The 57,671-nt window shown below is 61.6% G+C and carries 51 protein-coding genes and 3 pseudogenes (2 of these 54 only partly in view); 24 read left to right on the forward strand and 30 right to left on the reverse strand.

Translation table 11 applies throughout. The features are described from left to right. From ABEA18_RS23615 to ABEA18_RS23640, 6 genes are all read left to right on the forward strand, one after another. Window positions 1–1,401: the 3' portion of an aldehyde dehydrogenase family protein gene (locus ABEA18_RS23615; RefSeq protein WP_345453559.1), read on the forward strand. The gene continues 51 nt to the left of window position 1, outside the view; 1,401 of the gene's 1,452 nt are visible here — the last part of the coding sequence; its start codon lies off the left edge, out of view; it ends in the stop codon at window positions 1,399–1,401. A 2-nt stretch (window positions 1,402–1,403) separates the two neighbouring features. Beyond that, a complete protein-coding gene (locus ABEA18_RS23620; protein WP_345453562.1) occupies window positions 1,404–3,122 on the forward strand; it encodes a hypothetical protein in 1,719 nt (572 codons plus the stop codon). Further along, on the forward strand, window positions 3,119–4,111 hold the full coding sequence (locus tag ABEA18_RS23625; protein ID WP_345453565.1) for a membrane dipeptidase: 993 nt from the start codon (window positions 3,119–3,121) through the stop codon (window positions 4,109–4,111). Before ABEA18_RS23620 ends, ABEA18_RS23625 begins: the two co-directional genes overlap by 4 nt. Then, entirely contained in the window at window positions 4,104–4,838 is a 735-nt protein-coding gene (locus tag ABEA18_RS23630; RefSeq protein ID WP_345453568.1) for a hypothetical protein, read from the forward strand. Before ABEA18_RS23625 ends, ABEA18_RS23630 begins: the two co-directional genes overlap by 8 nt. Next, entirely contained in the window at window positions 4,835–5,215 is a 381-nt protein-coding gene (locus tag ABEA18_RS23635) for a RidA family protein (RefSeq protein ID WP_345453571.1), read from the forward strand. The genes ABEA18_RS23630 and ABEA18_RS23635 overlap by 4 nt, the downstream gene beginning before the upstream one ends. Before the next feature lie 67 nt (window positions 5,216–5,282). Further along, window positions 5,283–6,644: an MFS transporter gene (locus tag ABEA18_RS23640; protein ID WP_345453574.1), complete on the forward strand. Its 1,362-nt coding sequence runs from the start codon at window positions 5,283–5,285 to the stop codon at window positions 6,642–6,644. Window positions 6,645–7,359: 715 nt separating this feature from the next. Here ABEA18_RS23640 and qatD read toward each other — a convergent pair. From qatD to ABEA18_RS23665, 5 genes are all read right to left on the reverse strand, one after another. Further along, window positions 7,360–8,094, reverse strand: a complete 735-nt coding sequence (gene qatD, locus ABEA18_RS23645) for a Qat anti-phage system TatD family nuclease QatD (protein ID WP_345453577.1) — start codon at window positions 8,092–8,094, stop codon at window positions 7,360–7,362. Beyond that, on the reverse strand, window positions 8,091–9,314 hold the full coding sequence (gene qatC, locus ABEA18_RS23650) for a Qat anti-phage system QueC-like protein QatC (RefSeq protein ID WP_345453580.1): 1,224 nt from the start codon (window positions 9,312–9,314) through the stop codon (window positions 8,091–8,093). The genes qatD and qatC overlap by 4 nt, the downstream gene beginning before the upstream one ends. Before the next feature lie 50 nt (window positions 9,315–9,364). Next, a complete protein-coding gene (gene qatB / locus ABEA18_RS23655; RefSeq protein ID WP_345453583.1) occupies window positions 9,365–10,117 on the reverse strand; it encodes a Qat anti-phage system associated protein QatB in 753 nt (250 codons plus the stop codon). A 58-nt stretch (window positions 10,118–10,175) separates the two neighbouring features. Continuing rightward, window positions 10,176–12,047 (reverse strand): KAP family P-loop NTPase fold protein, encoded by a 1,872-nt coding sequence (locus ABEA18_RS23660; protein ID WP_345453586.1) that lies wholly within the window; start codon window positions 12,045–12,047, stop codon window positions 10,176–10,178. Between the two features lie 684 nt (window positions 12,048–12,731). Beyond that, window positions 12,732–13,352 (reverse strand): hypothetical protein, encoded by a 621-nt coding sequence (locus ABEA18_RS23665; protein WP_345453589.1) that lies wholly within the window; start codon window positions 13,350–13,352, stop codon window positions 12,732–12,734. 112 nt (window positions 13,353–13,464) lie between these two features. Between ABEA18_RS23665 and ABEA18_RS23670 the strand changes: the two genes are divergently transcribed. Continuing rightward, the gene (locus ABEA18_RS23670) at window positions 13,465–14,367 is read left to right on the forward strand and encodes a hypothetical protein (RefSeq protein WP_345453592.1); all 903 of its coding nucleotides are present in this window, start codon (window positions 13,465–13,467) and stop codon (window positions 14,365–14,367) included. 51 nt (window positions 14,368–14,418) lie between these two features. Here ABEA18_RS23670 and ABEA18_RS23675 read toward each other — a convergent pair whose 3' ends face one another. Beyond that, complete coding sequence (locus tag ABEA18_RS23675; protein ID WP_345453594.1) at window positions 14,419–14,964, reverse strand: hypothetical protein; 546 nt, start codon at window positions 14,962–14,964, stop codon at window positions 14,419–14,421. Window positions 14,965–14,990: 26 nt separating this feature from the next. Continuing rightward, window positions 14,991–16,076: a PDDEXK nuclease domain-containing protein gene (locus ABEA18_RS23680; RefSeq protein ID WP_345453596.1), complete on the reverse strand. Its 1,086-nt coding sequence runs from the start codon at window positions 16,074–16,076 to the stop codon at window positions 14,991–14,993. A 312-nt stretch (window positions 16,077–16,388) separates the two neighbouring features. Between ABEA18_RS23680 and ABEA18_RS23685 the strand changes: the two genes are divergently transcribed. The 5 genes and pseudogenes from ABEA18_RS23685 to ABEA18_RS23705 all read left to right on the forward strand — a co-directional run bounded on the left by ABEA18_RS23685 (window position 16,389) and on the right by ABEA18_RS23705 (window position 23,080). After that, a complete protein-coding gene (locus ABEA18_RS23685) occupies window positions 16,389–17,711 on the forward strand; it encodes a hypothetical protein (RefSeq protein ID WP_345453598.1) in 1,323 nt (440 codons plus the stop codon). Between the two features lie 116 nt (window positions 17,712–17,827). Next, window positions 17,828–19,473, forward strand: a pseudogene (locus ABEA18_RS23690) (IS1634 family transposase). A 661-nt stretch (window positions 19,474–20,134) separates the two neighbouring features. Next, the gene (locus tag ABEA18_RS23695; RefSeq protein WP_345453600.1) at window positions 20,135–21,241 is read left to right on the forward strand and encodes a tyrosine-type recombinase/integrase; all 1,107 of its coding nucleotides are present in this window, start codon (window positions 20,135–20,137) and stop codon (window positions 21,239–21,241) included. Next, on the forward strand, window positions 21,238–21,573 hold the full coding sequence (locus tag ABEA18_RS23700; protein ID WP_345453602.1) for a helix-turn-helix domain-containing protein: 336 nt from the start codon (window positions 21,238–21,240) through the stop codon (window positions 21,571–21,573). The genes ABEA18_RS23695 and ABEA18_RS23700 overlap by 4 nt, the downstream gene beginning before the upstream one ends. After that, on the forward strand, window positions 21,563–23,080 hold the full coding sequence (locus ABEA18_RS23705) for a recombinase XerD (RefSeq protein ID WP_345453604.1): 1,518 nt from the start codon (window positions 21,563–21,565) through the stop codon (window positions 23,078–23,080). Before ABEA18_RS23700 ends, ABEA18_RS23705 begins: the two co-directional genes overlap by 11 nt. A gap of 926 nt (window positions 23,081–24,006) precedes the next feature. On the opposite strand, the pseudogene ABEA18_RS23710 reads toward ABEA18_RS23705, so the two are convergent. After that, window positions 24,007–24,325: pseudogene (locus ABEA18_RS23710) on the reverse strand (transposase); the annotation flags it as partial. Between ABEA18_RS23710 and ABEA18_RS23715 the strand changes: the two are divergent. After that, on the forward strand, window positions 24,266–24,418 hold the full coding sequence (locus ABEA18_RS23715) for a hypothetical protein (RefSeq protein WP_345453803.1): 153 nt from the start codon (window positions 24,266–24,268) through the stop codon (window positions 24,416–24,418). The pseudogene ABEA18_RS23710 and the gene ABEA18_RS23715 overlap by 60 nt on opposite strands. A 259-nt stretch (window positions 24,419–24,677) precedes the next feature. Here ABEA18_RS23715 and ABEA18_RS23720 read toward each other — a convergent pair whose 3' ends face one another. The 4 genes from ABEA18_RS23720 to ABEA18_RS23735 all read right to left on the reverse strand — a co-directional run bounded on the left by ABEA18_RS23720 (window position 24,678) and on the right by ABEA18_RS23735 (window position 27,948). Beyond that, on the reverse strand, window positions 24,678–24,884 hold the full coding sequence (locus ABEA18_RS23720) for a hypothetical protein (protein WP_345453607.1): 207 nt from the start codon (window positions 24,882–24,884) through the stop codon (window positions 24,678–24,680). Between the two features lie 103 nt (window positions 24,885–24,987). Continuing rightward, complete coding sequence (locus ABEA18_RS23725; RefSeq protein ID WP_345453610.1) at window positions 24,988–26,382, reverse strand: amidase; 1,395 nt, start codon at window positions 26,380–26,382, stop codon at window positions 24,988–24,990. Next, the gene (locus ABEA18_RS23730; protein ID WP_345453613.1) at window positions 26,375–26,563 is read right to left on the reverse strand and encodes a hypothetical protein; all 189 of its coding nucleotides are present in this window, start codon (window positions 26,561–26,563) and stop codon (window positions 26,375–26,377) included. Before ABEA18_RS23730 ends, ABEA18_RS23725 begins: the two co-directional genes overlap by 8 nt. Further along, entirely contained in the window at window positions 26,560–27,948 is a 1,389-nt protein-coding gene (locus ABEA18_RS23735) for an amidohydrolase family protein (protein ID WP_345453616.1), read from the reverse strand. Before ABEA18_RS23735 ends, ABEA18_RS23730 begins: the two co-directional genes overlap by 4 nt. 74 nt (window positions 27,949–28,022) lie before the next feature. On the opposite strand from ABEA18_RS23735, the gene ABEA18_RS23740 reads away from it, so the two are divergent. Continuing rightward, window positions 28,023–28,955 carry a polysaccharide deacetylase family protein gene (locus ABEA18_RS23740; RefSeq protein WP_345453620.1) on the forward strand — a complete coding sequence of 311 codons (933 nt, stop codon included), beginning with the start codon at window positions 28,023–28,025 and terminating at the stop codon, window positions 28,953–28,955. A gap of 17 nt (window positions 28,956–28,972) precedes the next feature. Here ABEA18_RS23740 and ABEA18_RS23745 read toward each other — a convergent pair whose 3' ends face one another. The 15 genes from ABEA18_RS23745 to ABEA18_RS23815 all read right to left on the reverse strand — a co-directional run bounded on the left by ABEA18_RS23745 (window position 28,973) and on the right by ABEA18_RS23815 (window position 42,025). Then, window positions 28,973–29,653 carry a maleate cis-trans isomerase family protein gene (locus ABEA18_RS23745; protein WP_345453623.1) on the reverse strand — a complete coding sequence of 227 codons (681 nt, stop codon included), beginning with the start codon at window positions 29,651–29,653 and terminating at the stop codon, window positions 28,973–28,975. A 41-nt stretch (window positions 29,654–29,694) separates the two neighbouring features. Then, the gene (locus ABEA18_RS23750; protein ID WP_345453626.1) at window positions 29,695–30,312 is read right to left on the reverse strand and encodes a helix-turn-helix domain-containing protein; all 618 of its coding nucleotides are present in this window, start codon (window positions 30,310–30,312) and stop codon (window positions 29,695–29,697) included. A 152-nt stretch (window positions 30,313–30,464) separates the two neighbouring features. Next, window positions 30,465–31,208, reverse strand: coding sequence for an aldolase/citrate lyase family protein (locus tag ABEA18_RS23755; protein ID WP_345453629.1), 744 nt, complete (start codon window positions 31,206–31,208; stop codon window positions 30,465–30,467). Beyond that, complete coding sequence (locus ABEA18_RS23760; protein ID WP_345453632.1) at window positions 31,208–31,609, reverse strand: cupin domain-containing protein; 402 nt, start codon at window positions 31,607–31,609, stop codon at window positions 31,208–31,210. Before ABEA18_RS23760 ends, ABEA18_RS23755 begins: the two co-directional genes overlap by 1 nt. 29 nt (window positions 31,610–31,638) lie before the next feature. Further along, window positions 31,639–32,562: a polysaccharide deacetylase family protein gene (locus ABEA18_RS23765; protein WP_345453635.1), complete on the reverse strand. Its 924-nt coding sequence runs from the start codon at window positions 32,560–32,562 to the stop codon at window positions 31,639–31,641. An 83-nt stretch (window positions 32,563–32,645) separates the two neighbouring features. Then, window positions 32,646–33,467, reverse strand: a complete 822-nt coding sequence (locus tag ABEA18_RS23770; RefSeq protein ID WP_345453638.1) for an MBL fold metallo-hydrolase — start codon at window positions 33,465–33,467, stop codon at window positions 32,646–32,648. Further along, the gene (locus ABEA18_RS23775) at window positions 33,464–34,204 is read right to left on the reverse strand and encodes an MBL fold metallo-hydrolase (RefSeq protein ID WP_345453641.1); all 741 of its coding nucleotides are present in this window, start codon (window positions 34,202–34,204) and stop codon (window positions 33,464–33,466) included. Before ABEA18_RS23775 ends, ABEA18_RS23770 begins: the two co-directional genes overlap by 4 nt. A gap of 29 nt (window positions 34,205–34,233) precedes the next feature. Next, a complete protein-coding gene (locus ABEA18_RS23780; RefSeq protein ID WP_345453644.1) occupies window positions 34,234–34,908 on the reverse strand; it encodes a cysteine hydrolase family protein in 675 nt (224 codons plus the stop codon). A 77-nt stretch (window positions 34,909–34,985) separates the two neighbouring features. Then, on the reverse strand, window positions 34,986–36,596 hold the full coding sequence (locus ABEA18_RS23785) for an ABC transporter substrate-binding protein (protein ID WP_345453647.1): 1,611 nt from the start codon (window positions 36,594–36,596) through the stop codon (window positions 34,986–34,988). A 73-nt stretch (window positions 36,597–36,669) separates the two neighbouring features. After that, window positions 36,670–37,485: an MBL fold metallo-hydrolase gene (locus ABEA18_RS23790; protein WP_345453650.1), complete on the reverse strand. Its 816-nt coding sequence runs from the start codon at window positions 37,483–37,485 to the stop codon at window positions 36,670–36,672. Between the two features lie 10 nt (window positions 37,486–37,495). Continuing rightward, the gene (locus ABEA18_RS23795) at window positions 37,496–38,320 is read right to left on the reverse strand and encodes an MBL fold metallo-hydrolase (RefSeq protein WP_345453653.1); all 825 of its coding nucleotides are present in this window, start codon (window positions 38,318–38,320) and stop codon (window positions 37,496–37,498) included. 42 nt (window positions 38,321–38,362) lie between these two features. Beyond that, complete coding sequence (locus ABEA18_RS23800) at window positions 38,363–39,424, reverse strand: ABC transporter permease (protein WP_345453656.1); 1,062 nt, start codon at window positions 39,422–39,424, stop codon at window positions 38,363–38,365. Beyond that, a complete protein-coding gene (locus tag ABEA18_RS23805) occupies window positions 39,421–40,233 on the reverse strand; it encodes an ATP-binding cassette domain-containing protein (protein ID WP_345453659.1) in 813 nt (270 codons plus the stop codon). Before ABEA18_RS23805 ends, ABEA18_RS23800 begins: the two co-directional genes overlap by 4 nt. A gap of 2 nt (window positions 40,234–40,235) precedes the next feature. Then, on the reverse strand, window positions 40,236–41,126 hold the full coding sequence (locus tag ABEA18_RS23810; RefSeq protein ID WP_345453662.1) for an ABC transporter ATP-binding protein: 891 nt from the start codon (window positions 41,124–41,126) through the stop codon (window positions 40,236–40,238). After that, on the reverse strand, window positions 41,123–42,025 hold the full coding sequence (locus ABEA18_RS23815) for an ABC transporter permease (protein ID WP_345453665.1): 903 nt from the start codon (window positions 42,023–42,025) through the stop codon (window positions 41,123–41,125). The genes ABEA18_RS23810 and ABEA18_RS23815 overlap by 4 nt, the downstream gene beginning before the upstream one ends. Before the next feature lie 297 nt (window positions 42,026–42,322). Between ABEA18_RS23815 and ABEA18_RS23820 the strand changes: the two genes are divergently transcribed. Genes ABEA18_RS23820 through ABEA18_RS23830 form a run of 3 tightly spaced genes read left to right on the forward strand, consistent with a single transcriptional unit; the run spans window position 42,323 to window position 45,695 of the window. Then, window positions 42,323–43,300: a branched-chain amino acid transaminase gene (locus tag ABEA18_RS23820; RefSeq protein WP_345453668.1), complete on the forward strand. Its 978-nt coding sequence runs from the start codon at window positions 42,323–42,325 to the stop codon at window positions 43,298–43,300. 48 nt (window positions 43,301–43,348) lie between these two features. After that, on the forward strand, window positions 43,349–44,254 hold the full coding sequence (locus ABEA18_RS23825) for an acetamidase/formamidase family protein (RefSeq protein ID WP_345453671.1): 906 nt from the start codon (window positions 43,349–43,351) through the stop codon (window positions 44,252–44,254). 16 nt (window positions 44,255–44,270) lie between these two features. Further along, on the forward strand, window positions 44,271–45,695 hold the full coding sequence (locus tag ABEA18_RS23830; RefSeq protein ID WP_345453674.1) for a dihydroorotase: 1,425 nt from the start codon (window positions 44,271–44,273) through the stop codon (window positions 45,693–45,695). A gap of 95 nt (window positions 45,696–45,790) precedes the next feature. Here ABEA18_RS23830 and ABEA18_RS23835 read toward each other — a convergent pair whose 3' ends face one another. Further along, window positions 45,791–46,723 carry an MBL fold metallo-hydrolase gene (locus tag ABEA18_RS23835; protein ID WP_345453677.1) on the reverse strand — a complete coding sequence of 311 codons (933 nt, stop codon included), beginning with the start codon at window positions 46,721–46,723 and terminating at the stop codon, window positions 45,791–45,793. Window positions 46,724–47,072: 349 nt separating this feature from the next. Between ABEA18_RS23835 and ABEA18_RS24770 the strand changes: the two are divergent. The 4 genes and pseudogenes from ABEA18_RS24770 to ABEA18_RS23850 form a co-directional block, all read left to right on the forward strand. Continuing rightward, window positions 47,073–47,326, forward strand: a pseudogene (locus tag ABEA18_RS24770) (glycogen debranching N-terminal domain-containing protein); the annotation flags it as partial. A 966-nt stretch (window positions 47,327–48,292) separates the two neighbouring features. Continuing rightward, window positions 48,293–48,469 carry a hypothetical protein gene (locus ABEA18_RS23840; RefSeq protein WP_345453680.1) on the forward strand — a complete coding sequence of 59 codons (177 nt, stop codon included), beginning with the start codon at window positions 48,293–48,295 and terminating at the stop codon, window positions 48,467–48,469. A gap of 119 nt (window positions 48,470–48,588) precedes the next feature. Continuing rightward, on the forward strand, window positions 48,589–50,487 hold the full coding sequence (locus ABEA18_RS23845) for a hybrid sensor histidine kinase/response regulator (protein ID WP_345453683.1): 1,899 nt from the start codon (window positions 48,589–48,591) through the stop codon (window positions 50,485–50,487). Next, window positions 50,484–51,122 carry a response regulator gene (locus tag ABEA18_RS23850; RefSeq protein WP_345453686.1) on the forward strand — a complete coding sequence of 213 codons (639 nt, stop codon included), beginning with the start codon at window positions 50,484–50,486 and terminating at the stop codon, window positions 51,120–51,122. The genes ABEA18_RS23845 and ABEA18_RS23850 overlap by 4 nt, the downstream gene beginning before the upstream one ends. A gap of 250 nt (window positions 51,123–51,372) precedes the next feature. Here ABEA18_RS23850 and ABEA18_RS23855 read toward each other — a convergent pair whose 3' ends face one another. Continuing rightward, on the reverse strand, window positions 51,373–51,570 hold the full coding sequence (locus tag ABEA18_RS23855) for a hypothetical protein (RefSeq protein ID WP_345453689.1): 198 nt from the start codon (window positions 51,568–51,570) through the stop codon (window positions 51,373–51,375). A 338-nt stretch (window positions 51,571–51,908) separates the two neighbouring features. Here ABEA18_RS23855 and ABEA18_RS23860 point away from each other — a divergent pair, with 338 nt between their 5' ends. Continuing rightward, entirely contained in the window at window positions 51,909–52,898 is a 990-nt protein-coding gene (locus tag ABEA18_RS23860) for a hypothetical protein (protein ID WP_345453692.1), read from the forward strand. Window positions 52,899–53,262: 364 nt separating this feature from the next. On the opposite strand, the gene ABEA18_RS23865 is transcribed toward ABEA18_RS23860, so the two are convergent. Then, window positions 53,263–54,861: a helix-turn-helix domain-containing protein gene (locus ABEA18_RS23865; RefSeq protein WP_345453695.1), complete on the reverse strand. Its 1,599-nt coding sequence runs from the start codon at window positions 54,859–54,861 to the stop codon at window positions 53,263–53,265. Window positions 54,862–55,017: 156 nt separating this feature from the next. Between ABEA18_RS23865 and ABEA18_RS23870 the strand changes: the two genes are divergently transcribed. Together ABEA18_RS23870 and ABEA18_RS23875 are read left to right on the forward strand one after the other, a co-directional pair. Continuing rightward, on the forward strand, window positions 55,018–57,072 hold the full coding sequence (locus ABEA18_RS23870; RefSeq protein WP_345453698.1) for a hydantoinase/oxoprolinase family protein: 2,055 nt from the start codon (window positions 55,018–55,020) through the stop codon (window positions 57,070–57,072). Window positions 57,073–57,074: 2 nt separating this feature from the next. Next, window positions 57,075–57,671 carry the 5' end (the start) of a hydantoinase B/oxoprolinase family protein gene (locus tag ABEA18_RS23875; protein ID WP_345453701.1) on the forward strand. The gene runs 1,410 nt beyond the window's last position, so the window shows 597 of its 2,007 coding nt (coding positions 1–597); it begins with the start codon at window positions 57,075–57,077; the stop codon falls past the right edge of the window.

The following is a 57,671-nucleotide window of genomic DNA, read 5'->3' on the forward strand; positions in this document are numbered from 1 at the left end:
GGGAACAAGACGTCCCGGTTCAACCCGTCCGCGCCGGACGAAGCGGTCACCACCTATCACCAGGCCGGTTCCGAAGAGCTGGCGCAGGCGATCAAGGCCGCTGCCGCCGCAGCCCCGCCGTGGGACAGGCTGGGGATTCTGGCCCGGGGCCGGATCCTGTCCGCTGCGGCCGCACTGATCCGGGAACGCGCCGAAGAGATAGCCCGGGTCATGACCGCAGAGCACGGCAAGACACTGACGGAGTCCAGGCTGGAGGTCGACGCTTCCGCGGACACGTTCGATTACCACGCGGGCTCGGCCCGGAACCCGGTCGGCACCGAATACCCCTCCAGCCACCCCGATGAGCGGATCGTCACGGTCCACAGGCCCCTGGGTATCGTCGGCGTGATCACGCCCTGGAATTTCCCGCTGCAGATCCCGGCGTGGAAGATCGCACCGGCTCTGCTGCACGGCAACACGGTGGTCTGGAAGTCTGCAAGCCATACCCCCGGAGTGTCGGTCCTGCTGATGGACATCCTGGGCGCGGCCGGTGTTCCGGCCGGGGTCGCGAACCTGCTCCTAGGCCCGGGTCCGCTGGGCTCTGAACTCGTGTCCCATCCGTCCGTGGCGGGGGTGACGTTTACCGGATCCGTCCCGGTGGGCCACCACATCCGCGGGATTGTCTGTGGACGCGGCGCGAAACTGCAGATGGAACTGGGCGGACACAACGCCACTCTCGTCCTGCCCGATGCCGACGTCGAACTGGCCGCGTCCAGCGCCGTCAACGCCGCCATGGGTTCCACCGGCCAGAAATGCACGGCCACCCGGCGGATCATCCTCGTGGGCGACGGGCACGAGGCGTTCCTGGAGAGGGTGAAGGAGAAAGTCTCCGGACTCGTCCTGGGCCCCGGGACGGACCCGTCGGTGCAGATCGGCCCCGTCGTGTCTGCCTCCGCCCGCGATGAAATCAACGCCGCGATCGCCCAGGCCATCACCGAAGGCGGGGAAATTCTTGCCCAAGCCCCCGCGCCCGCATCGGAGGGGCACTACGTCCGGCCCACCGTGCTGACCGGGCCGGCGACCATGACGATCTGCCGCGACGAGGTCTTCGGTCCTGTTGTCGTGATTCTCCGCGCAGCAACCCTTGACGAAGCCATAGCGTTGGCGAACAACACCGACTTCGGCCTCACCGCCGCGGTGTTCACCAGCGACGAGCGCGCCGCCCGGCGGTGCGTCACCTACCTGGACGCCGGCCTCGTGAAGGTCAATGCGCCCTCGACCGGTTCCGAACTTCACGCTCCCTTCGGCGGGATGAAGGATTCAACCTTTGCCGGTCCCCGGGAACAGAACAGTGCCGTCGCCGCGGCGTTCTTCACCCACGAAAAAACCGCCTACCTCCGCCTGGCACCAGAGAAGGCATGATCATGACAGTCCAGGACGAACGAACCGCACACCAGCTCCGCCCTCCGGAGGAAGTGCTCTCCGGCGCCGATATGAACGGCGCCTGGGCCACCCGCCACAGCTTCGCCCGCACCATGCTCCGCCGCGCCGCAGCCCGGAAATGGAGCGTGGCCCGGAGCCGCCTGGATCTCGACGCCGACGCCCGGGGCACCGCCGTCTACACCGTGGACGCCGAAGGCCGGCAGCTGAGCTTCATCGCTTTCTGCCGCACCCTGACGGAAAGCGAACGCACCGACCGTGTCATCGCCGATGCCTGGGACGTGACCGCGGCCCTCATCGAAGGGGACCTCACACCGGAGCGCGAAGCTGAATTGCGGCTCAACGTCCCCGTCCAGGAACGCGGCCGTGTCGACCCGGACACCATCATCCTGACCCGGGCGAACCGCAGCGCACGCTTCTTTGACTATGTCAGCGACTGTCTGGCCGCAGGGTCCCAGCCCGACGTCGACACCGTCGGCCCCAGCCCGTATCTGATCCGCAGCACCGCGTTCTACGGCAACGGGAAATTCGGGCTCAAGGAATTCGCGGACATCCCCGCCGACCACCCGCTGGCCGTGCCGTACCGGTCCCAGATGCTGACCGCTTGGCTGCTGCGTGAACTGAGCATGGACATGGTTGAACACGTCGCCCGCGCCAAAGCCTCGGACGCCGGCACGACCGCGGTCCCGCTGGACCCGGAGTGGAGCCGCTACCTTGGCCTGGGAAATGCCACCGGGCTGGGGATGGTCCCGTTCGTGATCAACCACCCGGATATTCTGGACGCCTGGTGTCGGCTGCGGGAAATTCCGCTCGCTGCCGGGCTCGGCCGGGACTATGCACCCGGGCATCCGGACCTTTCCCGTGTCGCGGAACTTCTTCTCAAGGCGGACCGCCACCTTGAGGAGAAGCATGCACTCCCCACGGCCCCGTTCCTGCCGACAGACGAGATCCGGCCCCAGCTGTGGCAACTCCTGGAGGAGCTGCAGACCCATATGGCCTCCGCGTCAGGGCCCGCGCCGGTCCTGGCACGCCTGCACGACAGGGCCGCAAGCCTCAGCCCGGAGGCCCGGGGGATCCTTGCCTCGATCGTCATTGAACTGCGCTCCGACTTCGACGAGGACGCCGAGTCCCTGCTTAGAGTTGACGGCACCGCACCGTTTGACGCGGCCATGCCCTGCTGGGAACTGAGGCAGTTACTGGAGACCAACTACGCCTGGGCCCGCGGCTACGACTTCACCGATCCGGAGAGGACGCGCTACTACTGGTTCTCCTCCGCAGCCAACGAAGAACCCCGCCGTGCGCTGCGCGCAGACCGGCCCGCCGGCACGGCCGAGCACTGCACAGACATTGCCCGCCGCATCAATGCCCTCGCCGCGGACCTCGAAGGGTTCCCGGCCCACCGCAGCATCGCGGAGTTCCTCCTGGCACACCCCGGTCACCGCTTCGCCGCGGCCCGGGTCCAGCAGACACGGCCCTATCTTTACGGGGAGCTGCAGGACAACCTCATCGACGGCGGATTCCTGCCCCTGAGCACACAGCGCTTCCAGCTGGCCTGTTACGGGATGAACAACTTCAGTCCACAGTCCACGGACTGGGTCCGCGTGACGTTGTTCAGCGGAGCCCCCCGCGCGGCGGATATCAACCACGGAAAGGACAAGGACGACTGGCTCTTCCCGACCGCACCCCGGGGGACGGAACAATGAGCCTCCACGAGCAGCTGACCGTCGTGGACGGGCTGCAGATCAGCAACTGGAGCCGCCCCGTCCTGGAAGAACTGCGCACCGGCGGCGTCAGCGCTGTCAACGCGACCTGCGCCGTCTGGGAAAACGCCGCGGACACCCTCCGGTCCGTTGGTGAGTGGCTGGACCTCGTCAACCGCAACCCGGACCTGGCGTTCCTCGCCGCAACCGGGGCAGACATCGAAGCCGCGAAGCAGCAGAACAGGATCGCAGTGTTCCTGGGATTCCAGAACGCCAGCCCCTTCGAAGACGACTACCGCTACGTTGAGCTCTTCCATCGGCTCGGGGTCCGGATCGCCCAGCTGACCTACAACAACCAGAACCTTCTCGGCAGCGGTTGCTTCGAAGCCGATGATGCCGGGCTGACCCGCTACGGACGGGTGATCGTGGAAGAGATGAACAGGGTGGGCATGCTGATCGACCTCTCCCATGTCGGATACCGGACCAGCCGCGACGCCATCGAAGCGTCCTCGGTGCCGGTCTCGGTCACCCACTCCAACCCGCTCTGGTTCTTTGACACCCCGAGGAACAAACCCCACGATGTCATCCAGCCACTCGTGGACCGCGGCGGGGTCATCGGCTGCTGCCTGTACCCCACCGTCAGTGGCGGCGAACACGTCACCATCGAGAGCTTCTGCACGATGGTTGCGCGAATGGCGGACCAGTATGGTCCCTCGAGCGTCGGTATCGGCAGCGACTGCACACGCGGCTGGGATCAGGAATTCGTCGGCTGGCTCCGCAACGGCCGCTGGCAGCCGACCGATCCCCGGAACACGCCGAGCTGGCCCCTGTGGCCGGACTGGTTCAAAGGCCCCCTGGACTTCCCCCGGCTCACCGACGGCCTCTCCGCAGCCGGGCTCACGGACCAGAGCATCGCTGCCGTGATGGGCGGCAACTGGGCCCGGCTGTTCACACAAGTCATGGACACAACAAAGGAACACGCGCATGTCTGACACCATCACCGGACCAGCCCCCGACCGGCAGCAGAAGGACCGCACCATCGCCGTCCAGCCCCGCGAAATCAAGGAAGCCGCCTTCCGGACCCTCTGCGCGGCCGGCGCCGACCCCCTCGAAGCCCAGGAAGGAGCCCTCGCCGTCCTCCGCGCCGAAGCCGACGCACACGCCGGTCTCCGCCTCCTCCAACAGCTGCTGGACGCAGACTGGGCTGCACCCGTCCGGCCGGCAGCGGTAACGGACGTCCCACGGGCCGCCGGCACCCTGCGCGAGCTTGACCCGGCCGGACAGCCGCCCCTGCGGACCGCACTCCAACTCCTCGACCTCGCCGCCGACACCCCGGAAGGCGGGACAGCCGCGACCCGCACAACGGACGCCGGAATCCCGGGACTTCTCTGGAATGACCTGGTACTCAGGCACACCGCATCCCTGCAACGCCGGATCGCCATCGCCACGACCAATCCCGGGGCGACACCGGATGACGGAGCCACCTGCTACCTCACCGTCCGGGACGGGGAGCTTTCGGCCACGCCGACGCCGGCGCCGGCGGCTGTCATCTTCATGCCACAGCCCGCCGGGGCCAGCACGACCGTCATGGTTTTGCCCGAACCGGTCCACACGACTCCGGAAACAACCAACATCGCGCCCAAACCACTGAAAGTGCGTGAGCAAGAATGGCAGACCATGTACCAGATGTCCCGGAAATACCTGGTGCCGGACGCATGAACGCCATCACCCGGACCCAGTTCACCGACGGCAAACCGCGGCCGTACTCCGCCGCCGCGGCAACCGGCGGCATCATCTACCTGTGCGGGCAGATACCGGCACGCGAAGACGGCACCGTCCCGGCCGACATCGCAGGCCAGGTAACACAGACCTTCGACAACCTCGAAGCGGTCCTCGGACAGGCAGGGTCCAGCCTGTCCCACCTGCTCAAGCTCACGGTCTTCCTGGCCGACCTTGACGAATTTGATGACTATAACGCCGCCTACCTCACCAGGCTCAGCGGCCACCCCCTGCCTCCCCGCACCACCGTGCAAGTTGCCCGGTTCAGAGGCGAAAAACGCATCGAGATCGATGCGGTCGCAGCCGTAACAGCCTGACCGCACCACGGCCATGGATCTGTCGGGTTACCAACGTTGCTTTCCCTCCTCCCAGATCGGAACCACCATGCTCTCCCACGCACAAGCACCGGCGTCTGAAATGACCATCGATTCAGCGCCGCTGAACTCCTTCCACAAACGCCTCACCCTCTTCAGCTCAGGGGGCCCCTTTTTGGACGGGTACATCCTGGCCATCATCGGCATCGCCTTGGTCCAGGTCATCCCGGCCTGGCAGATGAATGACTGGTGGAACGGTCTCATCGGCGCCTCCGCGCTGATCGGCGTGTTCCTCGGCGGGCTCATTTTCGGCAACCTGACCGACAAAATCGGGCGCAAGCTCATGTACACGATCGACCTCATGGCCATCATCGTGTTCTCGATCGCCCAGTTCTTCGTCCAGGACCCGTGGCAGCTGTTCGTTCTGCGACTTCTCATAGGCATCGCCGTGGGCGCCGACTATCCGATCGCAACTGCTCTGGTCGCCGAATTCGTGCCCAAGAACTGGCGTGCCCGCCTCCTCGGCGGCCTGAACGCCATGTGGTTCGTCGGCGCCACCGTCGCCGCCTTCGTCGGCTACTGGCTCCTCTCCCTCCAAGACGGCTGGCGCTGGATGCTGCTCTCCTCCGCCGTGCCCGCCATCCTGATCCTGATCGCCCGGGCCACCATCCCTGAATCCCCCCACTGGCTCGTCGGCAAAGGCCGCCACCAGGAGGCCCTGGACATCCTGAAGAAGACCATCGGCGAGGGCGCCACCCTCGAGGGCATTACCGCCCACGACCCCAACGCGGCCAAACTCAGCACCGCGAAGGCCTTCAAACTCGTCCTGACCGGCGGCTACCTCCACCGGGTCATCTTTATCTCGATCTTCTGGACCTGCACCATCGTCACCCTGTTCTCGATCTACGCCTTCGGCCCCCAGATCCTGGCCCTGTTCAACCTCCAGTCCGGCGACGAAGCCAACATCGGCTACGGCCTGATCAACTTGTTCTTCCTCGTCGGCAACGTCGTCGCCCTCCTTGTCGTGGACAAGCTCGGCCGCCGGCCCGTACTGATCTGGGGCTTCATCCTCTCCGGCATCGGACTGCTGTTCCTCGCGCTCTTCCCCACTGCACCCCTGGGCCTGATCGCCCTGGCCTTCGCCTTCTACGCCATCTTCAACGGCGGCCCGTCGATCCTGGAATGGATCTACCCCAACGAACTGTTCCCCACCAAAGTCCGGGCAACCGCCGTCGGACTATGCACCGGCACCAGCCGCATCGGCGCCGCCATCGGCACCTTCGCCACCCCGCTGGCCCTGACCCACCTCGGGCTCTCCGGCACCATGTGGATCGCCGCCGGCATCGCGCTCCTTGGCGCAGCCGTCAGCTTCTTCATGGCCCCCGAAACCAAAGGCCAGAACCTCGAAGAAGCAGCCGCCCTCCACGCCTGACCCCCACCACCACCCACCAACCGCAGCGGGAGCGGCCGGCCATCGAGGTCATGCTGCTCCCGCCAAGGCGCCACGTAAGTCCAGCATCCGCATCCGCCAACTGGCACTACTCATCAAAGGAGACCCGACTACGACCGGGTCCGAGAACTCCACACCTGCGCCAGCGGGCGTACAGCAGTACGGCGACATGCCACCTGTGTGCCCGCGCCGGAATGGCAACCGAAGACTATGAAGAGGCTGCTGGCTTCGAATCCGTTTTGCGGCTCATGGATAACTTGGGGTGAGATCCACACGATTGTCATGCGACAGAAAAGCGTTTTGTTGGGTTCCCCCTCCAGCATTGCCGCATCCCTCCACCGGATCGCTGACGGGGTGGCCCGGTCGTCCAGTGGTGCTCCGGGCCCTATCCGACCCTGTCGAGCTTGTTGAACAGCCTGAGCGCTGACCGCGGACCAAAATCAGGCAAGTCTGTCACTACGGGAGTCTGTGACTTCATTCCCGACTGCCTATAGTGGACGTTATGTAAAGTTGATAGGTTGTCATAATGACAGGATATGACTCATAGTTAGATTATCATTCCCCTTCCTCACGCGCTACTCTGGCTCACTTCGTATGCCAAGACGTTGAGAATACGAGTTATACCGTTGGCTCAGGCTTAGATGGGCTGTTTCCAGGATCTAATGAGCTGACTGGCCGGTCGGTCAACGAGGCATTGTTATCGGCGCGCCCCGAGCAGCGTGCCTTCGTTTTCCCGGATCTGGCGTTCGGCGGTCATATACTCGTTTGCCCAGAGGTCTGCGAGCATGCGGCAACCAACTGTCACGTCCCACGGATGGAGGGCGGACTTCTGGAACTGCGTGAACGGTCCGTCCGTTTCAAGGAGTACCCGGTTCCGGGGCATTTTGGCGACCAGGTTCTTGCCCTTGGCCCCGGCAAGCATTGCGGGCCCGACGCTGAACCAGCAGCCTAAGGCGACGGCGCGTCTTAGTTGGGCGTGCGTTCCGGAAAACCAGTGCAGGACCGGGGCTCGAAGTCCTTCGAACTTTTCGAGGGAATCCAGAACCGGATCGGCGGCCCGTCTGCTGTGGATCGATACGACCTTGTCTCCGGCCTCGTGGCAAACGCGAAGAATGTGCTCAAATACCTTGGTCTGGTCTGACCAGGAAGGGCGGTGCTCCGGCGAACCATCCAGTCCGACTTCTCCAACGAACTGGGTTTGCGGGAGATACCGGTCAAACAGCCTGAGTTCTTGTTTACGTTCCTTTGCGAGTTGAGGGTGGAGTCCGATGGCCGTCCGGATCACCGGTCGGCCAGCAGCGAGCCGTGATGTGCCGATCCACGCGGACGGTGTCGTTGTCACGGAAAGAACGCCGATTCCGCGGCGTTGAACGCCCTCAGCGATTTCTTGGGGATCCGGATAGAGGTCCAAGTGGCAGTGAAAATCGATCACGTTAGACCAAATTCGGTGTGAAGGGAGCCTAGTTCGTCGAGGCCCCGCTGGAGCATGTCCCGAAGTGCCGCCCGGTTCGTAATGAGCAGTGAACTCAGTGCAGGGCCCAGCCAACGATCCAAACCGTCCTCCTCAACGGTGAGCCGAGCGAACGCGACCGAACGGACATCGTCGAACGCGGCATGAGCCTCGTTTGGTTTGCCGAGGTCCGTGAAAACGTATTCGGTAGAGTCCTCTTGTTGCCAGGCCGTGAATGCAGCCCTACGGATCTGACATGGGACGCATCGACCGCAATGCCTGTAGTTGAACCGCTGGAACCTCCCGCAGCTCGTTGAGATTGGTGCTTCCCTCATCAAGAGCGTCTGATCAAGGCAGTTTTGCAGCATCTCTCCCTTGGTCTTCTCGGCGTAGGGGTTCTCGATCCGAACACGAAGCCCTGTTTCGTCCAGAAGTTTCTGCATCCTGCCCAGAAACTCGGGGTGCGCCGTTCGAGTGCTGAGACTCCCGATCCGGGCGTTGGTCAACGGAGGGTTGATTGCTATGAAACCGTTCTCGCATACATATAGCGGCACCGTTTCACCATCGACGTAGCGTTGAGTCGCCGTTGCCGCAAGGACCGCAAACGCGAGGAAGATCAGCGACCTGGATCGCTGAGAGGTCTCCTTCTCCCCGCGTCGGGTACTTGCGTTGTGGTTCACCTGCAGGTGTTCAAGAACCCCGCCGATGACTTTAGCGAAGCGCTCCTGCTTGTCTGCGTCGCCTCGAACGGTCTGGCTGACAGCGAACAGCTTTCGCCCATCCGCCGATAGATCGATGGCTCCGACCAGCGAATCCAGTCCGCCGGAGAGGAGCGCCACGGCGTCTGTGGCCGGGAAGAAAGGTTTCTTGGGCGCCTGAGGAAGGACGCCTCCTCCGCGGAATGACATCGTCCATAGATCGGTCGTGAGAAACCGCAGCGCTGCTGAAAAGGAGGGCGCAAGCGATTCCCAGCGGCTGGGATCGCGGAGGGCAATCTCTAACTCGAACTCCCGCGTCCAACCGTCGGGGCTGCCAGCACGGTTGTTCTCCCCATCAGCGACGACGACCGACAGGGCGATCGCCAGCAGGTCCCAGGCAGCAGGGTCCGGCTGAAGGCTGCGGCGTCGGACGGTGTTAGCGGCAGACCATCCCGCGGTCGGGATCTGACTCGAGGTTTCCTGCTCGAACAAGAGAATTGGCATCGTCGAGTCTTTGAGTTGTCCAAATGTCGAGCGGGGTCCGCTTGTATACCTCATGTCGTGTAGTCCTCGAAGACACCTAACGTTTCTCGCAGGGCCTCGCGAGTCAGGCGCGCAACACTTTTGGTCGTAGCGGACGCACCACGTTCGCGGACCGCCCGGAACGCGGCCGAGACATGCTGAACAATGAATTCTCGAATACTACTAAGCCGCCGAAGCCCTGTTGCCGGGTCAGCGGCCTTCTCCAGGACGGTCTTATGCAGATCCAGACAAAAACGCCCATAGACGTCCAGTGCAGCGTAACGCTCAATGACGAACACTCGCTGCGCGTCAGTAAGGGCGAGAAGGTCAGCGTCAGGAAACCGAACGAGAAGTTCTGAAAGAGCATCGCGGACTGCACGCCGAGACGACTCTTTGTCCTGTGACCCGTCGGCAGGGCTTGCGGCGTCGACGATGGCGTCGAGCACGACATTGACGTCATTACCGCTCGCGAGTACGGCATCGCGGAGGTCAGCGCCATCGGGCGTGCGTCCGGATTGGAGCACTCCGCCGAGGCGCCCTGCGGTTGCAGCAGTCCCGCCTAACCGGCGGGTCATCGTTGCACTTCCGCCATAGCCGGTCCGTACATAGTGACCCACGGCACGGCGCAGCTCTTGGCTGTTGCCAGTGCGGCAGAAAGCGCCGAGGGCCCGTCGGGTGCCACGGAATCTCGCGGGAGGCGCCAGAGGGGTCGGTTTAGCGTCGGACTGTTCGCCTTCGGCAGTTTCCTCATCCGTCGCCGTTTCCCCCTCATCGCCCATATCCATCGATCCGGTTTCATCCGCCCACGGGGGGACAAGGGCGACACCCGCTCCGGGGCCGGTGCTACTTTGCGATGTTCCCACTCTTGACCTGACTCTCGATGGCTCGCTTTACGGGATTTTCGACGTCCGATGACCCTTTCCAGTGTTTGAATACATCGCTAGCCCAGGTGTGGGATGCGATTTTCGGCACGATGGCAGCTTGAATTTGCTGGCCAGGGCGTTCGATGAGGAATCCGGCAAGGCCGTTGCCAAGGCTTGTGTCGATAGCGGCAACGCCGATGCAGGCATCCAGGATCGGCGGGGCGCCCCAGTGTTGTTCCTGCCGGGCCTGAGCCAACAAGCGATCCATGATTATGCTGAGTTCCGCACGAGGGAGTTCGACAAGGCGATCGGCAAGAGCATGTGCCTCCTGGGGGCTTTCCAGTAGTGCGCTAAGCAGCCCTGCTGCCTCGGAGGAAAGCCGGTCAGCGGCAGTGATCAGAGGGGCTTGTTCGCGGCCGACGTAAAGGGCCCCTCGCAAGTCGTGATTTGCCAAGGCCGGCGGAAGCGCAATCCACTCCCGAATGAATTCGCCATCCCATGGTTTTTCGAGCTGGAAGTCTGCGTCCTTGGCAGCTGACTCTTCCCATGCGGCCAGCACTCGCGGCTTACCCTCAGGGTCGGTGTTCACGGCGGTCGTCAACGCCGCGTAAGCAGCAGGCGAAGCGAGCCGTTCGAAAAGGAGAAGTTTCACCAACACCGCCTCGTCCACACCGACACCCTGTGCCTTCGAAATTGTCATCCTGATGGATAGCGCATTGAGGAACCGCTTGACGAGGCGCGGGTTGCCGGCAATTCGGTCGGAGCTTGCCATCAACGGGGCGAGACGTTCTGCGGTATCGAGCCGCGCGAGCAGCGCCGGCGGGAGCTCGATGCCACAACCGCTGATGAATGCGCGGTCGACTCGCTTTCCCTTCCACGATTCCCGAAGCCGGCCGGCGATGGCAGCGCGTAGATGGTCCTTGTCGGCCGCATCCAGCTCGCTATTGTCGATGAAGAGCATCATCAGGTAGGCACGAACCTCTTGAGTCCCCAAGGCTGGCACACGTATCGGGATCTGGACGAGCTTATCGAAGTAGTTGGTGACAAGTTCATCATCATCCAGGCCTTGGAAATGCTGTTTGACAGCGTGCTTGATCATGTTGTCATCAGCAGCAATGACGAAGGCTGTGTTCTTCAGAAACAAGAAAAGACGGATTGCCTCGAGGGTCGAGATCGTCGTCCCAGGCATGCACCGATCAAGATCGTCGATGAGCACGACGAGGGTTACGCCAATCTCATTCAATGCTTCTTCAAATGAGTCTCTTAGCGCCTGTATCTCTTTCGGCGGCGAGTACTCCGCCTTCGGGTTCAGGAGCGCTCGACCAGCGGCGGCGGCAGAGGATGCGAGTGTTCCAGCCTTCTCTAGGTCTTCGCCGTCTACCTTGCCCGCCATTCCGTCTTTTATGAGATTGGTAATTTCTCCAGGCAGTCCGATGGGTGGAATGCCAAGCGCCATCGATGCAGCGGGTAACGCGATCAGCTTGGCGAGCCTGAACCACTTCACACGTCCCAAGAACTCGCGGGCTTTGTCGAGGCCCGTCTCCCGTTTGGTTGCCTCGGCCTCCAACTTGTTCGCAATTACCTCGAGGAGTGCCGCACGAGCGTCGTCGTACCCTTGGTAGAGCCACGCGTTGAAGTCAACAAAGAGATACTTCTTCGGGCCATCGACCGGCTGATGCTTGGTCAGGGCTGTCCTGGTGAGCTTGATCATTGAAGACTTGCCGACGCCCCAAGCACCAGACACGCCAATCGAGACCGGCCGGCCGCCTGCGCTGACAATTACCTCCGCGATGGTGTCCGCAACACCTTCGAAGTTGAGGAAGTCCCGGTCCGTTTCGTTGTCGAGCCACATGATGAGATCGCCCTTCCGTTCCCCCTGCTCCGATCGGCGACCTGAGCCAGACTTCATCGAACTCAGATTGCCATGTGGACCCTTGCGAAGACGGAAGGCGCGCCCCCAGGCCTCGTTGTCGGCACGACACATGGACTTCCATGTCGCTGCGGTCAACGTTCTTGTGAAATCTGCCCCACGGTTGCTCAGCTCCCCGGGGTGTTGATCCTTCCGGCTAGACGACTCCTTACGGATACAGTGTGGCCAGGACGCGGATCGTGACGCGAAAAACTTAAGAACTTTTCCGCTGCTTGAGCAGCATGGACTCGGGCCTGAGACCAGCAGCGTTGGCCATCAGTTCTTTCGTGAGTGGGGAAGGGACCGTCATGCCTTCGTTGGACACCGAGTAAGTGGACCTGCGCGTACAGCTCAACGCGCAACGGACGCGACGACAACGAATGCGGAGCCAGGTGTTGCTGCAATCGAAACCGTCCAAGAACTCGTCCAAGTCCAAGGTCTCGAGAAGTGCTCCTGAACCTCGGCGTCTTCGACCGCGACGGGCTCAAGCCCACCACAGTCACGCCGCAGGGCCTCGCCTTCGCCCGCGCCGCCCTTAAGATCTGAACCACCTAGACCAGCGATGGACACGAGCAACGTGCGGCCCGCCTTGCGGACACCGACCGGGCCGTCTTCCCCTAAGAGTTGCTATTGCGCCCCAAAGCCGCTGCGCAGTTCTTCGAGCTTGTTCGAAAGTGTCACTAGGCTAAGGTCTAAGACCATCACGTTGCCGCTGACGGGCTCGAAGCCGATGTCACCCCAGACGCCCTTAAGCTTGGACTCGACTCGGCGCCGTTCGGTTCCTTCTGATTCATCCATTGGCGAGGCGTAGGTGGCAACGAAAGTACCGCCGTCGCTCAAGACTTCGATGACTTCGGCAGCGAACCAACGGCCGAGGCCCCTTCCGCGCCAGCCAGGCAGCATCTCGACGCGGTCAATGATCAAAAAGTTCTCACCGAAGCCTTGGAGCATGTCCTCCACGGGACCAGTGGGCTCCCCGGAAACCGGGTCCAAAACAACTGACGCTACCGCAGATAAGTCACCGTCCAGGGCGTCCAAAAGGTCGAAGACCCTTGGGTCACTAATTCGACACCGGACGATGTGCGCATTACCTATGATCTGCTCGTCATCATCTTCGCCGGATAAATAGAGCGCAGCGTTCCACTGCTCAACGAGGCGGTCTTCCGGCAAGCTCAACGCTCGCCGGAAATTCAGCCTAACGCTCAAGAAAGAGCCGATTTGGGAATCATCCACACCAGAAAGGTTCACACAAGAAAGCTACACCAGACACGATGGGGCAGGGCGGTGGAGAGGCCAGAGGGGTGGGACGGGGGTGGGCGCCACTCGTCCGACGGTACATGGACACCGATAAGCTCCAAACATGGATTCAACAACGGCCTTCGTGATGGCCCTCGTGGCCTTGACGCTCAGTCTGGTCAACACCTTGGTTTCGGTCATCATCTTCCGCAAAGCGGCGGGAAGAGTCGTTGTCCAGATGAATACTTCGCTGCTGAACCCTGGGCGCAGCCTACTGAGCAACGACAAAGGCACTTGGGGCTTAGATACCCACACCTACGACGAGAACGGCGTCGAACTGGCGAAGATCGTCATCGAGAATCCGGGACGAACTGCAGCTACTCTCACAATGGTTGAGTTACGAATCGAAGGTTCGAAAGACCCAGACTTGGCAATGGCTGTCAGACCTATAGAGGTGCGGCACATAGGCGGGGTCTCAAGTGTCCCTAATTTCAACTACCGACTGGAGCCATTCGACCAAGTCGTATATCTAGTCGACTTCTGGAGTGTGGTGAGCTACGTATTCAACGAAGAACCAGAACTCCGCCAGATCAATGTCTGTGCCTCCGTGAAAGTCGCGGGTCAGAACAATAGGTACGACTCAAAGAAACACGGGTACTGGACGATTCGAAGAGAGTGGGCGTCTCTTCGAGGCCCATACATGCGGCGTACAGCTCGGAGCGTCATCTTGGCTGAACTCGTGAATGTCTTCGACAACCCAGGTCATAACCCCTACCTCACGGACCTCTCGGTCAAACTCGAGAACCAACTATCTCATGCAAGCTCCCCAGCGGACATTACCGAGGCACTTCAACAAATCGCCCTTCTAGGCGGAGAGTATCGCGGCATACTCGGTGACGTGAACGTCTGGGCGCTAATCCGCTTTGGGTGGGACGTGAAGCATCGACTTCAAACTCTAGGGCAGCAAGTGATCTGGCCCAGGGCCACAGAACTCTCTGACGAGAACACAGCTGACCCACGGACCTAACCTTCGGTGAGGGATCCTCTGCCGGACAGTTACAAACACCGTTCGTCGTGTCTAGGTCTCTGATGGGGTGATACCTGAATCCGAAGACGGTTCTGGCTTGTTGGCTTGGATTCTCTCCATGAGGGACTTCACGCGTTCCACGTACTGCTGGCAATACCCACGGTGCCGTTCGTAGTATTGAAATTGGTCTGAATCGCCCGGGAGGGTGAAGTGCAGGCCGTGCTCCGGGATCGTCCCGCCATCATCAGTGACCTTCAGGAAATCGCGGCCTCTGGCCGCGGGGTCCATGGCCCCGAAGGACCTGGTTATGGCGAGTTCTCCGGGGATCTCATGGACGTCCTCAAGCGCCGAGACGTGTTCCACCCCGTCGTGAACTGATATGAAGACCCGGACCTCTCCCACACCTTCATGGCCGGGCGCCGGGAAACCCCGCACCACACGGGGATCTAAAAGAACGCTGTTTTCCGGAGGTTTGATGAAATCCCAGATCTGTTGTCGTGCAGCTCCGATTGAGGTTTCTGCCGATACGTAATGCACAACCGGAGCACCTTGAGGCGTGCGGACCCCGGGCCGGCAGCGCTCGAACCAAGGACTCATGGCCAGAGCCTTCCACCAGCCACTGCTCAAGGCAAGGAGCTGCTTCCCTTGACGTCCTCCGGATCAGCGTCCGGTTGCGCATCTGGTTCCGCCCATTCCAGTGCGGCCACGAGATGCCCTTCATCAGGCAACGCCCGCTGCTCGGCAGCCGGGAGTTTGTCGTAGGTGTAGGCCGCGACGGCCATAGGCGAGGTTGACCGTCCCAAGCTGTAGCGCACGCTTCGGTCGTTCTTGGTGCCGCAGATCAGGATGCCAACGGTTTCGTTGTGGTATTCCCGACGGAGCACGTCGTCGACCAGGGCCACGTAGAAATTGAGCTTGCCGGCATGCTCCGGCTGAAACCGGCCTGTCTTAAGTTCGATGACAACGTACCGAAGCTGTTCTATGTGGAAAAACAGCAAGTCGACAAAGTAGTCGTCACCGTCGACGTCGAAATGCACCTGCCGGCCGACGAAGGAAAAGCCTGGCCCGAGCTCCCGCAGGGTTTCGGTGATCCGGCTGGTGAGGGCATTTTCGAGATCGCGTTCGGCGACTTCACCGGACAGGCCCAGGAACTCAAAGTTGTACGGGTCCTTTGCCATTTGCTGTGCCAGTTCGGAATCCGGTGCGGCGAGCTGGCTGGTGAAGTTCGATGGTGCCGCACCGTTGCGTTCCATCGAACGGCTCATCATCATATTCAGCAGTACGTTCCGGGACCAGCCGTACTGGACGGCGGCGCCGGCGTACCAGTCGCGTTCCTCGGCGGTTCCGGACTTGTCCAGAATCGTCCTTATATGGCCCCAAGGCAAATGTGCCACAAGCTGTGGCACATTTGATTGCCCGCCCCAGGCCCGCACCATCGCGGTCATGTATTGCAGGTTGCGCGCAGAGAGCCCTTTCATGTCCGGAAAGGCCAGACGCAGGTCCGCAGCGAGCTGATTAATGACCCCGCTCCCCCACCCATGCTGGTCCTGGCGGGCCAGGATGTCTTTTCCGAGCGACCAGTAAAGTTCAATGACCAGCGTGTTGACGGTCCGCTGCGCTTGGACCCTGGCGCCACGGACGCGGCTCTTCAGCGAATCCAACAGTTCCGCGTAGTCTGCCGGCATGCCGATCTCTGAAGAGAAATTCATGACTCCACCCTATCGATTTCAAATAGTGCCACAGGCTGTAGCGCTATTGAGAGTTGCATCTTGATTGCGGCTTGGTTGACCCCGACGCCGCCCCATCCCGAGCCCAGCAACGCCAGTTTCAACAGACCAGGCCAAGCAGTAGCTGTGTGCACCCCCAAGGGGCAGATCTACGGGTTCTGTGGTGTCCGTTTCCCCACTTCGACAGCGTCGGGCCTCAAGGCGCCGGCCGGACTATGGCCGCAAAGGCATGTGGCAGCTGATCTTTGATCGGGCCAAGAATCGGTTCGCCCAAAGGCATGCTGCAATTAGACCATGACCGCCGAAAGCATCTATGACCTCCTTGACGAATGGGTTGGATCACGCTTTGACCAAGACTGCGTAGCTAGTTTCAGAAACTGGCCTAAAGACCACGTCGAGGAATTTCATGGCGCCTTGATTAATCTGAACCGGCGAAGGTGCGCTGGGGCAGGGCCGGTGGATGGGTGGTCTCCTTACTACCCAGTATCGTCCGCCATTGATTCACTTGCGGGACGAAGCCACACTAGGGTAACTGCGTCCCGGAAGCTTACTGATGACAGAAGTCTGAAAATTCTGATGTTGTACGCGAACAAAGTCGTACTTCCAACATATTTGGAACGTGCTTTCGACGTCAGAAGAGAACATTTGGATCAGTCGGACTATTATGGCTTTTCTGTTGGCGATTACATCGACCCAACATTCGGTCAGCTGGCCCGCGAGTACTATCTTTCTGCGCTGGCTGAACTCAGGCCACTTGCCGACGTCGGAGCAATTGAATGGTTCGACGTGTCACATCAAGCATCCGACAACGGGGCTCTTGGTAGAAAGCAAGCCGTAAGAGCTGACCGCCGAAACCTGGCACTTGAGTTTGATGGGTTCCCATTCGATCTGACAGGGCTGCAGCATTTGTCCGATGAGACCCGTGTCATCTATCGGTCCATCCTCGAGGGACGAGGCCATACGTGGGAGCAGTTCTTAGTAGAGGTCGTATACGATGAATTAGCCGTTTTGTCTCCTTCATTCCTTGGCTTCGGACAACCATATTTCCGCTATCCAATAGTTGAGCAGGTTGTTACGGCGCTATTATCCAAGGGTGCGTTTAGGAGGGATCTGCCATTTACTCGGAGCTACTCCAAAATGGATGTCGATGATCTATATATGCGTCGCCTTATTACACTTCAAATGCCTTCTTTTGACGACCTTGACGTTCCCACGATGGCTCAGCTTCGAACTAGCGAAGGCGGCATTGAACGCTGGCGTGTCGGGCTGCGTAAGGCTCTGAGCTCGGCCATGTCTGCCCCATCAAACTCGACTATGGATACTGTTCAGCGGCATTTTGAAGAGAACATGCTTGAGGAATGCCGCATCCTCCAAGACAAGACGAAGCGTGGTTCTATCGGAACATTCGGGTCTGCAGCGCTTCGGTCGATTACTTTCGGCTTCGTAGGCGGCATTGCAGGCGCGTCGATAGGTGGGGATCTAAGAACTTCAACGGCCTCCGGCATGGCCAGCGGCGTCACTCGTGCGGTCTATGAGTGGCAGGCGGCTCGGCGAGCGGATCGGACTGACAGGCTCCTACTTGCTCATTACGGAATTGCCCGCCCCCGCGCCTTATGATCTGACCTGAGTTTGGTCACCTCGTCTCGGTTTGAGGGGGTTCGGGGCGCTGATCTGCGGCGATGCCTCGGGGTTTGGCCCGTTTGAGGCACTAATTGGTGTCCTAGACTCGGGTTATGGCGTGGGTGAGGCGGGTGCGGACTGCCTCGGGCGCGACGGCTGTGCAGATCGCGGAGTACGTCGATGGGCGGCGGCGGATCGTGGCTCATCTCGGGTCAGCGCGTACGGAGGCCGAGCTTGGGCTCCTGCTGGAGCAGGCCCGTGGATGCTTCTCGATGCCGGCCAGGGCGAGTTCGATCTTGGTCTGGAAGCCACGCCGAGGAGGGCCCGGATGGTCGCGCCGACGGCGGTCCCGGCGCTGTTGGCCGATTCTGGTCTGGCTGGCCGGCCGGTCGAGCGGCCGAGGGTGGCCGCCCCGCAGGTGATCGGTACGTCGTCCCTGCTGTTGTATGAGGTGCTTGCCGAGGTCTATTCCGACCTGGGGTTCGCGGTGGTCGGGGACGAGACGTTCCGTGACTTGGTGATCGCCAGGATCGTGGAGCCGACTTCGATCCTGGACACCGGACGGGTTCTGAGCGACCTGGGTCAGAGTCCCTCCAGCGAGAAGACGATGCGCCGGACGCTGAGCCGGTGCGTCGGCCGTGGCTATCGGGACCTCATCGCGGCCGCTTGCTTCAACCATGCGGTGACCCGCGGGGACGTGTCGTTGTGTCTCTACGATGTCACCACCTTGTACTTCGAGGCCGAGAAGGAGGACGAACTGCGCAAGGTCGGGTACTCCAAGGAACGCCGGGTCGACCCCCAGGTCGTGGTCGGCCTGCTGGTCGACAGGCACGGCTTCCCGCTTGAGATCGGCTGTTTCGAGGGCAATAAGGCAGAAACCACCACCATCGTCCCGATCGTCAAGGCGTTCCAGGAACGGCACGGCCTGGCCGACATGGTCGTGGTGGCAGACGCTGGGATGCTGTCCGCATCCAACCTCAAAGAGCTCGATGAGGTGGGCTTGAGGTTCATCGCCGGGTCCCGGGTGACCAAGGCTCCCGTTGATCTGGAGTCCCATTTCCGCTGGCACGGAGACGCGTTCACCGACGGGCAGATCATCGACACCATCACCCCGCGCAGTAGCCGCGGCGGCGTCGCGAGCGACCCGTACGTGAAGGCCGAACCAGTCTGGGACCCCCAGCAGCACGCCGGGTCCTGGCGCGCGGTGTGGGCGTACTCGGCGAAACGGGCAGCGCGGGACAACACGACCCTCACACTGCAGGAAGACAAGGCCCGCGCGGTCATCGCAGGCGAGAAGACCGCCCGGGCGCCACGGTTCATCAAGACCAGCAACGGCAGCCGCTCACTCGATGAGGCATCGCTGGCGCGGGCCCGGCGCCTGGTCGGGCTGAAGGGCTACGTCACCAACATCCCTATCGGTGTGATGTCCGCCGGTGAGGTGATCTCCAGCTATCACGACCTGTGGCATGTGGAGCAGTCCTTCCGGATGTCCAAGACCGACCTGCGGGCCCGGCCTATGTTCCACCGCACCAAGGACGCGATCGAAGCCCACCTGACCATCGTGTTCACCGCGCTGGCACTCAGCCGCGAAGCACAGCACCGGACCGGGCTGGCGATCCGAAATCTGATCCGCCAACTACGGCCGCTTCGTTCAGCCACCATCGCGATCAACGGCACCGAGCAGACATTCCCGCCCGCCGTCCCCGCCGACAAACAAGCAGTCCTCAACGCTATCCGGAACCCACGGGCCAGGCACTAAGCCAAATGACCGAAGTCAGGCGGCTCGGCGAGCGGATCGGACTGACAGGCTCCTACTTGCTCATTACGGAATTGCCCGCCCCCGCGCCTTATGATCTGAGGCGAAACGCGGTGTACCTGATACTCGAATTCACAAAGTGCAAAACAAACGTCAGCCCTGACTTGGCTCATTCGATTATGACTGCGGAGTTGACGGTTCCTCATTTTGACTTCATGATCGGATTGGCGGAATGCTCCCCTCCCCTGAAGGCCGGCAGTGTATTAGACGTTCTCGCGTTCGCTGAGTCGATAACGCAAGCTAAATATCAGGGCTGAAACAAGGGCTGACAATCCACACGGCTATTTCACAATCTAAATCACAGGTGATGAACGCCGATAATGGAGACTATGTATGGTAGTTCTCTGCGTATCTCATCAGATGAATCAATTCGCCCCCGATCCCCCGAATCCGTCAGCATGCTCATCCAACCCCCGGGATTGCGCGGATTTTTGTACACGTGGACCCCTGGTGGGCAGCTTCGCAGGCAGTCCAGGCCGACGATCGCGGTGATGTGTGACGCCCGGAGAAGCGCCTCCGACCTGCGGTTTTGTCGAGATGATGCATTTAATGAATCATTGATTCAGATTCTGAGCATGACTTTGGCGTGATTTGGGGGCGAGAAATGGCGGTCGACGGGTCCGGGCGCGTGCTGCAACTGAGTGCTGTTCAACTTCTGCATCCCGAGGAGCAGACGCTCGAGGACATGCTCACGGGCTGGCGCAACCAGCAGCTCTCCAGGAACCTTCAGTTCGACACGATTGATAAAGGCATCGGATGTGTCCGAAGGTTCGTGAACCATGTGAACGAGTTCCCGTGGAACTGGTCACCGGCCCATGTCGAGGAGTATTTCGGGGACCTGCGCTCGATCCACCAACTGAAGCACTCCACGATCCGCGGTTACCAGTCCGGCCTCCGCCGGTTCACGTCCTACGTATCCAACCCCGATTATGGCTGGGACCGCGTCTGCGAGCAGCGCTTCGGCACGCACCCTGCCCAGGTCTTCTTCGACTGGAACACCGCTGCGCACACGCAAGAGTACGAGGGTCGGCCGTCCAAGCGACCCTTCACCAAGGCTGAGCTGCAGATGCTCTTCGACCACGCGGACGACCAGGTCGAACTCATTGCGGCCTCGGGCAATAAGGGGTGGAAGGCAGCATACCGTGATGCCGTCATGCTGAAGGTGGCCTACTGGTACGGTCTGAGGTTCAATGAGCTCCGCCATCTGCAGACCATCGATTTCGCGACCAATCCGCAGGCGCGAAGGTTCGGGAAAGCAGGGGTCTGCAAGGTCCGCTTTGGCAAGTCACGCAAGGGCTCCCCCCACAAACCCCGCAGCGTCCTGACGGTCTTCGACTGGACCGGCGGCGTCATCGAGGACTGGCTCGCCAACGGGCGGGGAACGCTTGAAACGCCCGACCTGTTCCCCAGCGAACGCGGCGGCCTGATCGTCGAGTCCACCCTGCTGCGCCGGCTCCGGCGTTACCTGGACGAGCTGGGATTGCCACTGGATGGCCTGGATCTGCACTCACTGCGCCGCTCCTACGCAACGCACCTTCTGGAGGACGGATGGGATCCTAGATTCGTGCAATATCAAATGGGCCACGAACACGCCTCCACAACCGGGATCTATCAATTCGTCAGCGATGACTTCCGCAACTCCACCCTCCGGTCGGCTCTGGACCGCACCATGGACGAAGTTCTGGGCGTGCAGATGCGGGGACAACGGTGAGACGCGAAGTTGAATATAGGTGGCGGCTTTCCGAGCTTATGGCGGCACGGGGACTTCACAACACCACCGACCTCATCCCCTTGCTGGCCGAGCGCGGCATCACATTGTCGCGGCCGCAGGTTTACCGGCTCGTCAACCGGAAGCCCGAACGCGTCGCGCTGCAGGTTATCGCCGCGATCTGTGACATCTTCTCCTGCGGACCCGAGGATCTCATCACCGTCACAGCCGCCGACGTCCGCGCCCGCAAAACGGGTACCAGCGCCGCTAATGTCGTCGACCTAAACCGCACGGTCCGCCCGCGCCGGGCCCGCATCATCGACGATGACCAATGAAAAACCCGAGGGCCTGAGTCCCCGCAACACCAGCCGCGGCCGGCCCCGCACCACAGGGGCCGCCACGTGCGCACGCTGCGGCCGCACCGCCGCCAGAACACGCGCCAGCTGGCCGGAAGGAAAAATCTGCGGCCCCTGCTTCACCACCGCCACCCGCACCCACGGAACCTGCCCCGGCTGCGGTCAACACCGGCTGCTGCCCGGCCCGCCCGAAACCAACGGAGGGTCCCGATGCGCACCCTGCGCCGGCATCCCCCACGACTTCCACTGCACCCGCTGCAATGTTGAAGGCGAGTTCTACCGACGGGGTATCTGCGCCCGCTGCGCTCTCCGGGACGACCTCAACGATCTACTGCCCACGGACCCTGCCGATCCAGGAACAGCGGGCAAAATCGTCGATGTCCTCTGCAAGGCAGACCGGCCCGAAAGCATCATCACCTGGAAGCGCTCCCCCACAGTCCAAGCCCTTCTGTCCGCTCTCTCGAGCGGGAAAACACCTTTGACCCACGAAGGACTCAACGCGCAGTCCGAGACAGCGGAACGAGAAGCCAACCACCTGCGTGCCCTGTTCGTCCACCACGGGCTCCTCCCCCACCGAGACCCCTATCTAGCCCGATTCGAATCCTGGATCAAAGACAAGCTCCGCCCCTTGCCGGACGCGGTCGCAAAACCCGTCGAGCATTTCGCCACATGGCACCACCTCCGGCGCATCCGGTCCATGACAACACCGGAGAAAAGCGCCCGCGGCCCGGTGCACTCCGCCAAACAAGAGATCACCGAAACCATCAAATTCCTGGACTGGCTCTGGGAAACCCACCAACGGACAGCCGCGAACTGCACCCAGCAGGACATCGAAACCTGGCTCGCCACCGGACCCACGACCAGAAAAGCCATCCGCACCTTCATCGTCTTCATCAACAACACCGGCACAAACCACCACGTGGAAATGGGCCACTACACCGCCAAAAACCGTCCCACGATCACCCAGGACCAACGACTGGCCTGGCTGCGCGAACTGCTCACCGGCACCAGCGAATCCTTGCCCTACAGGGTTGCCGGCATCCTGCTGCTGCTCTACGCCCAACCGCTCGTGCGGGTAGCCAAACTCCGGGTCGACGCCATCGAGACCAACGAAACCAGCGCGAACACGAGGATCACCTTCGGCACGCATCCGGTTCCCGTGCCCCTGCCCTTCGCAGAATTACTCCTAGAACACCTACGAGAGCGACCGAACCTCAGAACGGGATCGGACACCCAAAGCCCTTGGCTCTTCCCGGGAACCCGGGCAGGACAGCCCCTTCACCCAAACGGCATCATGGACAGGCTCCGCAGCCTCGGCATCGACCTGCGCGGCGCACGAAACACCGCCCTGGACGAACACCTCACCCTTTCACCGCCGCCACTGGTCGCCGACGCCCTCGGCTACAGCCACCAAGTCGCCTTCCTCCACGCCGACGCCGCAGGCGACGCATGGTCCCGCTACGTCAACCTCCGAACCAAACCGTGAAGGACAGGGATCTTAGCCCTCCATAGGGGAAGGCGGATGCAAACCATCGACACCGGGGCCTCTGTCAAAGAGACTTAGGCCAGAGCGCTGATCCTGAGCTGCAGCCTGCAGGCTGACGGCGCCATCCGGTAGCTACGTGAAATGAGGCGACTCATGGCCGAATTCTGGAACAAGGAAACTCCCAACGTGTCATTGATCCTCTTTGGGATCGTGGACATTTGCTTGTTCGTCGCGGCTACGGATGACACCCGGTTTGGTTATTGGCCGCCCGTGATCCTACTAGTCGCGATTCTCCTAACGATCCTCAACAACGTTCGAATTAGGCGACAAACGCAACCACTGAACCTAAGTGACAAAGACCGCGACAAGGCACCCTAGGCCCTCGGGTCCACCGGCACGTCCGGGTTACTTGGGCCGGCTGCTGAGCAGCGAATACGCCCACATTGAATCCGCAGGGATGCCAGTAAGTATGACAGGACAAAATATTTGCTGCAACCAGACTAGCATCCATGTCCTGTCTCAATTTTGTTGGCCATTTTCGCAACTTACCTGGCCACCTACGGATTTCTGGGGCTTGTCTCAGTTAATCTGGCCACTCCAGCCCGGGTTCCGTGCCCGTGAACGCCACGCCGTGAGCGTCAAAGCCACTACGGGGATCTTCCCGAGGCCGAGGACAACGAATCATGGCGCGTAGCCCACCGGATCACCACCATGTTCGACGCAATCGCCGAGAGATCGAGAGGAATCTCTCCCGCATGGCAGGCACTGCGCCATACAGCACGACACTGGCTCAAGCCTGGACAATCTGGGGGAGATAGCCCGTCGGCCACGTCACCCCACTCAGCGACACCGGGCCTCAGCCCGCTGCCACGGACGTCACCCCCGTGGGGCAAGGATGCCCACGGTCCATACGGAATGGCCAACTAAATTGAGGTCCGATGAAACGCACCCGCATTAACGGCGAAACCGCAGGCTGCCTTCCACCGCAGACCATAGGTCACCGCCTCGGCCGCCTCCCGGTCCGAGAGCCCGCTCAGCGCCCCAGAACCAGGACCGTCGCCGCGACGTCGGCCGGGATCGAAGGACGACCCGGCCCGACGGGAACAGGCCCTCAAACATGGATGTCGGGAACAGCCTGCCCCAGTATTCGGCCAGAAACGCGAATACACCGCCCGGAACAAGTAGATGCCCCGCCAGCGCCTCCACGTCCAGAATCTCGCGCTGCCCATCATCACGACCCTGCATAAACCCGGCCGTAACGATCCACAGACAGAATCCAGCAGGCGCGCCCTAAGCCCCAAATCATCCGGCGCCCTCGACGGGAACCAGGGCCTCTGATCTCCTCTTGAGGCCCGGCCAAGGCGGAGAGTGCCCGATGCTCGAGAACGTGATGGAGCCTTTGAATGTCGAGCGCTCCGGTTCCGGTCGGGCACGCACCGCCGGGACCCGGCGATGGCGATAAGGCCTGTTCCTCCAATGCCACCCGCAAGTACCCCCGGGAGCGCGGTGTCCAACGCGTCCGCCCCTATTCGGAGTCCATTGGTCTGGTTCCTCGTTTGATGTGGCCGTGCCGGCAATTCTAGGGCTCTGGTTCTGGCTACCAGCAGCGAAGCTCGTGAATCTCGCCACTTGGAACATCGGGGCTGAACTGCACGGTGTACGTTGCGGGTGAATGGCTTGTCACGAGTATGCCTTGGCGCCAGTCCGGCGCGCGTTGGGAGACCAACGACGCGACGGCTGTATCCAGTTCGGTTTCTAATGCAGCGTTCTCTGTGACTGAAATGGTGATGGCCTGTGGAGGCATGGAGGTTCCTCTGTACGATGCTCGTGCTTTGCTGCTGCCGGGCGCGCTGGCGGCAGCAAAGCACTCGTGCGGTGTAGTGCGTTGTTGTTAAGTCAGCACGGTTTTATGTCAGCGCGATGTTCCGCACCGGCACCTTGGCGTGCCACGGAGTGTGTTTTTCGTAGACATACGCGATGCGCAGGAGATCTGCGTCCGCGAATTCCCGTCCCAGGAAGTGCATCCCCACCGGTTGTCCTTCGGCAAATCCGCAAGGGATGCTCAGTCCGGGCATTCCTGTGAGGTTGGCCGGCGAGAGCATCATGAGCGCGCTGGAGAGGGAGTCCTTCCCCGTTGAGCCGGTCAGCGAATGGGACATGTCCGCTTCGATCGGCGCGATGGACGGCAGCGTCGGGGATACCAGCGCCTGGATCCCTGCGTTGTCCATGGCAGTCCCCAGGGAGGCACGAAGATACGAGCGCACCTGGCGTGCCAGCTGGACATCCGCGCGCGGCACCAGGGCACCGGTCTCGATCATGACCCGGGTGCCGGGGCGATACTTGTGAGCGCTTCCGGCCAGCAATTCGCGATGGTGCTCGACCGATTCGGATAGTGAAATCGCCAGGCTCGCCGGCAGTGCCATCTTCAGTTCGGGGAGGGAGACGTCGACGATTTCCACCCCCAGCTCATCCAGGGTAAGCAGGGCCCGTTCAAGGACTGCGGCCACTTCCCTCGTGACCTCCCATTCGGCCCAGGCGCCCCGATCCACCGCGACGCGGGTCGGGGCGGGCATCGCCTCGGGGAGCACCATCTCCTGTAGCCGAGGCGTCGTCTCGGGGCCGACCATGCCTTGGAGCATCGCCGCGCAATCGGCCACGCTTCGAGTGATGGGACCGATGTGGTCGAGGGTGTGGCTGACATTGAGCACGCCTGATCCGTCCACCAGTCCGGCGGTCGCTTTGAGGCCCACCAGCCCGTTGACCGCTGCCGGATTCCGCACGGATCCACCGGTATCCGTGCCCAGGGCGCCCGGCGCGCTCCCGACGGCCACGGCCACTCCCGAACCGATGCTGGAACCGCCCGCGTATCGCTCGGCTCCCCAGGGATTCTTCGACGGCGGGGTCCCCTGTCCGAAGGCGAACTCATGGGTCACCGTCTTGCCCAGGATCACTGCCCCGTTCCGCCGCAGGTGCCGGACCACGCCGGCGTCGTCGGAAGCAACGCGGCCCCTGAGCGCCAGGGACCCGCCCTCAGTAGGCATCCCGCGCACGTCGATGACGTCCTTCACGCCGAGCGGAATCCCGTGGAGCGATCCGAGGAACTCGCCGCGCTGCGCCCTATTGTCCGCGGCGCGCGCCTCATGTCGAGCGCCTTGACGGTCGACGAAGGCCCACGCACGCACTGAATCTTCAGTGGCTTCGAGCCGCCCGATGACGGATTCCACGAGTTCGGCTGTGGAGAGTTCGCCGCCGCGCAGCAGGCTGGACGCCTCCGCGATTCCCAGTTCCCATGGTTCAGTCATTCGCGCCACCTCCCGGGGCTTGCCGCAAACGTTGGGGGTCGAAATCGGCCCTCAACGCGGCCATGCCGCGCTGAAAGTCAGAAAATGAGCGTTCGACGGCGGCAGCGTCCTCCTGCTGGATGGCCTCGCCAACCAGCTCGATGAGTCGCGCGCGCTGCTCCGGAGTCAGCTGGCCGCTCACTGGCGCGCCGCCGGGGCCAGCCGACCGTCCCGCACCACGCAGACGCCACCGACGAAGACAAACCGTACGTCCCGGAAGTCTTCGGAGCTGGCCACGACGACGTCGGCATCCCGCCCCGCCTCGATCCGCCCGCCATTCGGCGCAATGCCCGGAATCAACCCGGTCACTGCCGACGTCGCCATGGCCACCGCTCCGGCCAAGGATCGATAGCCGTGCTCGGCGACATCCTGCACGGCCGAGATCAATTCATCGTGATGGCCCTCGTGGCCGTAGTCGGTGGCGAGGACGTCCACGAGCCCGGGCTCCTGCAGCAGAACATCCCAATGCTCCCGCGTGGTCACGGTCTGTTTGCGGTGCAGGAGGTCGAAAACGGAAACTTCGGCTGCCCAGCCGTGGTCCCTGCCGAGCTTGGCCAGTGCGAGGGCCTCCGCTGGAGTGTGCGAGGGATGGTTGGCGTGGGAGGCAATGACATTCGCCTTGGGCCCGGGTGTCTGGGGCCCAAGTGTCCCGTCCATGAGTTCGCGCATGACCCGTGCTGTCGCGGCTGCGCTGTGCAGGATCGCCGGCACGCCGAATCGAGCCGCGGCCTGGACGCCTTCCCGGATGCCGTTGAGTGCCGGCTCGACGGAGGGCAACACGGAATCCGCGATGATTTTCCGCAATTCGACGAGGGCGATTTGTCCTTCCAAGCCTGCCTCGGCGGCCGCGGCGCGCAGTTCGGCCATGTCGCAAGCGTCGGGGTCGATGAACCGGCCAAGCACGGCTTCCTTCATCCGCCGTGCCTGCGCGGAGTGCACGCGCACGCCGCTCGCCCTTTCGATGGCGCGAGGGATGTAGCTCAGGTCCTGGCCTCCCCCGCCGAGGGTCTGCCCGCCGCCGAGCTCGCCGATCGCGATCGCGCCGTCGTCGAGCATCTTTTCCACCGTGCTGTGGCCGGACTGCGCGGGCAGTCCCCTGCCGTCAGCCATGCGTGCGGCCCGCTCAGCTTCGGGCAAGTGCGTCGTGGCTCCCCGGACGTGGACCGCATGGCGGCGGTCCGCTTCCCGGACTTGGTCCATGGTGCAAAAACCGCAAAGGTTCAGCACCGTGGTGGTTCCCGCAAAGAGGTGGCGGTCAAGATTCGCGAGCCACTCGTCGTCGGGCAGCGCGGGGGCGCCGCTGGGCATGAGCGGGCCGGGAGTCACCCCGTGGACGTGGCTATTGATGAGGCCGGGCATCACGACGCATCCGCTCGCGTCGATCACCTCGCCGTCGAAGGTTTGATCCCGGTCCCAACGCTCGAGAACGTCGGCGACGCGCCCGTGGCGCAGGATGACTGCTCCTGATTCGAGCACGGTATTGCCTGTGCCTGGCACGACGGTGCCACCGTGGATGAGCGTAGACATTCGACTCCCTATCGATTACGTTCATGATATCGAAGTATCTTCACTATAACCACAGAGGAGACTCCACCGTGTCCGTGCCTTCCACTACCCGAGATTTCGTGGGCTACGGCGAGCATCCACCGGAGTTCCGCTGGCCCGGGGCTTCACGCGTCGCCGTGTCCCTGGTGATCAATGTCGAAGACGGAGCGGAGCGCAGCATCGCGCGCGGAGGCCCAGCGGACGATCTTGGAGCCCATTGGATCAAGCACCCCGTCCACCCTACGGTCCGGAATCTCACGCTGGAATCGGCGTTCGAATACGGATCCAGGGCAGGCATCTGGCGGGTGTTGCGGATTTTGAGGCGCCACAACGTGAGGGCAACAGCGTTCTGCTGTGCCACGGCGCTTGAGCAAAACGCCCAGATCGCGGCGGCGCTCGTCAGGGATGGCCACGAAATTGCCGACCACGGTTACAACTGGGACACCCACGCGGGACTCGCTCCGGACGAGGAACGCGCGCTGATTACGGCGTCCCGCGACTCGATCGCCGGGAGCACCGGCGTTCCGCCCACGAGCTGGTACTCCCGCGACGGGCTCAACCGGGGCACGCGGGACATTCTCGCGGCCGCTGGATTCATGTATGAGTCCAACAGCTTCAACGACGACTTGCCGCATTTTGGAACAGGGATGGGCGCAAGTGCGTTGCCGGTGCTGCCCTACGCCGGTGACACCAACGACTCGGGCCTCTTCACGCAGTTCCCGACGGCCACCGCATTCGCCGGCCACTTGTGCGGGACCCTGGACATGATGCTCACTGACAGCCGATCCGGCCCGTCCGTCATGAACGTGGGCCTCCACCCGCGCCTCATTGGCCGGCCCGCCTACGCAACCGCCCTGGACACGTTCCTGTCCCACGCGAGCAAGAATTCGGCGTGGATTGCGACGCGATCGCAGATCATCGAGGCTTGGCTGCTGAATACCCGGCAAGTGCCCGCGCCCGCCCGCAGTGGCGACTTAGGCACCCCCTGAAGTAACGCCGTCGAGCCCTATGCGGTAGCTAGGAGCATGCCCCATCCCGGGATCGGGCGGGCAGTTCCGGCCAGCCGGAGGAGGTGCCACAGGGTGGCTGTTGCGCTGTCGACGACAGGCACGCCGAATTCGGATTCGAAGCCGGCCGCCAGGTAGGCCGAGCGAAGGTTCGTCCCGATGCAAACGACCGCGTCGACGTCGGAGCCAAAGGCGGGCTTCATCAGCGCGCCGATTTCCGCGCCGGACATTCGCGAGATTTCCGGGTTGGACATTGAGGTCGCGGGCACCGAGGAGCGGGCGACTTCCAGGCCACGGGCGGAGTACTCGCGTTCGATCAACGCCATGATGCTTGCGGGGCCGGGAAAAACGACGGCGACCCGGCCGGCGTCGAGCGCCTCCAGGGCGGCAACAAGCGCCAGGGATGCGGTGGTGGCCGGTGCGCCGGTGGCTTCCGTCAAGGAGTCGGCGAGTGCCCGGTCGCCTTCGAGGCCGGTCCAGGATCCCGACGTTCCGTGGAACGCGATGGCATCCAGCTCAGCATCGCTGAGCAGTGATGGCGCGTCGCCGAGGACCTTTGCGTCGATTCGGTCATCGAGGTCCGCCGGGAGCCGGAAGCGGCTGTAGTGGACCCCGACGTCCGGTGATCCGGCCAGGATGTCAGCCGTCAGGGACTCCGCGTTGGAGTTCGACGACGGCACGAGTATTCCCAGGCGGGTAGAGGGGCCAGGCGGGCGGGTCGTCAATGGGACTTACCCAGCGACGGTGGCGTCGAGATCGCCACCATGACTGCCGCGGTGTCCGTGAGGTTGCTCCACCAATGCGGCAGGGTTGCGTCATACGTGAGGCTGTCTCCCTCGCCCAGGGTGAATTCCTGCCCGCCGACACTCGCCACGAGCGTGCCGGTCTGGACCACAACACATTCCTCACCTTCGTGGGAGTGCGGAATCTCTGCGCCGTCGAAGTGTGCGGGGATGGTCATGTTGATGACGCCCAGCTTCCGGTCCGCATCGGGCACGATCAGTTCCATGACGATTCCCTGGGAAGGAATCTCGATGCGGCGGCGATCGGCCCGGCGCACCAGCATGTGGTTCTGCGTCTCGCTGGGGTCGGTGAACATGCTCGCCAGCGGCACACCGAGGGAATTGGCCAGGCGGAGGAGCGTGGCGAATGACGGATTACCGATGCCGCGCTCGATCTGGCTGATCAGTCCGGCGCTCACACCGGCCCGGTCCGCCAACTCTTCCACCGTGAATCGCCCGGCACGCTGTTCCTTGAGCATGGCGCCCAAGTGGGTGATCCACAGGTTGCGGTGCAGAGTGTCATCGTCGTCGACTTTAACAATTTCCGTGCTTCCCAATACAGCTCCTCAGTGTTCCAGCACTCATCAGTATATCGAAGACTCGTCAACTAAACGAAGAATCCGGGTGGGATCCTCGGGCGTCGAGCCTGCGTTCATCGTCACAGCATGCCAGCATCGGCATCGCTGCAGAAGAACCACGCGGTTCATTTTCACAGGGAGTCACACCTCGTCACCCGGGTCTCCGGAGCGACGGCATCAGCCAGCTGCGCGATCATCGAGGCGAGCTCCCGCTCCCAGTACACCGCGGCGCGATCGGCACCCCGGGCGTGGACATCGCCGGCTCTGGCAATGTCGGCTGCAGGAAGGCCCACGCTTTGGCCGGCGGCGCCGAGGACGTCGACGACGCGCTGAACAGACTCCTCAAGAGCGACCGCCCCGGGCCTCCCCTGTTTCAGCAATTCGCCGGCAAGGTCCGTTGGGCCAACCCAGCCGCCGTCGAAACACTCCAACGCCGCGAAGTCTTCGACGGCGTGGACGGCTTCCACCGTCTCAAAAAGCACAGTCAGCCGGGGCTCCAGGGAATAGTCCGCACCAAACGCCGAGGCGAACGATGCTTGTTTCGGACGAAACCCATGGGGGCCGAACCTCGTCGCCCGGTAGGCGCGTTCAAGTTCCTTCGGATGCCGCACCCTGGGGAGCACAATCTCGTCCACGCCAGTGTTGGCGAACGCTACCAAGGTCATATCTTCAAGGTTAGGGACACGGACCGCCACCCGGGTATTGGCCCCTGAGAGCCTCTGGACCGCATCTGCGCATTGCTGGAGCGTCAACGTTGTCTGCTCTGCGTCGAGGACCACGAAATCCAGGTTTCGGTAGGCAACTAACGACAAGAGCGTTGGGGTCGGCTCGGCCGTGATGAGTCCAACCTGCCGGACCAGCGGCGACGTCGCCATCACTCGTCCGCCACGAACTGCCAGTCGGCGGGCTTGCTGACGCCGACAACCAGGTTGACGTCTTCGTCGCCGTCGTTGGTGATGCCATGGGTGGTGCCGCGGGGAATGTAGATGCCGTCACCGGGCTTGGCTCGGTAATCGGTGTCGCCCAGATGGACGAGGGGCGCGCCCGAAATGACCACGTAGAACTCGGAGGCATCGGGATGGTGATGGCATAGGTGATGTTGACCCGGGAGGATCCGGCCCCAACTGACGCATAGGTCGTCGGATCCGCTCAGGTCGCGCGAGATGAGCGTGGAGACGAGGCCTTGGTCCTGCTGTCCGCGAAGTCCCGTCTTCTCCAGCGCCGTGAAGCCCTGTTCGTTGACGTTGTGGACCAACCGCGAAATATCCGTGGGCATCAGAGTCCTTTCTCCCGGCATTGACGTAGTCACGCCCGGCCTTCGTACGCTGCTTCGAGCTGGCCGGCGGCAGGCGGGTTGGCGATCCACCACCGGGCAATTTCCTCCCTTGTGGCGAACCAGACGTCGTTCCGGGCGAGGGCATACTCGAGGAAGCGCCTGACCCCCAAGGCGACGCTGGGCCGCCCGCCGATGCGCAAGTGCACGCCTACTGACATCATCCTGGGTACGGTTTCCCCTTCGATCAGAAGGCAGTCGAGGCTGTCCTTCAGTACATTGAAGAAGTCATCTGCCGTCCCGAGGCTTCCCGGGCCCCAGAACCTCGCGTCGTTGGTGTCGCCCGCGTAAGGGAGCACAAGGTGGCGGGATTCTCCGGCAGACACAAAGTACGGCAGGTCGTCCGCATAGGAATTGGAGTCATAAAGAAAGCCCTCGCCCTTGAGGATCGCGCGGGTGTTCTCCGTGATTCCTTCGCGGACGTACCAACCCACAGGCCGGACACCCGAGACTCCCTCGATCGCCGCGACGCAGGCCCTGATTTCGGCCAGCTCTTCGGCCGGAGTCATTCCGACGGTTCCCCGCCATTTGTAGCCGTGCGCGCAAATCTCATGTCCATCGCGAACGATCGCATGGGCGGCTTCGGGGTTCCGTTCCAGGGCTACACCGCAAGCCATGAATGTGGCGGGCACGCCGTAGTCCCGGAGCAAAGCCAAAAAGCGCCAGATGCCTACCCTGCTGCCGTACTCGAAGAAGGATTCCTTCATCAAGCTCCGCCGTCCCGGATCCGAAGACCAGCCACCGAAAATCGTGACGTCTTCATCGCTTTCATCACCGGCCTCTATGGAGCTCTCCGCGCCTTCCTCGTAGTTGATGACCATGGAGATGGCCACCTTGGCACCATTCGGCCACGTCACGACCGGGGGATTTTCCCCGTATCCAATGAGGTCTCGCATTGACTCACTCCTTGCCGTTCGCCGCTCTCAATCGAAGCGTCGCATCTCGAATTCATTATATTGAATCAAACTTCACTATACAATCAGTGGCCTTCCGCGTAGACCTTCCTGTGCGCGGCCAGTGACGTCCTGAGCATGCCGTCGACGTCGTCAATCACGTTGCCGTGGGCCGGGCCGATCAGCTTCGTGGGAAGCGTGTCCAGTACCGCTTCAATGCCGCCGAAGGCATCGCTGACGTCCACGAACTTCGTCCAGTAGAGAGCCCGACCGGTGCCATACGCCGCTTGCTCCACGGTGGGAGGTTCCGGCATCTCGCCGGACAACAAGCGGCATTGGCCGGGAAGATGGACCGGTTCGTCGTCGTCCTCTGCCGATGCCCCGTCCGCTGCGGGAACATCGTGGATGAAGGAGAATCCGTCCGAAACGAACATCATCCGGGCGCCGTCGTCGTGGCCCCAGAGAGTGTTCTCCAGGTCCCGGATGAAGGCCGGAAGGAAGCGGAACTCCCGATCGCCAAGATCGATCCGGCTACCGACCGCCTGGGTCCTGAACCTGGAGCGGTACTCGGGGAAATGCAGGTGGTAATCACGGACGTCACCCACCACGAGCGCCCCGGGATACTTGTCCAGCAGGGCAGGCAGGTTCCCGGCGTGCGGGATCTCGGGATGGGTCGGGAAGACGTAATCCAGAGGACGTTCGCCGAGAACCAATTCCAGCTGGGCGAGAAGGAGGGCGCGATGAGCCGGATCCCCCGTGTCCACCAAGAGCGTCGCTTTGGAACCCATCACCAGGTAGGAGGAGACGTGATAGTGGACTTCCTGCCCCTGGGCGTTGGCCGACAGGCAGCCACCCAGCCAGTAGGTTCCGTCGGCAAGCCATCGGAGTTCGACTGCATCGTGCTTCACTGGACTCTCACTCTCTGGATCCCCACTTCCTCAATTGCCCGCGCCAGCTCCCCTGCCTGCTCAAGGCACAGGTCCCTGCCCACAAAGGGTGTCCCGTAGCCGGGCCCGACGGCGCGGACATCGCGGTCCCGGAAGATGTCGGCAACGTTCTTGGCGATCGGCCCGGTATCCGCCCCGGCGAACCAGCGGAATTTCCGGAGCCCCTCGCGGGTCTCCGGCTTGGCACTCCCGCCGTGCGTGAACGCATCCGAGGTCAGCAGCGCGCCCGATTCCGGATCGAACACCCAGAGCGTCGGCAGGAGCCGGAGGAGCGGCGACACGAGTTCGACGACGACGCCGTCCTGCACTTCTACGCGCATCGACGTCCCCGGATCCACGGCAATCCGCCTGGATTCGGCCTTCGAACGGGGCACGGTGATTCCGCCCGTGTACCAGACCGCGCCAACCGCAAAGTGTTCCTCGATGGCCGGGATGTTGAGGCAGCATTCCATTTCTGTCCTGGTCAGGACAATGGATAGGGGCTCTCCGGGTGACAGCAGCCGGTCAAGCTGTTCGATGATGTCTTCCTGGTGAAGGCGAATCCCGGTGTCCACCAGCACTGAACCGGACGGCCCCTTGATCAAGTAGCAGTTCACCGCTTGCGCACGCTGTACGCCAGGCGGGCACCAGCTCACCCGCTCATCCAGTTCAATATCCCCGCCGAGCCGGTGGATCCGGCCGCTCAGCGAACCGCCCATATTCACTCCTTCCTTTGGATCCGGATGGTTCAGGAGATGCTGGCTGTCTCCCAGACAGCAATAGCTTCATCGAGGGTGCAGACGTCGTGCCGGGCCCGCATGACGGTCAACGCGGCCTCGTGCACCACCGTGTCGTAGGCTCCCACCGCATCCTCGAGCAGCACGGCATAGAAGTCGTTGTGCACGGCATCGCGCAGGGTTGCCTCCACACAGCCACCCGTGGAAACGCCCACGAGCGCCACCGACTCGATCCCCTGGCTGCGCAGCAGCAAGGCGAGTTCGGTAGCGATGAAGGCGCTGGGGCGTCGCTTGGTAATCACGACTTCCCCGTCTTCGGGCATGCAGGGTTCGCAAAATTCCGTCGCGGGGTCCCCTTTGGCGCTCAGTTTGCCGAGGTCGATGGGACGGCCGTTCGCCGCGGTATAGAGGGCACGCAGCCACGCCGCCGGGGAACTCGCGCCGTCCGGAAGGTTCTCGACACGAATGTGGAAAACCGGCACCCCATTGGCACGTGCCGCGGCGATGGCGCGGCCGCACTTCTCGACGACCGACGGCATCATGGTCATGTCATGCCCGGAATCCCCAATTGCGCCACCGTGCGAAACAGCCCCCGCCTGCATGTCGATGACAACCAAGGCAGTGGTGGCAGGATCGAGCAGTTCCTGGAGGGTGTCGCGGACGGGTTTGCCGCAGATTTCGATCATTGGTTTGTTCCTTCGTCGAGATGTGACCGGCCGGCGGTTTCCCGCCGGCCGGCAGCGATGGTGGTTTCCCGGTTTTCTTACTTGCCCAGGGCGTTGAAGTAGACTTGGCCGTTGGAGAGGGGCACTGCTCCCGTCAGTCCTGTCTCCTTTGCCAGCGTGCCTTTGACTTGCACGAGGGAGAGGATGGGAACACCTTTGTCTTCGATTGCCGCCATGGTCTTGAGTAGTGCGGCACGCTCGGCGGTATTCGTTTGGGGCGTTGCGGCCAGCTTGGTGCGTGCAGCGTCGAATTCAGGATTGGACCATCCGGTGGTGTTGCTCGGTGCGCCGGTTGCGTAGAACGCGTAGGTGTAGAACGCCGGGTCGGCGATGACGATGGGCTCGGAGTACAGGACGGCTTGGAAGCGGCCTTCGATGAGCGCTGAAGAAAAGTCGGTGGGGCTGGCCACGTTCATGAGATCTACCTTGATGCCGATCTTGCCGAGCATGGATTGGATGAGCACGGCCGAACTTTTCGCGACGGGGCCCGGGCGGCTGACGCTGTAGCTGAGCGTGAGCGGGAATCCGTTGGCATACTGTGTCTGGCTCAGGAGTATCTTGGCGCCGTCGAGGTCAAACTTGTACGTCGATGCGGCGTCCCCGGTTGGGAAGATGGAGCCTGACGGGTCACCATATCCCGAGTAGGCTCCCTTGACCAGGGCGGCGCGGTCGATGGCCATCGAAATGGCCTGCCTGACCTTCTCATCTGCCAACGGGCCGGTCTTGGTGTTGAACATCATGGTGTCGCGGGTCTGGCTGGTGCATTTGAGCACGCTGACTCCGGAGGAGTCTGCCATGGACCCGTACTGCTCATACTCGAAGCCGTTGGCGATCTGCGCCTCACCGGTCTTGATCAGTTGTGCGCGGGTCGACGTATTCGGGACCGCCTTGACCACGACCCGCTTTACCGAGCCCCGCTCACCTTCCCACTTCGGATCTGCCGTCACGGTGAAGGACGTGCCGGGAGTAAACTCCTCAAGCTTCCAACCGCTGTAGTCGGCCAGATTCTTGGAGAGCCACTTGTTGGCCGTGGGGTCATCCGGCGTGATGTGGGTTTTCGCTTCCTTGCTGTCGTAGATCGAGAAGAGATTGTTCTGCAGAGACTCCACGGTGAAGGACGTCATCTGGAGAGTGTTAAGCTGCACGGTGTGGTCATCAATGACCGTGACGAGGTTGTCCACGTTGAATCCGCTGCTCTTGAGAGAGCCCTTCATGACAATCTGGCGCACCATCCCCGTTTCCAGGCTCCATTTCACGTCCTCGGCCGAGAGCGTGTTCCCGAACTGGCTTGTCAGCTTCCGCAGCTTGACGATGACCCCAGTGCCGTCCGCGGCGGGTACGGCACTCTCGGCGAGCCGGCCGGTCACCGCGGTAGACGGCGTCGAGCACGATTCGGCGTCCGTCGCCCCGGACTTGTACTGGAACAGCTGGGAACCGAGGCCGCTGAGCACCACATGTGATGCGCTGCCACCCCAAGGCGATGCAGTAAGGCTATCGGGGAGAGCACCCACAGCGATCACCACGGATTCCGGTTTGACTGCCTGCCCGGAAGATGGTTGCGCCTCCCCCGAAGGTCCCGAGCCGCAGCCGGTGATTGACAAAGCTGCCGCGGCTGCGACCCAGCCGAGCAATAAACGCGAATTCTTCATAAGCCTGGTTCCAATTTCTGTACAGAGGGAAAGGACATGTTACGAGTAGTGCGCTGCTGATGTGGGCAATGGATTAGTAACGGTAGGCGTGCTTGTGGCCGGCCCGGATGATGGGCGCCACCTCCGGAATATTGGTGATCACGTTGCCGTGGGTGGGCGCTACGATCTTGACCCCAAGGTCATCCATCAGCTTGCCGACGCGGTCGTAAACCTGGTCGGCGTCGTTGGCGAATCTGGCCCAATACAACGCGCTGCCGGTAAAGAAGGCTGCGTTCTCGACCGCGATGGGTGCCGAGAGTTCATCTGTTGTCAGGCCACATTCGCCGGGGAGGTGCACCGGATCCTCATCATCGAGTTCCGGGCGGTGCATGTAGCAAAAGCCGTCGGCCGTGAAAAGCACGCCCGACTTCGGCACAAAGCCCCACTGGGTATTTGGCAGGTCCCTGATCATCGCCTCGACAATCACGAATTCATATCCCCCGCCGAGATCCACCTTGTCCCCGGGAACCCGGGCATGAAGGTTGGGCACGATCTGCGGGTAAAAGAGGTGGTAATCCCGGATGTCCCCGACAACCTGGACGTCGGGGTACTTCTCGACGAGGCGCGGAAGGTTTCCCGTGTGCGGAAGCTCCGGGTGCGTCGGGAAGACGTAGCTCAGCGGCTTGTCCCCCAGCAACCCGTCAAGGGTTTCCGAGATGATGTTCCAGCTGGAGGGGTTGCCCGTATCAATGAGGATTGACGACTCGGTCCCTTGTGCGAGGTACGTGGAGGTGTGCCCGTGGATAACGCGGTCCTGGAGGTGGAACGGCAGGCACGAGCTCATCCAGGTGACGCCGTCGGCTACCTCGCGCGGAAGGTCGCGGCTCATAGTTTCTACTAGTTCTTCCATGGGGATTCTCCTAAGCCTTTTCCGGTGCCAATGCGGCGAGCATGAAATCAAGGTGACGGCGGATGAGTTCACGCCCGCGGATCACGCACCCGCGGGAAGGGGCGATGGTCTCAGGGGCCAGGGTCTCGAACTTGTCCGAGAGCCATTCCCGAAGCGGCTCGCACGTGGCCCGCGGGATCCACTCGTATTTCGCGTAAAGATGCTCGGCGACCTGCTTGGCGGTCGTGGTGTCCTGGGAAAGGGAGTCAATGATGCGGGAACCGTCCGGGCTCGTCATGGTGCCATGGGTGAAGGTATCGGAGGTGAAGATGGTTCCGGTATTCGCGTCCCAACCCCAGAAGGTCGGGAGGAGCCGCAGGAGCGGCGACTCGATCGTCAAGTGACGGCCGGGCGCGACCTCGATCTCGGGAGTGCGGGCCATGGAATCTCCGCCCTCTCCCTTCTGGTCGATCTGCTGCCGACGGCCTCGGAGCGCGAGGCGGCTGAGGTCATCGAAGGCATCGAATGGGTTGATGGCGCCGCCGGTGAAGAGGCGCTCGATGTCGAATTTCCCGGCGATAGGTTCCAGGTTCGAAACGCAGTCCATCTCGCTCCGCGTGAAAAACATGGAGAGCCGGCCGTCGTCGTCGAGCAGCTCAACCAGGTCATCGAGGATCTCCTGGCTGTGGACTGCGAGCCCGGTGTCGACCAGCAGCCGGCCGGACCCCTCGCTGAGGAGATAGCAATTCGACGGCTGGAAGCCGGTTGCTCCGGCAGGTACCCAGCTCACGCGGCCGTCGAGCGGAATGGTTCCACCGAGGGCGATAACTTTATCTTCATGAACTTTAGTGAACATATCTTCAATCTATTGAAGACGGGAGATGTCTGTCAAGACTTCTCAGGAAGAAATTGCCGTCTTCGCCTGCACTCTCCGGAGCTTCGGCTTCGTGATTCCGCTGCGACGTGTGCGCGGATCCAGGAGGGTTATCAAGGTGTCCAGCAATACGTAACCGAACAAGCTCGCGACACCCATGATGAGGACGAATCCCTGAATCACGGGAACATCGCTCTTGAGCACGCCATCGAGAGCCCAACCGCCTACGCCGGGCCAAGAGAAAACGCTCTCAATAATCGCAGCACCGCTAAGGGAGGCGGCGAAGAGAAATACTAAATAGGTCATGATGGAGCCCCGAATGTCACTGAGGGCATATCGGAACACTTGTATGGGCCGCAGGCCGCATGCCCGTGCAAACTCAATCTGGGGTGATTGGAGCACCTGCAGCAGGCCGGAACGAACGGTCTTGGCGAAGGGAGCGGCGAAAAAGAGACCAATGGTGACGATGGGAAGAAAGGCCCGGCTGAGGACTGACCCGATGATTCCCCACTGGCCGGCCAGTACCGCGTCGATCGGAATCGATCCCGTCACAGAGGGCGGTGTTATCTGAGTACTGGAGAGCATCCCAAGGGGGGCAGGGGCCATGTGCAGCTGCTGATAGAAAATAAACAGCAGAAGCAGGGCGAGTACGAACTCCGGCATGGCCATGAGGATCGAGATTCCGAACGCAAAAGACTTGTCGGTAACGCGCCCGAACCTGTATGCCGCTAACGTGCCGCCGCCCATGCCGATGAGGAGAGCCAGGCCCAACCCGGGAATCAGATAGATGAGCGTGTTGGGCAGCCGGATCAGAATTTCCGTGGACACAGATCGCGAGGTGAAGAAGGAGTGCCCGAGGTCACCGCTCAGTGTTCTTGTCATGTATTGCAAATAGCGTTCCCAAAAGGGGAGGTCCAGCCCCAATTGGGCATGGATCCTTGCAATATCACCAGGAGTCGCGTATTCACCCAGCAGCGCGACGGCGGGGTCACCTGGCAGCAGGGATACGAGCCCAAAGCTGAGTGTGATGAGTCCAAGCAGCAGCAAGAAAGCGGTCACCAACCGGGTAATGATGTAGCGGATCATGAAGTCTGCCCCTGGGAATTCGTGGTGGCAATGGCTGCGGCGTAGGGAACCACCGGCAGCGCGGCGGAAATAAGCGATTGCGTGTAGGGGTGCTGTGGCGCCATCAAGACATCCTGGGTGGGGCCGACTTCGACGATTTTTCCGCGATGCATGACAGCTACCGTGGAACAGAAATGCCGCACCGTTTCGATGTCATGCGAAATGAATACATAGGTCAGGCCCCGCGAAGCCCTGAGTCGCGCGAGGGTACGCAGGATCGAGGCCCGGATGGTCAGGTCCAGCGAGGACGTTGGCTCGTCCAGGACCACCAGGCTGGGATTCGTGACCAGGGCGCGTGCGATGCCTACGCGCTGTTGCTGTCCCCCGCTCAGGTTAGCCGGACGCCGGTCCATGAAATCGGCCGAGAGGCCAACCTCCTCCAAGGTCGCCAAGACCCGCAACCGCCTCTCGGCTCGGGTGCCCATCCGGGCGACGATGAGCGGCTCCTCGACGATCTGCCGGATCGTCAGGCGCGGGTTCAACGACGCGAAAGGTTCCTGGAAGACGATCTGCCAATGGCGCCGCTTCCGGCGGAGTTCGCCACGGCCCAGGGCCAACACATCTTGCCCTTCGATGACGACGGATCCGGAATCCGGCTCGATCAACCTCAGGACCAGGCGGCCGAGCGTTGATTTGCCGGAACCACTTTCGCCGATGATGCCGAGCGTCTCGCCAGCTTCCACGGACACGGTAATTCCATCCACGGCACGCGCTTCTCCATGGGGAGTACGGAAAATCTTCGTGACATCCACGAGTTCAAGGAGCGGCATTCTCAAGACCTCCGGGCTTCGGACAATTGGACCTTCGAGGGGTCTGGCGTTTCCGGCTCCGCGGTATCCGGTGCTTCCGCGCTCCCTGGGACGTATTGCGTCTCATCTTCGGGACGCACCACGGAGTTGAGCAGGGAGATCGTGTAAGGATGCTGCGGACGGACGAAAACGTCGTCAACGGGTCCTTGTTCCACGATATTTCCGCGATACATGACAAGCACGCGGTTGCAGTATGCGGCCACCACCCCGAGGTCATGGGTCACAATCAGCATCGAGCGGCCACTCTCGACCGTCAGGCGCCGAAGGGTGTCAAGAACCTGGCGCTGGACGGTGAGGTCGAGCGCCGTCGTCGGCTCATCAGCGATCACCAGCTGCGGATTGAGGTAAAGCGCCATGGCGATGACGACGCGCTGCGCCATGCCGCCGCTGAGTTCATGCGCGTAACCGCGCATGACGCGCTCCGGATCGCGGACTCCCGTCGATTCCAACAGCTGCAATGCACGGCTGCGCTCCGAGGGATCGACCTTCACCCCGTGTGCCTTTGCGATATTGGCAAACTGTTTTTCGATGCGGGTCACCGGGTTCAGGGCGCTGAACGGATTCTGGGCAATGAATCCGATGTCCTTTCCCCTGATTTGCCGCATCTCCCGTTCGGGCAGGTCCAAGAGGCTGCGCCCGGCGAAGGTAACGTTGCCCGCGGACACGTTGCCCGGCGGCATCAACAGCTTTGTGATCGAACGGACCACGGTCGATTTGCCGGATCCGGATTCACCGACGATCCCGACAATCTCGTTGTCCTGCACCTCAAAGGAAACGCCGTGCAATGCCCGGACCACGCCCAGGGGAGTGTGGAACTCGGTTTCGAGTTCCCGGACTTGGAGGGTCTTGTTCATCGGGTGTGCTCCACTCGTTCCATCTTGTTCTCAATGGCACCGGCAATGATGTTGAGCGAGGCGATGACCAGGAGGATGGCCAGCGCAGGAAAAGCCACGGCCCACCACTGTCCCCGGATGAGCATGCTGAAGCCGTCTTCGATCATCGCGCCCCAACTTGGCTGGGGAGGCCGGACACCGACGCCCACGAAGTTCAAAGCGGCAATCGTGCTCAGGGCTCCGGCAGTGGTCAGCGTGGCCTGCACGAGGACCACGCCGTAGGCGTTTCTGAAGATGTGGTTGAAGGCCACACGGAGGGGCGAACAGCCGATGGCCACCGCGGCCTCCACGTACCTGGAGGAGCGGAGCGAAATCGCCGCTGCCCTGGACAAGCGCACAAAGCGCGGTGCTCCAACGAGTGCAATGGCGATGACGACATTTCCTGCGCTGCCGCCCATGAGCTGGATGGAAACCACCGCAATCACGATGATGGGCAGAGCCGCAAACGCGTCTACGACCCGCATGATCGCCTCACCGGCCTTGCCTGTCGTGGCAAAGAGGCCCAGAGGTACGCCCACCAGTAGCGCAATGGCCGTGGCGACCAGTGCAATGGGCAGGTCAAGCCTCGCCGATTCAATCGTCCGGGAGAACACATCCATGCCGTTTCCGTCAGTGCCAAACCAATGGATACTATTGGGCGCCAGTGCGAGCGAGTTGACGTCAGGTTGCAGCGGGTCTTGCGGAAAGGCCCGGAGGACCGCGGCTAGTGGCAATCCGGCAAGGATGGCGGCGGCGACGATGGTAAGCGTCAGTTTCGGGCGCTTGCGCGAACGCGCCGCCCCCCTCCTGGCCCGACTCCAAAGGCTGACCGCGGGATCTTCTCCACCAGCCGCGGTCCGGGTTGTCGTGGTTTCACTCATTTGAACTCGAAATCTGCTTGGCGGACGGAGCCAGCGGTCTGGGGAAAGCTGTAGTTGATGCTGCTTTGCGGCTGTGGCATGTGAGCTCCAAGTCGTCGACATCCTTGTCGAGAAAGTGCATATCGAAGTTTCATCACTCTATTGAAGTCTTTGATCGAGTGTCAATGGTCACTGTTGACAGGACTATCCAACATCTTCATTATGGTGACAACAATGGAAGTAAGATGAAGACGGATGTCAACCTTGGTTTGAAGCCGAGCCCCTGATCTGTTTTCCGAACACGATTTGGAGACAACAATGACCAATCTGAGTAAATCCGCAACTGTGACCGACACCAAGGCGCCCGCATTCGAGCCCAGCGTTCGCTACCTGCTCCGTGACGGCGAACTGGTGGAGTACGCAGATGCCAAGCTCCATGTCCTGAGCACTACGTTGAAGTACGGCGTCGGCGTATTCGAAGGGTTCCGTGCCTACTGGAGCGATGAGGACCAGCAGCTCTACGCCTTCCGGGTGGCCGACCATATGCGCAGGTTGATTGACTCGATGCGGGTGGTGGAAATCGACGGACCGCGCGACATCGGCGTTCTGAGTGAACAATTGCTGGGCCTCGTGCGGGCCAACGAGCTGTGCGGGAACCTCCACATGCGCGCACAAGTATTCGTCGACTCGAGCGATGGCAAGCCGGAGGACACTGGGCCGGTCACCGTATTCATGGCGGCCATCCCGATGGGCAACTACTTCGGGGCCAGCGGACTGGACGTGCAGATCAGCAGCTGGGCCCGCTTGTCCGACCGCTCCATGCCGCCCAGGGTCAAATCGATCGCCAATTACCAAAACGGCCGCCTTGCCATGCTGGAGGCCCGACGCAACGGCTACGACGCAGCCCTTCTGCTGACCGAGGAGGGTCACGTTGCCGAAGGCGCCGGCTACAACGTGTTCATGGTTCGCCAAGGCCGGCTATGCACGCCTCCCGCAACGGACAGCATCCTGGAGGGAATAACCCGGGACACCGTCCTGCATCTGGCACGAAACGTCCTCGGCGTCGACGTCGACATCCGGGCAATCGACCGCACGGAACTCTACTCGGCCGACGAAATCTTCGTGTGCGGCAGCGCCGCCGAAATCAACCACGTCTCTTCCGTGGACCGCACGCCCATCGGCGAGGGAACTGCCGGCGAACTCACCCGCCAGCTGCAGCAGGCCTACCGGCAGGCCGTCGTCGGACGGGTAGCCGCCGATCAACAGTGGGCACAGCCCGTCTACCCCACCGCATAACTCCACCCCACCGCACACCACAAGCTCGGCACAGAACAAAGGGGCAGCATGCTGAACATTCTCCACGCAAGCCATGAATCGGCGTCGGGATCCTTTGACCGCGACGCCGCCCCCGTGATTGAAGTAAGCCAAGGCGAGCAGTTCTCCCTCGGCGCCCGGAGCCTACTGACAGGCGGCCTGTTCGAAAGCACCGGGGAGTACGAGAAGTTGTCGATCCCCGTGACCGGGCCGGTGGCAGTGCGCGGCGCCAATCCCGGGGACACGCTCCGTATTGACGTCCACGAGATCCGGATAGCGGACCGGGGCGCCATGGTGACGCTCCCCGGGCGCGGCGGTTTCACCGGCGGACTGGGGCGGTCCGGCCGGGTGGTCGACATTGTGGACGGGAGCGTCCGGTTCGACGACGACATCCGGATTCCCATCCGGCCCATGATCGGGAAAATCGGCGTGGCACCGGCCGATGGGAATCCCAACTCCAGCACCGTCGGGTCGCACGGCGGCAACATGGACTGCAAGGACGTCACCACCGGTTCCGCCGTCATCCTGCCCGTGCAGAGCGCGAACGCCTTGCTCTATGCCGGCGACCTTCATGCGGTACAGGGCGACGGCGAGTGCTCCCTTACCGCCGTCGAGGTCGAGGGCAGCGTTGTCCTCTCCTGCCACGTCCTGCCCGGGGTCACAGTCAAACGGCCCGTGGTCGTGTCCGGGGGTTCCGTCATCACGATCGGCGACGGCGAGACGCTCGACGACGCCGCGCGGCTTGCGCTCGACGACATGCTCGAACTCCTGCAGGCGGACCGGAAGTGGACCCGCGAGAAGACAGCGATGCTTATGAGCGCGGCCGCAGACGTTTCCGTGTCCCAGCTCGTCAACGCCCGTGCCTCGGTCAAAGTCTCCCTCGCCGCCCGCTACTTCACCTCCGCACCGTTTTCCCTTGAACCTCACCAACACTGAAAGGCGCGACCCCCTGATGCTTGATCTCGTTCTCACCAACGGCCTGGTCGTTACCCCCTCCGGCGCCAAAACCCTGGACATCGGCATAGCGGGGGGCAAGATTGTGTACTTACGCGAAACCGGCCTCGGACCCACGGAGGAGGCAACACGCACAGTCGATCTCCGCGGCCAATTGGTTGTCCCCGGCGGCGTGGACCCGCACGTCCACACCAACTCCGTCCTCCCGACGGCGGCCGAAAGCGGAATCAAGTGCTTTGGCCCCGACCGGGTGAGCGAGGGCGCCATCTACGGTGGCACCACCACGCTGGTGGACTTCGCGCATTGGCAACCCGGCGACGAGCTCTCGGAGTCCTTTGCCCGCAAATCGGCCGAGTGGGCCGGGTCAAGCTACACCGACTACGCCTTGCACGGCACGTTCAAGGAACCGGAGATTCCATTCGAAGTACTCGAACAGATTCCCGACGCCGTCGCGGCCGGCCACGGAAGCTACAAAGTCTGGATGACCAACACCACCCCGACGCGCCCCAAGCAGAAGACAGACCTCGGCAACATGTGGGGGCTCATGCAACAGACAGCCCAGGCCGGAGCAATGCTCGCGGTGCACGCCGAGGACGACGACATCGTCATGTACGCCTACAAGCAATTGCAGCGCGAAGGCAGGATCGGGCTGGAGAACATGCACCACGCCCACAACAACCTCTCGGAAAAGTTGTCCTTCCAGCGGGTCATCACCCTCGCAGAGCACGTCGGTGCGCCCATCTACCTCATGCACGTCAGCGCCCGCGAAGGCGTGGACGCCATCCGCGAGGCGAGGGGGCGCGGCCAAGCGGTCTACGGCGAGATCCTCCCCCACTACGCGTACTTCACCGCCGAGGACTACAAACAGAAGAACGGCGCGATCTATCACACCTACCCTTCCTTGAAGTCGGAAACCGACCGCGACTCCATGTGGGAATCGCTGCTCGAAGGCTCGCTCAGCACCCTGGCGACCGACGGAGTGTGCACGGACCTTGAGGTGAAGACCCGCGGCAAGACCATTCTTGACGCCACGGGCGGTCATGCCGGCGTCGAGATGCGCATGGCTGTCGCGTATACCGAGGGGGTGGCCAAGCGCGGTCTCGATCTGACCCGCTTTGTTGACATCACTTCCGCCAACGCGGCGAAGATCCTCGGGTTGTACCCGCAGAAGGGCGTGATCGCGGTGGGCAGTGACGCCGACTTGGCGGTCCTGGACACCACAGTGAAGCGGGCCATCCACGCTGAGGACCTGCACGAAGCCGACTACACTCCGTGGGACGGCTACGAGGTGGCCGCATGGCCCAGCATGACGGTCCTGCGCGGGCAGGTCATGGTTGAAAACCGGGAACTGAAGGCGGAAGCCGGAGGCTCTCTGCTCAAGCAGCATGTCTCGAGCGACGTTCGGAACCGCCCAGCCTGCTGACAAGAAACTTTCGACGCCAGTAACGCAAGATGCTCGAGGCCGGAACCGCCGACGACGGTTCCGGCCTCGAGCCTTTGTCGGCGGCCCCGTCAACATCAGCGGGCGACGTGCACGGTTTCATCAGCGGCGGCAAAGGAAATGACGTCAAGGTCATCAGGAATGTACAGTTTCCCCCCGAACGTGCGGGCGGCGGCATCCCAGGCAGCAGGGTCAGTGTTGCTGGGCACCAGATGATGAAGAGCGAGTGCCTTTGCACCGGCGGCGCTGGCAATGATACCGGCCTGTTCGGCGGAAGTGTGGGACTTTCTGTGATGATCCATGGACGCCTGCGCTGCCTGGTCGGAGCGGTTCCGGAAGCGCTGTTCGATCGCGTCGAAGTCAATGGCCTCGTGGCACAGCAGGTCCGTACGCCGGGCCAGCCTGACGAGGTTTTCGCATGGGGCAGTGTCGCCGGAAATGGTGACTGACCCATCATCTGTCTGGAACCGGAAGGCGAAAGCCGGGGCAATGGGCGGATGGCGCACCAATGTAGCCGTCACCGAGACGAGGTCGTCGGCGTAGATCTCGAATGGCTCCATCTCCGGCGTCGGGTTTTCGTTGGGGTGATAGCGGGCACCGTCCGGGATAACGATATCTTCCGCCATGAATGAGCCAAGCGGTGATGGGGCCAGAGCATCCAGGACGCGGTCATTAACATCGGTTGCGTGAGCCCGCAGGAGCAGATCCACCATCGTCGAGGTGCCCGGAGTGGGGTTATCCGGGAAGACCGGTTGCGGCGGCGTCTTGGCCCGTGGGGAAGCAGGCGGCAGTGCCCCTCGGTCACCGGGGCCGAGTATTCGAATCCGATGCCCGGGGCTGTCCTTCAGTGCCATCATGCCGAAAATGAGCAACGAACTCAGGTCAATGACGTGGTCCGAATGAAGGTGCGTGACAAAAAGTGCCCGCAGTTGGGAGACATTAAAACCCGCATTGACCAATTGCTGCGCGGCGTTTCGGCCACAGTCCACCAGATACACCGCATCGCCCACAGCAATAGCCGTTGCAATGCCGGACCGGGCATGCGGCCCAGCTGCTCTCCACCCCGGGCCGCCGGCTGTCCCGAGCATGACTACCCGAGGTCGGACGGCATTTCTTTCGCTACCGGAAATGACCATTGTTCTACTCCCTTTTCTGGTGGCGCTATGGAACCCTACGAATCAATGCTGGAAAGTGACGTTCCGGACGTTGGACCCTCTCCAAGCAGTTCGCCCGGCAATACGGCACCGCCAGAAACAAGCATCACGGTTCGCGATTGCCGCAAGGCTTTCATCATATCGAAACATCTTCATTATATCCAAGGCATGGGCGTATCAAATGAGTGGTCGGGTGATGCTCCTATACGATGCCGGTGATACGGAACGGGCGGATGAGCTCACGGATCGCGCGGCGCAGCTGACGGAAAGTTCAACGAACAGTTCTGGCTCCCCGAACGAGGATATTACGCTGTCGCTCTGGCCGGGAAGAAGCGGCAGGTCGACGAGTGCGCTTCCAACATGGGCCATTGCCTGTGGCTTGGCCTCGTGGACGAAGACAAGGCCACGCAGGTGGCCGAACGGCTGATGTCCACGGAGATGTTCAGCGGTTGGGGTGTCCCGTGGCCCCGAAAACACGAGGTTCGAGTTTGCGGGCGCGGCACATGGGAATCCAGCAGGCGTGTGGCGATTGCATCGCGCGAAGCGGCTGAGCGCCGACCAAGCGGCGCCTTGAGGGACCGGAACTCGGTCAGCGGCATCAATACGGAGCTGACACCTTCGATGAGACAGCCAAGGCGGTCCTTCGTCTCATCCAAGCTGTCAGCTCCCATGTCAGTTTTCTCATTGAATCGGTGAGTCTAGGGATGCCGGCGCGCGTCTTACCGAGACAGTCAGTCCCCAGCGCGCCGACAAGGGCGGGCAGGCGGTGAACGCGGTACCGCGTTTATACGGAACTGACAATCATGTTGAGATCGGACAGTATCTAAAGCCCTCCCCTCCCGCGGCCGGAGGCCTTGCGCGACACGTAGTTGGTGGGGGCAGGAGTCAGCCGAATAGATCATCCTTTCGGCCAAGAAAAGATCATTCCGTTGGACCCCCAAACGGCCGATGTGTCCCTTCTGGCACAAGGAAACAATTGAGTATGTACTCCAGAAGACCCGAAGGCCGGGCCCAAGACGACTCAACCAAACCTCTCAACAGGTCTGAAACACCAGGAAGCTTGCCATGAAACGGATAGCGTCAGTGAACAGTAGGTGGCATGCGTCGGCTAGGGAGTGCCCGCCGCCAGTACCGCCTGACCCGGAATTGAAAAACGAGGGCTTCCCTGGCTGCAGCTGCGACGCCCTTGACTGCCTCTTCTGCTGGCGATCCGAGCTAGAAACACGCATGACGCTGAGCTCCCCGGTGTCCGTGCATAGTTGAACAGGATGCGGACGGGCGGAACCACCGCGAGTCCCTGATTAGACAGAAATGCAGCGTCGTTGACGGCGGAAGAAACCTGATCACAGCCGCCATCCCCGCGATGGCCAGGAAAGCGAGACCCGGCCTCTGGGTACCATCGCACTCCAGCCCGGCGAGAAAATCGTGAAGCACGCTACCGGCCGTGGAGGCTATGGTCCGGCTTTCGAACGCGAGACTGAACCCGTCAGGCAGGACCTCTTGTCCGGATTTGTCTCCTTCACCGCTGACCAGACGATGACCGAATTGCAGATTGATGACGCCGAAACGTACCGCCTGCGCGCACGCCTCGCATCGGCCTGACCAAGAAGCAAAGTGTCACGGGTGTCTGAGGTGAATACAATCGCGTTAGGCACCCCTTGCCGAGGCGGCCGCGTCGTCGGCCCTGTCGGTGTATCGCGCCGTTGTGAAAGACTGTGACTGTGAGTTCCGCGGACGCCCCCGGCTGGCTGAAACAGGCCGCCTTCGATGCGGCACCGCTGGCAGCTGCCATCTTCCGCAATGAGCACGCCGGCGGGCTGGTTTTTCTTGAAGGCAACAAGGAATTTGATGCCCTCCTCCGTGGAAGTCCAATAACGGATTCAGAGGCGGCCCTCAGCCGCCTAGTGGCCGCCACCGTTTCCACGACCTCCGAACCTCAAACCGTCACCCTCCAACTGGGTGATCACCAGGTTGCCTACCGCTTCACGGCCCGGACCTTCAGCAGCCCTGGGGATCCGGGTGAATACCGCGTCGTTCAGCTGAGGACCCTGACCGATCAGGAATCCACAGAACGTGACCTGCACTCGACGATCCAGCAGCTCAAAGACCTCCTGGACAACTCGACCGCCCTGATGTACATAAAGGACCTCGACGGGCGGTACACCATCGTAAACGACTATTACGCCAGGCGTTTTGGCATGAGTGCGGAATCAATCATCGGTCTCACCGATCACGATCTTTTCGCAGGACCGATCGCTGATGTCTACCACGAGAACGACAACACAGTGATCAGAACCTGCAATTCCATTGAAGTCGAAGAACCGCTCGCGATAATCGGCGACCGAACCGCCCCCGACGAGGACAGCCGCTGGCTTTCCATCAAGTTCCCCCTCATCAGCGGCTCGGGGCGCCCATACGCGCTCGGGGCGATCTCCACCGACATTACCGACCGCAAACGCGCCGAGAGAGCGGCCCGGGACGCTATGCACGAAGCAGAACGCGCCAACCGGTCGAAGAGCGAATTTCTCTCCCGGATGAGCCACGAATTGCGCACACCGCTGAACGCCATCCTCGGCTTCGCCCAGTTGCTTCAGGATCTCCCGCTCAGCCCCAAGGCAGCCGAAAGCGCTCGTCACATCCTCGACGCTGGCAATCATCTGCTCTCGCTCGTCAACGACGTGCTTGACATCACCTGGATTGAAGCAGGCGCCCCTGGCATGATGACGACCCCCGTGCCAGCCATCGAAGCAATCCATCAGGCCCTCGAACTCATTCGCCCGCTCGCTGCCGCCCAGGATATTGAAATCGCCAGCGACTTACACGGGGCGTTGCACCGCTACGTTCTGGCCGACACCCAACGGCTCCGGCAGGTCTTCCTGAACCTGCTCGGAAACGCCGTGAAGTTCAACAGGGCACAGGGTGCTGTCCGTGTCCGGTGCGAGGTCCGAGAAGGTTCCCTTCGCTTCCTCATCACGGACACGGGCCCCGGTATGTCCGAAGACGACGCTCAACGGTTGTTTACTCCCTTCGTCCGTCTGGCCCAAGCCGCTGAGGTCGAGGGGTCGGGTCTGGGGCTGGCACTTTCCAGGAAGCTCGTCGGGGAAATGGGGGGCGTTCTGGGCATCGAACACACCGCCCCGGGAGAAGGATCGACCTTCTTCGTTGAGATGCCGCTGGCGCCCGATCCGGAAGATGAAGTCCCGCCCCTGGAATCGGAGATCGGCACCGTCGTCATCCCCGGCGGGGCAGGGGCGACCATTCTGCACATTGAGGATACTTACGCCAATATCCGCTTGGTCGAGAACATCATCGCCGGGATGGGCGACCTAAATCTTGTCTCCGCGACGAGCGGCAGATCCGGGATCGCCCTCGCACTCGAAATCTCTCCACAACTCATCCTCCTGGATCTGAACCTGGCTGACATGTCAGGGGTCGAGATCGTGAAGCAGTTGCAGAAGGATGAACGCACACGACGAATCCCGGTCATAATTCTCTCCGCCGATGCCACGCCCGCTCGCATCAATGAACTGCGCAGCATCGGAATCCGGGACTACCTCACCAAGCCCTTCGAAATCCACCACTTCGCCCGAACCGTCCGCACCGCACTGGCGCTGCCGTGAAGATCCTCACGGTCTTCATTGCCGACGACCACCCCGTGTACCGCGAGGGACTGGCCCGAAACTGGGAGGCTGTCCCGCAGATCAAAGTAGTTGGATCCGCCGGGGACGGCACGAGCGCACTGGCGGCCATCCGGAAACTGAAACCCGACGTGGCAGTCATGGATCTGAAGCTTCCCGAACTCGACGGCATGCGGGTTCTGGAATTGCTGTTCGCCGAAGGCTCGCCGACAAACGTGCTCGTGCTCACCGCCTATATGGACAGAACGACCGTCTACCGGGCCTTCACTCACGGGGCACGGGGGTTCCTGGAGAAAGCAGCGTCCTTTGGCGAGATCACCGACGCGGTCCTTCAGGTCGGCGCCGGCGGAACCGTCATCGCCCCCTTCGCCCAAGATATACTCGCCCGTGAGCTCCGTACCCGCCAGGACACCCCAGAGAAGCCGGTTCTTTCCTCCCGAGAAGTCGAGATTCTCCGCTTGGCAGCTGACGGACACTCTGGGCAGACAATCGCCAGCGAACTCCACATCTCACTGGCTACCGTCAAAACCCATCTGCAGCACATATACGAGAAACTTGACGTTTCCGACCGTGCCTCGGCAGTAGCGCAAGCCATCCGCCGCGGCTTCCTGCACTAACAATCACGGCCGCTAACCGTACGAAGCCCCACCAAGAAGCGGGTCCGCCTGCTTGCGTCGCACGGGGGCATGATGGCCGTGGCTTGTGAAAAAGTGGAATATCCGACGCTAAGGTTTTGCCGGCATCGAAGCGGCGTGTATTTGCCGGGTTTGATTTTTCCGCCTCGATATTAGTCCCCATGATGAAGCGTTCGACATCCGCCCAATCCATCCTTGTCACGAGAAAGGATCTCCTGATTGCCGCCAGCGCTCACACTTCATCGATCAGCCTGTGAAGAAGTACTACAGTCATGCAGCCGGCGGCCAGGCCAGCGCCCACAGCCCCGGGCAGGACCGGCGCAACCAGATAAGAAAGCCATCCAGAGATGACTCCGATGCTGACAGCAGCCTGCAGAACCACAGCGACCCGCATGCTGAACAGCGGTTGTGGTTTCTTCTTCTTAGCCATCGATGTTCCTTCCCTTTGTCCGGTGCATTGCCTTCACCTCTATTCAGCATTCGACGCGATGGGAGGGGGAGATCTTGGACGCTCTTTCTTGGGATGCTAAGCCCATCTAAACTGTCCAGACGCGCCCAAGCACTAGCTGACCTGCACAAATGGTTTTTTCGACCAAAGACTGGACCAAGATGTTTCCTAAAGAAGACGATGACACTTGGGGCCCGAGATGCCGTCTGGTCAGAACATTCACTGATCTTCGGAATCAGACTGCACACGGCCGTGTGCAGGTTGCGGGCATCGGCAGGCTGTACAACAGAATAAATGAGACATGGCGTGACAATGAGTCCATGCAGCTGTCAGCCCTAACAAAGGGCCGTATCGAGCAACTGCTTGACGGCGGGGGGCTTCCGCCGACTTGGGATGAGGCACGTACCCTTTACAAAACGCTTCATCGTATTGCGACGGAAGAATCTGGGGTAGAAGCTCAGACGCTTCCCGCTATAGACGACGAGAAGCTTCGCACCATTGTTGAGACCACTCACGTATTGCCTCCTTATAAACGTATGGCGGCTTCCCACTTCGCATCAAAAATCCTTCAATGGGGACAGGAACACGCGATCCAATACGTGCAACGACAACTAGAGGATCGGGAACTTTGGCTTAAAGACAACGGATATTTTCGCTACAACTCAACCGAAATTAAGAAAACCAAGGAAGAATTACAGAAGCACGAAAAACAACCCGACCTGGTCATTCAAGGTGCACTCGCAATTACGCATAACGATCCGACCCCGCCTCTCTACTACCAGGACGTCTTTGATCATAAAATGGTAAACGAGTTGAGAGAATACCAAGAGCAGAAGATTATGCGTCTCGATGGCCATTCTATTTCAGTCAAAATTGATTATCTCGAAACGGGCATTCGACTCACTTATTCGATATCCGGTAATGATTATGTAAAAGGGTTTGTAGCAATTGAGGTGTCATCCCTAGGAAGCGTGGCAGTTTACTTCCGTTGGATTCCGATACGAGATGATGAACAATTTCGGACTGCTCTGCGAGTGGGATGGGGACTAGTAGGGGCTGCTCAGCTCTGTCTCCACACTCATGCCATATTCGGAGCTTCGGGTGACGCGAACGCCTACTTCATGCTTCCCAAATACGCATCAGGCAATATTCAAAGTCTCCCCTTTTCGAAACCTGGATTGTACTCCTATCCCAGTACTTGGAATGTGGTGATCACGCACTTCGGAGATATTATCGAGCGCCTCACCGGCGCAAAAGACATCGAGGAATACTTAAACAACGCTAGAACAGAACTTTGGTCAGCCGGCTGAAGTGTTAGAGGTGGACCTTCTTATAGTTCCGCCGTGCGGTGACATTGCCTGCGGCCACAGGCGAATTACAGAAGCCTGCTCGCCTGCTTCGGTGGACACCAGGCGGTCGGGAGCGCAGTCCCGTGTGCCGTCGTTCCATTCCTAGGGAGCTATCGCGAGCCGCCAAGGGCCGTCAATGTTGTGTGCAGCAAGCCCGGTTGCCATTACATTGACGCGTACACGACAAGTGTTACATCGTGGGGTTGCGTGGTTCTGCGGTTCCAAGAGGAGAGTTGAAGTGTCTCGCCAACGATCGTTACCGAACATCATGAATTCTTAGCGTCGGATATTCTACTTTTTCACAAGCCACCCCAGTTGGATGTTTCTAAGAATCGCGCGATTCGTCCATGGTCTGGCTCAAAGCAACTATGTCGTCATGAAAGGCGAGGTAGAGGTTGGCAATTATGCGTGGGCTCGAAAGTGACCCGCTCACCAAGTTTTCAGCCTTCTTCAGACGGTACCGGACCGTGTTCGGATGGACGAACAACACACCGGCAACCTTCGCGACGTCCAAGTCGTTCACCAGATAGCAGATGACCGTCTGTTTCAGTTCGCTGTCGACGTTAAGGGCTTCAACAAACCTATTTAGCTTGTCCTTATCCTGTGGAGACTGCCGACGTGCAAGGAGCCATGTGGCAGGGTCCACCTCATCCAGCCGAACGATCCCCCGATATGCTCCGGAGGCGGTGGTCGGTGCGGCCTGGATTTGGCGGCGGGCAATTCCAGCTGCTGCTTCTGCTTCCCGGAAAGCTTCGGGGGTCCTTGCAAGATCGGAATAGGGTTCAGACAGGCCGACGAAAACGGACCTGTCCGTCAGTTCCAGCCAGGCGTCCAGGGCTGATGCGTCCGAGACCAGCGCATGAAAGCCCGGCGGGTGTTCGGGTGTCCGCCCGTTCTCTGCCAGCAAGAGCCCCAGGCCGCTGGTTTCGGCTCCTCGTAAAAGTCGTTCGGATAAGGACGGGTCCAATGGCTGCTGGGCGAGATTTGCAGCGACCACGGCCCGTATCGGTGCATAGGGTATGAACCTGAATGTGCGCATCCGTTCCCAGTGCCTGAACTCGCGGGCCACCGGCACGCCGTCTTGCAGCATGGTGAGCAACTGCGTGTTTTCGTGACGTTCTCTTGAATCTGAGAACTGAGCGATCCCATTCACTGCGGCCAGGAGCCGTTGTGTCGTTTCCAGCAGCACATCTCCGAGATCCTTCAGTACGCGGTGGTTTCTGCTGGCCACGGCCAGGGTGAAGCCATCGCCTCGAAGCACCAGTGGCCGCGCCATGACTTCCCACTGGCCTATCACTATGGGATCAGACTCGTTTTTGCGGTTACGCAACTCTTTCCAGATCAAGTGAGTCGGGCCGTCTCCGGAGGATTCGACAATTCGTCCGGAATCTTCGTAAAGCACCGCCGTACCCCGGCATGCTGTGGCGAGTCTGACGATAAGGGCTTTGACCGGGTCCTCAGCAGAAATGCTCTGCAGCAGTTCATTGCTGAGCCACAGTGCTCGCTTTTGCAGGTAAGCGTCAGGAGATGCCTGCGATTTGTTGATGAAGTTCTCGATGCGGTGGAAGGGAACATCGGGCGCCACGGTATACAACGGGAAACCTGCTTGTTTGCAGGCCGAGACCAACTTGGCGGGCACTTGGTCAAAATAGACCCCGACGCCGAAAAATAGAGCTGCCACCCGGGCTTTCCGTAGATCGTCTACGAGTCTTACAGCCAACAGTTCGTCCCGCTCGGCATTCACAAACCTCAGCCCGGTGGTCAGCAGAACAGTGTTCGGCTCCAGCCACATCGCCGGATTATCGATATCGCTGGTGTGGGCGCCCGCTATGACTGCTGCGGGGTTGCCCGGAACTATCGGGGACAAGCCTAAGGGAGCTTCGGAGACCACGTCATCAAGAGAGACGGGGGGTTTGTCGGGCATCTGTGGCTCCTGGTCGAAGGGGACGAGAGGCCAGGATGGAAGCTGATTGTAAATCTCACAACGGTCTCTCCCCTTTATTTTAGTTTCGCCAGTGACAGAGACTCACATCACAGCGGATGGTTGTTGGTACCTAATCAGCATCCTGGAGGAACATAGATGTCCAATCTCAGAGTCGCCGTCGACGTCGGAGGCACATTTACTGACGTCTGCATTTTCGATGAAGAAACACAACGCATGCGTGTCACCAAGGTCCCGTCGACCCCGGCGGACCCCATGCTGGCGATATTGAACGGTGTGGAACGTGCCGAGATCAATCTGGCGGACGTGTCGCTATTCTCACACGGCACCACGGTAGCAACGAACGCCCTGATTACCCGGAACTTCCCCCCCGCAGCCATGGTCACAACAAAGGGGTTCAGGGACGTCATCGAGATCCGCGACGGTACGAAAGACGATCTTTGGGACGCCTACAACGACGTAACCGGTCCCTACATCCGCCGCCGCGACAGGTTCGAGGTGACCGAGCGTATTGACTACGCCGGCAATATCGTCGCTCCCCTGGACGAAGAGGAAGCCCGCCGTCTGGCCGCGGTGCTCCGTAAGCGCGGCGTCACAACCATCGCCGTCTGCTTCATCAACTCCTACGCCAACGCCGAGCACGAAATCCGGATGCGAAAAATCCTGGAAGAGGAACTTCCGGAAGCCACGGTCTCCACCTCGGCCGAGATCCTGCCCGAAATCTTCGAGCACGACCGATTCAACACCGCCGTCTCCAACGCGGTACTGGGACCCCTGGTGTCCGGCTACGTCAGCCGCCTCGCCGATGAGCTCAAAACCGGCGGTTACGACGGCGACCTGCTCCTCTTGCACTCCGGCGGCGGTTCCATGACCCCGCGCATGGTCAAGCGCTACCCTGTGCGCCTCGCAGCGTCCGGAATCGCAGCCGGCGCCATCGCGGCGAAGCACATCGCCCAGCAGTGTGGCTTCGAAAACGCCGTGAGCCTTGACATGGGCGGCACGTCTACCGATATTGCCCTGGTCTCCGACGGTGAGCTCCGCATCACCAAGGAATGGCAGGTTGAATATGGCCACCCCATCGTCTTTCCCAGCATCGAGGTTCTCACCATCGGCGCCGGCGGCGGCTCGATTGCGCACATTGACATTGCGGGTTCGCTGCGCAACGGCCCGCAGTCCGCGGGTGCCGATCCGGGACCCGCCTGCTACAACATGGGCGGCGAAGAACCGACCAACTGCGACGCCAACGTGGTCCTGAACAGGCTCGGATCCACCCTGGCCGGCGGCGCGAAGACGCTGGACCGCGGGCTCTCGCAGGCCGTGATCAAGCGTGCCATCGCTGAACCGCTGGACATGAGCGAAGAGGAGGCCGCCCACGCTATCCTCCAAGTCGCGAACGCCAACATGGCTGACGCCGTCCGCCTGATCTCCATCCGCCGCGGCTATGACCCCCGCGACTTCGCGCTGCTCGCCTTCGGTGGCGCCGGCGCCCTGCACGGCGTAGAGGTTGCCAGAGAACTGAACATTCCCACCGTTGTCGTACCACCCAACCCCGGCGTCACGTCCGCACTGGGGTGCCTGCTGGTGGATATCAGGCACGACCTGTCCGCGATGTACACGGCCGTTGCCGCCGACGCCGATCCGGAAGACCTGGAGAGCAAGTACAAGACCCTCGAAACTGAGGCCACCGCCCGGCTCCGACACGAAGGCGTGTCCGCGGAGAATTCGATCCTGCAGCGGATCATCTCCATGCGCTACCAGGGACAGTGGCGTTCGCTGGCCGTGAATATGGGAACCGGCGCCGGTGCTCTGGAAGAAGCTATCCAGAGCTTCCACCAGCAGCACGAGCGCGAATTTGCGTTCCGCCAGGATGATCAGCCCGTGGAGATCTACCAGCTGCAGCTCTCCGCTGTCGGCAAGACGCCCAAGCCCTCCTTCGCTCCTGCGACGGAATGGGTCTCCGAGCCTGGCGAGCCCGATTCGGTCCGGCCGGTGTACTTCGGAAAGGACGGCTGGGTCGATACACCCGTCTACGACCGCACCAAACTCGGCGCCGGCGCGACGTTCCAAGGTCCCGCCATCATCGACCAGCTTGACTCCACGACGGTCGTGCCCCCCCGCACCACCGCCGAGATCGACGAGTGGCTCAACATCCGAATCCACCTCACAGAGTTCAAAGACGAGCAGGAAGCCTAATCATGACCGACGTGATCACCATGCCAGATCTCCATGTCGCCCACACCGATGCACGGCAGGCATCAGGCCTTGACCCCGTGACATTCGAGGTGCTGAAAAACGCCTTCGTCACCAGCGTGGACCTGATGAGCGAGCAGATCCTCCGGACCTGCTATTCCTTCGTCATTTACTCCCGCGACTTCTCCTCCGCCCTCTGTGACGCGAACGGAAACACCGTCATGCAGGGCAGTGGCGACATCGCCGTCCACGTCGGTACCCTGCACTTCCAGTGCAAGGCCGTCATCGAAGAATTCGGCAAAGACATTCATCCCGGGGACGTGTTCGCCATCAACGACCCCTACCGGGGCGGCACACACTTCAACGACGTTAGCTTCATCCGGCCGATCTTCTCCGACGGTGAGGTGATCGCCTTCGCCCAGAACAAGGGCCACTGGGCTGACATTGGCGGCAACGTTCCGGGTTCATTCGATGTCAACGCCAAGGAACATTTCGGCGAAGGCCTGCGGATCACTCCCGTGCGGATCTGGAGTAAGGGTGTCTTCCTTCACGACGTCGCCCAGCTCCTGGTGTCGAACACCCGGGCACCGCGCCAGGCGATG

Origin of the sequence: Arthrobacter gyeryongensis (assembly GCF_039543785.1) — a bacterium.
In the GTDB taxonomy this organism is placed as follows: Bacteria; Actinomycetota; Actinomycetes; order Actinomycetales; family Micrococcaceae; genus Arthrobacter; species Arthrobacter gyeryongensis.

Bases quoted from the DNA above. Each gene is read 5' to 3' on its own strand.
- ABEA18_RS23790 (WP_345453650.1), bottom strand. From the start codon at position 37,485: ATGGAAGAACTAGTAGAAACTATGAGCCGCGACCTTCCGCGCGAGGTA.
- ABEA18_RS23660 (WP_345453586.1), bottom strand. From the start codon at position 12,047: ATGTGGCTCGACAACGAAACGGACCGGGACTTCCTCAACTTCGAAGGT.
- ABEA18_RS23860 (WP_345453692.1), top strand. From the start codon at position 51,909: ATGCAGCTGTCAGCCCTAACAAAGGGCCGTATCGAGCAACTGCTTGAC.
- ABEA18_RS23765 (WP_345453635.1), bottom strand. From the start codon at position 32,562: ATGCGAGACCTCATTGGATACGGGGAAAATCCCCCGGTCGTGACGTGG.
- ABEA18_RS23685 (WP_345453598.1), top strand. From the start codon at position 16,389: ATGACCGCCGAAAGCATCTATGACCTCCTTGACGAATGGGTTGGATCA.
- ABEA18_RS23630 (WP_345453568.1), top strand. From the start codon at position 4,104: ATGTCTGACACCATCACCGGACCAGCCCCCGACCGGCAGCAGAAGGAC.
- qatB (WP_345453583.1), bottom strand. From the start codon at position 10,117: ATGGATATGGGCGATGAGGGGGAAACGGCGACGGATGAGGAAACTGCC.
- ABEA18_RS23825 (WP_345453671.1), top strand. From the start codon at position 43,349: ATGCTGAACATTCTCCACGCAAGCCATGAATCGGCGTCGGGATCCTTT.
- ABEA18_RS23720 (WP_345453607.1), bottom strand. From the start codon at position 24,884: ATGCCTCCACAGGCCATCACCATTTCAGTCACAGAGAACGCTGCATTA.
- ABEA18_RS23695 (WP_345453600.1), top strand. From the start codon at position 20,135: ATGGCGGTCGACGGGTCCGGGCGCGTGCTGCAACTGAGTGCTGTTCAA.
- ABEA18_RS23785 (WP_345453647.1), bottom strand. From the start codon at position 36,596: ATGAAGAATTCGCGTTTATTGCTCGGCTGGGTCGCAGCCGCGGCAGCT.
- ABEA18_RS23815 (WP_345453665.1), bottom strand. From the start codon at position 42,025: ATGAGTGAAACCACGACAACCCGGACCGCGGCTGGTGGAGAAGATCCC.
- ABEA18_RS23800 (WP_345453656.1), bottom strand. From the start codon at position 39,424: ATGATCCGCTACATCATTACCCGGTTGGTGACCGCTTTCTTGCTGCTG.
- ABEA18_RS23755 (WP_345453629.1), bottom strand. From the start codon at position 31,208: ATGGCGACGTCGCCGCTGGTCCGGCAGGTTGGACTCATCACGGCCGAG.
- ABEA18_RS23865 (WP_345453695.1), bottom strand. From the start codon at position 54,861: ATGCCCGACAAACCCCCCGTCTCTCTTGATGACGTGGTCTCCGAAGCT.
- ABEA18_RS23705 (WP_345453604.1), top strand. From the start codon at position 21,563: ATGACCAATGAAAAACCCGAGGGCCTGAGTCCCCGCAACACCAGCCGC.
- ABEA18_RS23725 (WP_345453610.1), bottom strand. From the start codon at position 26,382: ATGACTGAACCATGGGAACTGGGAATCGCGGAGGCGTCCAGCCTGCTG.
- ABEA18_RS23670 (WP_345453592.1), top strand. From the start codon at position 13,465: ATGGATTCAACAACGGCCTTCGTGATGGCCCTCGTGGCCTTGACGCTC.
- ABEA18_RS23775 (WP_345453641.1), bottom strand. From the start codon at position 34,204: ATGGGCGGTTCGCTGAGCGGCCGGATCCACCGGCTCGGCGGGGATATT.
- ABEA18_RS23855 (WP_345453689.1), bottom strand. From the start codon at position 51,570: ATGGCTAAGAAGAAGAAACCACAACCGCTGTTCAGCATGCGGGTCGCT.
- ABEA18_RS23735 (WP_345453616.1), bottom strand. From the start codon at position 27,948: ATGTCTACGCTCATCCACGGTGGCACCGTCGTGCCAGGCACAGGCAAT.
- ABEA18_RS23620 (WP_345453562.1), top strand. From the start codon at position 1,404: ATGACAGTCCAGGACGAACGAACCGCACACCAGCTCCGCCCTCCGGAG.
- ABEA18_RS23625 (WP_345453565.1), top strand. From the start codon at position 3,119: ATGAGCCTCCACGAGCAGCTGACCGTCGTGGACGGGCTGCAGATCAGC.
- ABEA18_RS23760 (WP_345453632.1), bottom strand. From the start codon at position 31,609: ATGCCCACGGATATTTCGCGGTTGGTCCACAACGTCAACGAACAGGGC.
- ABEA18_RS23780 (WP_345453644.1), bottom strand. From the start codon at position 34,908: ATGATCGAAATCTGCGGCAAACCCGTCCGCGACACCCTCCAGGAACTG.
- ABEA18_RS23870 (WP_345453698.1), top strand. From the start codon at position 55,018: ATGTCCAATCTCAGAGTCGCCGTCGACGTCGGAGGCACATTTACTGAC.
- ABEA18_RS23820 (WP_345453668.1), top strand. From the start codon at position 42,323: ATGACCAATCTGAGTAAATCCGCAACTGTGACCGACACCAAGGCGCCC.
- ABEA18_RS23830 (WP_345453674.1), top strand. From the start codon at position 44,271: ATGCTTGATCTCGTTCTCACCAACGGCCTGGTCGTTACCCCCTCCGGC.
- ABEA18_RS23675 (WP_345453594.1), bottom strand. From the start codon at position 14,964: ATGAGTCCTTGGTTCGAGCGCTGCCGGCCCGGGGTCCGCACGCCTCAA.
- ABEA18_RS23635 (WP_345453571.1), top strand. From the start codon at position 4,835: ATGAACGCCATCACCCGGACCCAGTTCACCGACGGCAAACCGCGGCCG.
- ABEA18_RS23640 (WP_345453574.1), top strand. From the start codon at position 5,283: ATGCTCTCCCACGCACAAGCACCGGCGTCTGAAATGACCATCGATTCA.
- ABEA18_RS23795 (WP_345453653.1), bottom strand. From the start codon at position 38,320: ATGTTCACTAAAGTTCATGAAGATAAAGTTATCGCCCTCGGTGGAACC.
- qatC (WP_345453580.1), bottom strand. From the start codon at position 9,314: ATGCCAATTCTCTTGTTCGAGCAGGAAACCTCGAGTCAGATCCCGACC.
- ABEA18_RS23810 (WP_345453662.1), bottom strand. From the start codon at position 41,126: ATGAACAAGACCCTCCAAGTCCGGGAACTCGAAACCGAGTTCCACACT.
- ABEA18_RS23805 (WP_345453659.1), bottom strand. From the start codon at position 40,233: ATGCCGCTCCTTGAACTCGTGGATGTCACGAAGATTTTCCGTACTCCC.
- ABEA18_RS23680 (WP_345453596.1), bottom strand. From the start codon at position 16,076: ATGAATTTCTCTTCAGAGATCGGCATGCCGGCAGACTACGCGGAACTG.
- ABEA18_RS23715 (WP_345453803.1), top strand. From the start codon at position 24,266: ATGCCCCGCCAGCGCCTCCACGTCCAGAATCTCGCGCTGCCCATCATC.